The organism is Streptomyces sp. NPDC046716, assembly GCF_040645755.1.
In the GTDB taxonomy this organism is placed as follows: Bacteria; Actinomycetota; Actinomycetes; order Streptomycetales; family Streptomycetaceae; genus Streptomyces.
Genome location: NZ_JBEYYU010000009.1, coordinates 163,563 through 204,589, shown reverse-complemented (window position 1 = coordinate 204,589; position 41,027 = coordinate 163,563). Strand labels below are relative to the sequence as shown.

The 41,027-nt window shown below is 72.2% G+C and carries 35 protein-coding genes (1 of these 35 only partly in view); 23 read left to right on the top strand and 12 right to left on the bottom strand.

Features of this window, described 5'->3' with window-relative positions:
• Window positions 1-110: 110 nt before the first annotated feature.
• The 3 genes from ABZ930_RS10025 to ABZ930_RS10015 form a co-directional block, all read right to left on the bottom strand.
• On the bottom strand, window positions 111-695 hold the full coding sequence (locus ABZ930_RS10025; protein WP_361544457.1) for a hypothetical protein: 585 nt from the start codon (window positions 693-695) through the stop codon (window positions 111-113).
• A gap of 221 nt (window positions 696-916) precedes the next feature.
• On the bottom strand, window positions 917-1,822 hold the full coding sequence (locus tag ABZ930_RS10020) for a tRNA (adenine-N1)-methyltransferase (RefSeq protein WP_361544454.1): 906 nt from the start codon (window positions 1,820-1,822) through the stop codon (window positions 917-919).
• Between the two features lie 41 nt (window positions 1,823-1,863).
• The gene (locus tag ABZ930_RS10015; RefSeq protein ID WP_361544472.1) at window positions 1,864-3,606 is read right to left on the bottom strand and encodes a site-2 protease family protein; all 1,743 of its coding nucleotides are present in this window, start codon (window positions 3,604-3,606) and stop codon (window positions 1,864-1,866) included.
• A 274-nt stretch (window positions 3,607-3,880) separates the two neighbouring features.
• Between ABZ930_RS10015 and ABZ930_RS10010 the strand changes: the two genes are divergently transcribed.
• Together ABZ930_RS10010 and ABZ930_RS10005 are read left to right on the top strand one after the other, a co-directional pair.
• Window positions 3,881-4,801 (top strand): PD-(D/E)XK nuclease family protein, encoded by a 921-nt coding sequence (locus tag ABZ930_RS10010; protein ID WP_361544451.1) that lies wholly within the window; start codon window positions 3,881-3,883, stop codon window positions 4,799-4,801.
• 38 nt (window positions 4,802-4,839) lie between these two features.
• Window positions 4,840-5,511: a response regulator transcription factor gene (locus ABZ930_RS10005; RefSeq protein WP_111665813.1), complete on the top strand. Its 672-nt coding sequence runs from the start codon at window positions 4,840-4,842 to the stop codon at window positions 5,509-5,511.
• Between the two features lie 75 nt (window positions 5,512-5,586).
• On the opposite strand, the gene ABZ930_RS10000 is transcribed toward ABZ930_RS10005, so the two are convergent.
• The 3 genes from ABZ930_RS10000 to metH all read right to left on the bottom strand — a co-directional run bounded on the left by ABZ930_RS10000 (window position 5,587) and on the right by metH (window position 11,874).
• Window positions 5,587-7,191, bottom strand: coding sequence for an ABC transporter substrate-binding protein (locus tag ABZ930_RS10000; RefSeq protein ID WP_361544448.1), 1,605 nt, complete (start codon window positions 7,189-7,191; stop codon window positions 5,587-5,589).
• Window positions 7,192-7,565: 374 nt separating this feature from the next.
• On the bottom strand, window positions 7,566-8,261 hold the full coding sequence (locus ABZ930_RS09995) for an HAD family phosphatase (protein WP_361544445.1): 696 nt from the start codon (window positions 8,259-8,261) through the stop codon (window positions 7,566-7,568).
• A gap of 88 nt (window positions 8,262-8,349) precedes the next feature.
• Window positions 8,350-11,874, bottom strand: coding sequence for a methionine synthase (gene metH, locus ABZ930_RS09990; protein WP_361544442.1), 3,525 nt, complete (start codon window positions 11,872-11,874; stop codon window positions 8,350-8,352).
• Window positions 11,875-12,144: 270 nt separating this feature from the next.
• Between metH and ABZ930_RS09985 the strand changes: the two genes are divergently transcribed.
• From ABZ930_RS09985 to ABZ930_RS09965, 5 genes are all read left to right on the top strand, one after another.
• Window positions 12,145-12,918: an IclR family transcriptional regulator gene (locus ABZ930_RS09985; RefSeq protein WP_361544439.1), complete on the top strand. Its 774-nt coding sequence runs from the start codon at window positions 12,145-12,147 to the stop codon at window positions 12,916-12,918.
• A gap of 331 nt (window positions 12,919-13,249) precedes the next feature.
• A complete protein-coding gene (locus tag ABZ930_RS09980) occupies window positions 13,250-14,041 on the top strand; it encodes an MIP/aquaporin family protein (RefSeq protein ID WP_361544436.1) in 792 nt (263 codons plus the stop codon).
• Between the two features lie 56 nt (window positions 14,042-14,097).
• On the top strand, window positions 14,098-15,636 hold the full coding sequence (gene glpK / locus ABZ930_RS09975) for a glycerol kinase GlpK (protein WP_361544433.1): 1,539 nt from the start codon (window positions 14,098-14,100) through the stop codon (window positions 15,634-15,636).
• Between the two features lie 8 nt (window positions 15,637-15,644).
• Entirely contained in the window at window positions 15,645-17,258 is a 1,614-nt protein-coding gene (locus ABZ930_RS09970; protein WP_361544430.1) for a glycerol-3-phosphate dehydrogenase/oxidase, read from the top strand.
• 104 nt (window positions 17,259-17,362) lie between these two features.
• Window positions 17,363-18,421, top strand: a complete 1,059-nt coding sequence (locus ABZ930_RS09965) for an LLM class flavin-dependent oxidoreductase (protein ID WP_361544427.1) — start codon at window positions 17,363-17,365, stop codon at window positions 18,419-18,421.
• Between the two features lie 4 nt (window positions 18,422-18,425).
• Here the strand turns inward: ABZ930_RS09965 and ABZ930_RS09960 are convergent, their stop codons facing one another.
• The 5 genes from ABZ930_RS09960 to ABZ930_RS09940 all read right to left on the bottom strand — a co-directional run bounded on the left by ABZ930_RS09960 (window position 18,426) and on the right by ABZ930_RS09940 (window position 23,508).
• Window positions 18,426-18,956, bottom strand: coding sequence for a MarR family transcriptional regulator (locus ABZ930_RS09960; RefSeq protein WP_361544424.1), 531 nt, complete (start codon window positions 18,954-18,956; stop codon window positions 18,426-18,428).
• 100 nt (window positions 18,957-19,056) lie between these two features.
• Complete coding sequence (locus tag ABZ930_RS09955; RefSeq protein ID WP_361544421.1) at window positions 19,057-19,659, bottom strand: SRPBCC family protein; 603 nt, start codon at window positions 19,657-19,659, stop codon at window positions 19,057-19,059.
• A 38-nt stretch (window positions 19,660-19,697) separates the two neighbouring features.
• Window positions 19,698-22,055 (bottom strand): xanthine dehydrogenase family protein molybdopterin-binding subunit, encoded by a 2,358-nt coding sequence (locus ABZ930_RS09950; protein WP_361544418.1) that lies wholly within the window; start codon window positions 22,053-22,055, stop codon window positions 19,698-19,700.
• A 2-nt stretch (window positions 22,056-22,057) separates the two neighbouring features.
• Window positions 22,058-22,651, bottom strand: coding sequence for a (2Fe-2S)-binding protein (locus tag ABZ930_RS09945; RefSeq protein WP_361544415.1), 594 nt, complete (start codon window positions 22,649-22,651; stop codon window positions 22,058-22,060).
• On the bottom strand, window positions 22,648-23,508 hold the full coding sequence (locus tag ABZ930_RS09940; RefSeq protein WP_361544412.1) for a xanthine dehydrogenase family protein subunit M: 861 nt from the start codon (window positions 23,506-23,508) through the stop codon (window positions 22,648-22,650). Before ABZ930_RS09940 ends, ABZ930_RS09945 begins: the two co-directional genes overlap by 4 nt.
• 116 nt (window positions 23,509-23,624) lie before the next feature.
• Here ABZ930_RS09940 and ABZ930_RS09935 point away from each other — a divergent pair, with 116 nt between their 5' ends.
• A complete protein-coding gene (locus tag ABZ930_RS09935; RefSeq protein ID WP_361544409.1) occupies window positions 23,625-24,782 on the top strand; it encodes an XdhC/CoxI family protein in 1,158 nt (385 codons plus the stop codon).
• Between the two features lie 37 nt (window positions 24,783-24,819).
• Entirely contained in the window at window positions 24,820-25,947 is a 1,128-nt protein-coding gene (locus ABZ930_RS09930) for a TetR family transcriptional regulator (protein WP_361544406.1), read from the top strand.
• Between the two features lie 54 nt (window positions 25,948-26,001).
• On the opposite strand, the gene ABZ930_RS09925 is transcribed toward ABZ930_RS09930, so the two are convergent.
• The gene (locus ABZ930_RS09925) at window positions 26,002-27,366 is read right to left on the bottom strand and encodes an MFS transporter (protein ID WP_361544403.1); all 1,365 of its coding nucleotides are present in this window, start codon (window positions 27,364-27,366) and stop codon (window positions 26,002-26,004) included.
• Window positions 27,367-27,649: 283 nt separating this feature from the next.
• Between ABZ930_RS09925 and ABZ930_RS09920 the strand changes: the two genes are divergently transcribed.
• The 14 genes from ABZ930_RS09920 to ABZ930_RS09855 form a co-directional block, all read left to right on the top strand.
• Window positions 27,650-29,134 carry an aldehyde dehydrogenase gene (locus tag ABZ930_RS09920; RefSeq protein ID WP_361544400.1) on the top strand — a complete coding sequence of 495 codons (1,485 nt, stop codon included), beginning with the start codon at window positions 27,650-27,652 and terminating at the stop codon, window positions 29,132-29,134.
• A gap of 23 nt (window positions 29,135-29,157) precedes the next feature.
• Entirely contained in the window at window positions 29,158-30,063 is a 906-nt protein-coding gene (locus ABZ930_RS09915; RefSeq protein WP_361544397.1) for a VOC family protein, read from the top strand.
• Window positions 30,060-30,857, top strand: coding sequence for an aspartate dehydrogenase domain-containing protein (locus ABZ930_RS09910; RefSeq protein WP_361544394.1), 798 nt, complete (start codon window positions 30,060-30,062; stop codon window positions 30,855-30,857). The genes ABZ930_RS09915 and ABZ930_RS09910 overlap by 4 nt, the downstream gene beginning before the upstream one ends.
• Window positions 30,854-31,648 (top strand): alpha/beta fold hydrolase, encoded by a 795-nt coding sequence (locus ABZ930_RS09905; RefSeq protein WP_361544391.1) that lies wholly within the window; start codon window positions 30,854-30,856, stop codon window positions 31,646-31,648. The genes ABZ930_RS09910 and ABZ930_RS09905 overlap by 4 nt, the downstream gene beginning before the upstream one ends.
• Window positions 31,649-31,653: 5 nt before the next feature.
• Entirely contained in the window at window positions 31,654-32,175 is a 522-nt protein-coding gene (locus tag ABZ930_RS09900; protein WP_361544388.1) for a cupin domain-containing protein, read from the top strand.
• Window positions 32,168-32,908 carry an SDR family oxidoreductase gene (locus tag ABZ930_RS09895; protein WP_361544385.1) on the top strand — a complete coding sequence of 247 codons (741 nt, stop codon included), beginning with the start codon at window positions 32,168-32,170 and terminating at the stop codon, window positions 32,906-32,908. Before ABZ930_RS09900 ends, ABZ930_RS09895 begins: the two co-directional genes overlap by 8 nt.
• Before the next feature lie 19 nt (window positions 32,909-32,927).
• Window positions 32,928-33,704: an SDR family oxidoreductase gene (locus ABZ930_RS09890; protein WP_361544382.1), complete on the top strand. Its 777-nt coding sequence runs from the start codon at window positions 32,928-32,930 to the stop codon at window positions 33,702-33,704.
• Window positions 33,705-33,713: 9 nt separating this feature from the next.
• Complete coding sequence (locus tag ABZ930_RS09885; protein WP_361544379.1) at window positions 33,714-35,330, top strand: thiamine pyrophosphate-binding protein; 1,617 nt, start codon at window positions 33,714-33,716, stop codon at window positions 35,328-35,330.
• A 12-nt stretch (window positions 35,331-35,342) separates the two neighbouring features.
• Entirely contained in the window at window positions 35,343-36,296 is a 954-nt protein-coding gene (locus ABZ930_RS09880) for a PDR/VanB family oxidoreductase (RefSeq protein WP_361544376.1), read from the top strand.
• Between the two features lie 17 nt (window positions 36,297-36,313).
• Window positions 36,314-36,544 (top strand): recombinase-like helix-turn-helix domain-containing protein, encoded by a 231-nt coding sequence (locus tag ABZ930_RS09875; protein WP_361544374.1) that lies wholly within the window; start codon window positions 36,314-36,316, stop codon window positions 36,542-36,544.
• Window positions 36,545-36,549: 5 nt separating this feature from the next.
• The gene (locus ABZ930_RS09870) at window positions 36,550-37,563 is read left to right on the top strand and encodes an aromatic ring-hydroxylating dioxygenase subunit alpha (RefSeq protein ID WP_361544371.1); all 1,014 of its coding nucleotides are present in this window, start codon (window positions 36,550-36,552) and stop codon (window positions 37,561-37,563) included.
• 107 nt (window positions 37,564-37,670) lie between these two features.
• On the top strand, window positions 37,671-38,342 hold the full coding sequence (locus tag ABZ930_RS09865; RefSeq protein ID WP_361544368.1) for a FadR/GntR family transcriptional regulator: 672 nt from the start codon (window positions 37,671-37,673) through the stop codon (window positions 38,340-38,342).
• Between the two features lie 156 nt (window positions 38,343-38,498).
• Window positions 38,499-39,467: a PAC2 family protein gene (locus tag ABZ930_RS09860; protein WP_361544365.1), complete on the top strand. Its 969-nt coding sequence runs from the start codon at window positions 38,499-38,501 to the stop codon at window positions 39,465-39,467.
• Between the two features lie 280 nt (window positions 39,468-39,747).
• Window positions 39,748-41,027 carry the 5' portion of a S8 family peptidase gene (locus tag ABZ930_RS09855; RefSeq protein ID WP_361544362.1) on the top strand. Its footprint extends 460 nt past the window's final position, so only the first 1,280 of its 1,740 coding nucleotides appear in the window; it begins with the start codon at window positions 39,748-39,750; the stop codon falls past the right edge of the window.

The window sequence follows — 41,027 nt, the reverse complement described above, 5'->3', positions numbered from 1 at the left end:
GCCCAGGAGGCCTACGACAGCGTGCGCACGCTGGTCGCCGAGACCGTCGAGAAGGATCCCGAGCTGCGGGCCCCGCACACCGGGTGTGCGGGGCCCCTTCGCGCGCGAGGTCAGGCACTCTGGGCGACCGCGGGCGTGGAGCGGACGAACGTCCCGTTCTTCCACTGCCACTTGGCCTTCTCGTGGACGTCGGGCCGGTAGCGGGGCACGTCGGGCGACGAGTAGCCATCGAGGGTCGCCGTGACGGCCCGGTCGCGCACCGCGAGGTCGGTGACCGTGAAGGTGTCCTTCGGGTCGACGAGGGTGGCGACGACGCGGGGCTTGCCGTCGCCGGAGCGGGTCAGCACGTACACGCCGTTCGGCGGGGTGCCGGAGCCCGCGTCGCAGCGGACGACCGCGACCGTCTCGGGTCTGCCGTCGCCGTCGAGGTCGCCGGAGGCCTTCTTCTGGACGAGGACCTCGGCGGGTCCGCAGTCCAGCGGGAAGTCGACCTTCGCCGGGTCGGGCGGGGCGACGGACGCCCGGTGCGCGCCGGATGACGCGGTGTCGGCCTGGGCCGCCGTGGCGGAGCCCGGCTGAAGAACGCCGGAGAGCGCGACGACGCCGGCGAGGGCTGCCGCGGTGGCGAGCCAGTGGATGGGACGGGTGGTGGTGTGCGCCAGTTCCGGGATCGTCTGCCGGGGGGGCTGCTGCACTAGGAGCGTCTCCTGTGAGGGCTGTGCCGGTGGGGTGGCCAGCATCGTGCCATACGTCACAGTGGAGTGGAACGGCGGGGTCGCCGGTTTTCCCTGGTGACCTCCGGGCTCAGTGCTGCCGGAGGGTCAACGCGCGAACGCCGCCGCCGAGTTCCCGTTCGGGACGGGGAACTGGGCGACGGCGTCGGTGCGTTGTGCGGTGGTACGGGGACGGGCGGGGCTCAGCGGCCGCGGCTGCCGCCGTCCGCGTTCGGGCCCTCGTAGTCGTCGCCGTAGGCGCCCTTGGCGGGGCGGCGGCGGCGCATGGGCGGCTCGACGCCGTCCGCGAGGCGGCGGGCGGTGAGCAGGAAGCCGGTGTGGCCGATCATCCGGTGGTCGGGGCGGACCGCGAGGCCCTCCACGTGCCAGTTGCGGATCATCGACTCCCAGGAGGTCGGCTCGTTGAAGCAGCCGATCTCTCGGATGGACTCGACCGTGCGGGCGAGCTGCGTGGTCGTGGCCACGTAGCAGCACAGGATGCCGCCGGGGACGAGCGCCTTCTTGACGACGTCCAGGCACTCCCAGGGGGCGAGCATGTCGAGGATGACGCGGTCGACGTCACCGTCGACCAGGTTGTCCTGGAGGTCGCCGACGGTGAGCTGCCAGGCGGGGTGCGGGCCGCCGAAGTAGCGCTCGACGTTCCCCTTGGCGATCTCGGCGAAGTCCTCGCGGCGCTCGTACGAGTGCAGCATGCCCTCGTCGCCGATGGCGCGGAGCAGGAAGCTGCTCAGCGAGCCGGAGCCCACCCCCGCCTCCACGACGCGCGCGCCGGGGAAGATGTCGGCGAAGGCCAGGATCTGCCCCGCGTCCTTGGGGTAGACCACGGCGGCGCCGCGGGGCATGGACAGGACATAGTCGGGGAGCAGGGGGCGCAGCGCCAGATAGGCGACGTTTCCGGTGGTGCGGACAACGCTGCCCTCGGGTGCGCCGATCAGCTCGTCGTGCGGGAAGGAACCCTTGTGGGTGTGGAAGTTCTTTCCCTCTTCGAGCGTGAACGTGTAGTGGCGGCCCTTGGGGTCGGTCAGCTGAACCTGGTCCCCGACCTTGAAGGGCCCGCGTCGGCGGGCGGCACCGGTCGGTTCGGACATGTGACCAGGGTACCGGGCGCCGCGCGGGGCGCCGACCACTCTCACTGGGGGCGGGCCATCGCCTTCACGAAGGCTCGCTCGACGTCGGCCGCGGAGAGGACGCCGTAGATCGCGCCGTTCTCCTCGACCACCAGGTACTCGGTCGCCGGGGTCGCCCGGAGGGTGTCGAGGAGGTCCTCGCCGGCGAGCTCGGCCGAGACGCGCATGCCGTCCGTGAGGTCCTGGGCGAGGCCGCTGACCGGGACCCAGGGGCGGCGGTGTTCGGGGACGCCGACGATGGCGGCCTCGCGGACGATCGAGCGGGGTTCGCCGTCGGGGTCGACGACGACCAGGGCGCGGGCCCCTGCCTCGTTCGCCCGGCGCAGGGCCTCGGAGAGCGGGGTCGTGTGCTCGACGGGCACCGCGCGCCGGGTCAGGCTGCGGGCGCGCAGCTCCGGGAGGTGTTCGCGCAGCCGGGCCATGCGCAGGCTGTTGCCGGCGCCGGTCCAGATGATCGCGGCGAGGATGGCGGCCAGCAGCGCGTCGGTGACGGTGTCCATGCTGCTGGTGTCCTGGGTGTTCGAGCCCAGGGCGTCGGTCTGGGTGAGCAGCGGCAGGCCGATGAGGACGGCGATGGCGAGGGCGCGGCCCACCCAGGCCGCGGCGATCGTGCCGCTCATGGGCTTGCCGGTGATCTTCCAGACGACGGCGCGCAGCATCCGGCCGCCGTCCAGGGGCAGGCCGGGCAGCAGGTTGAACGCGGCGACGATGAGGTTCGAGACCATCAGCCCGGCGAGCAGCACGCCCGGCACCGTGCCCGGCTCGACCGCCTTCATGGCGAGGTAGAAGACGCCGGCGAGGACCAGGGAGAGGAGCGGGCCCACGAAGGCGAGCACGAATTCGCGGCCGGGGGTCTCGGACTCCTTCTCGATCTCCGAGACGCCGCCGAAGAACTGCAGCCGGATCCGGCGGACCGGGAGCTTGTAGCGCAGGGCCGCGACGGTGTGGGCGAGTTCGTGGACGAGGACGGAGGCGTAGAAGGCGACGGCGAAGAAGAGGGCGACCAGGTAGCGGGCGGCTCCGAGCTCCGGCAGCACGCGGTCGAGCTGGCCGCCGAACACCCAGGTGATGAGGGCGGCGACGAGGAACCAGCTGGGCGCGACGTACACGGGCACGCCGAACGGCCGCCCCATGAGCAGCCCCCCGCGCGGCTCGGGCGGCTTGGCGGGCCCCTTGCGCCGCCCGGAGGTGGCGGCGGCGCGATCGGGGTGCCGGTCGTAGGGGCTGCCGGTGCCCGGGTGGGCTTCGGCTCCCCTCTGCTCACCGGTCACATCGGCCGCCCGCTTGTCGAGGGACGGCGCCTCGCCGGGGGCCGACGAAGTGTCCGGGGTCGACGAGCCGTCACCGGACGCCCGGTCGCCGCCCGCCGACGAGCCGTCGCCGGACGACGGCGTACCGGGAGCCGACGAGCCACCGGCACCGGCCGGGCCACCCGAGAGCGACGGACCACCGGGGCTCGACGAACCGCCCGAAGACGACGGGCCACTAGGGCTCGGCGAACCGTCGGTGGGCGGCAGGCGGCCGGGAACCGACGGACCACCGGAGCTCGACGAACCGCCCGAGGACGACGGGCCGCCGGGGGCCCGTGCGGGGTCGGGGCCCGGCGGGGCGTCCGAGGGGGAGGGGAGGTCGGGAGTCGGTTCGGCGTCCGGTGACGGTGATCTGTCGGGGGCGGTGGAGGGGCGCGGGGCCCGCTCCTCCCGCGGCGATGCGTCGTCCGGGCCGGAGCCCGTGCGCTCGGCCATGGCGTCGGCCCGGTCCTTCGCGGGACGCGCCCCGGTGTGCTCCGCAGGCGCTGTCGCCTCGCCGGTGCCGGACTGCGGCTGCCCGCTCTCGTCCACGGTGATCCCTCGGTCCCCTCGTTCGAGCGTCTCCCGCCGCAGGGCGGGACGTTCTGGCGTCGATGGTATGCGGACGGCGTCCGTCGGCCCCCGCCGACTCCCCCGGGCCACGCTACGCAAGACGCCGTGGAACGCGCAGGTGCCTGACTGTCGGTGGCGGGCCGTAACGTGGTGAGGCATGGAGACCAGTACGAAGACGGGCCCTGAGACCGGCCCGGAAAAGCCCGCCGCGCGGCCGGCCTCGCTGTCGCCCTCGCGCGCGAGCGATTTCATGCAGTGTCCGTTGCTGTACCGGTTCCGGGTGATCGACAAGCTGCCGGAGAAGCCGAGCGAGGCGGCGACCAGAGGCACCCTGGTCCACGCCGTGCTGGAGCGGCTCTTCGACGTTCCCGCCCCGGAGCGGACGGCGCCCCACGCCAAGTCGCTGATTCCGGGGCAGTGGGACCGGCTGCGGGAGGCGCGGCCGGAGCTGGCCGAGCTGTTCGCGGACACCGACGAAGGTGCGGCGGGTGAGCGGATGGCCCGCTGGCTCGGGGACGCCGAGCGGCTGGTCGAGCGCTGGTTCACGCTGGAGGACCCGACGCGTCTGGAGCCCGCCGAGCGGGAGCTGTTCGTCGAGGCGGAGCTGGAGTCGGGACTCAAGCTGCGCGGGATCATCGACCGGGTCGACGTGGCGCCCACCGGCGACGTGCGGATCGTCGACTACAAGACGGGCAAGGCGCCCCGCCCCGAGTACGCCGAGGGCGCCCTGTTCCAGATGAAGTTCTACGCGCTGGTGGTGTGGCGGCTGAAGGGTGTCGTCCCGCGCCGGCTGCAGCTCGTGTATCTCGGGAGCGGCGACGTCATCACGTACGACCCGGTCGTCCCCGACCTGGAGCGGGTGGAGCGGAAGCTGCACGCGCTGTGGGAGGCGATCCAGCTCGCCACGGAGAGCGGGGACTGGCGCCCGCGGCCGACGAAGCTCTGCGGCTGGTGCGACCACCAGGCCGTCTGTCCGGAATTCGGCGGTACTCCCCCGCCCTATCCGCTGCAGATCGCGCCGGCCGTGCCGGCCCCGGCGGACGAGTCGGTCAGGGCGGCCGAGTCGGGCGAGGTGTAGCAGGGCAGAATGGGGCCGGACTACCGAAGGAGTGTTTCGTGGCGATCCGTGTCCTACTGGTCGACGACCAGCCTCTGCTGCGTACGGGCTTCAGGATGATTCTGGAGGCCGAGCAGGACATCGCGGTCGTCGGTGAGGCCGGGGACGGCCTCCAGGCGCTCGATCAGGTGCGCGCGCTGCAGCCCGATGTGGTGCTGATGGACATCCGGATGCCGCGGATGGACGGGGTCGAGGCGACCCGGCAGATCACCGGCCCGGGGCGGGACGGCCCGGCGAAGGTGCTCGTGCTGACGACCTTCGATCTGGACGAGTACGTCGTGGAGGCGCTGAAGGCCGGAGCCAGCGGCTTCCTCCTGAAGGACGCCCCGGCCAATGAGCTGGTCCAGGCGATCCGGGTGGTGGCCGCCGGTGAGGCGATGCTGGCGCCGAGCATCACGCGCCGGCTGCTCGACAAGTACGCGGACCATCTGCCGTCGGGCGACGAGCCGGTGCCGGACACGCTGCACACGCTGACCGAGCGCGAGGTCGAGGTGCTCAAGCTGGTCGCGCGCGGCCTGTCGAACGCGGAGATCGCCGCCGACCTGTTCGTGAGCGAGACGACGGTGAAGACCCATGTCGGCCACGTGCTGACGAAGCTGGGGCTGCGCGACCGGGTGCAGGCTGCGGTGTACGCGTACGAGAGCGGTCTCGTCCGGCCGGGCGCCCAGTAGGCGGCACTGCCGACAGCATGAGGGCGGCGGCCACCGGAAGGTGGCCGCCGCCCTCATGTGCGTACGGGGAGGGGATCAGCCGCTGACGCCGCGGCCCAGCTCCCAGAGCTGGAGCAGCGAGGTGGCGGACAGGGCCCACTCGGCGCCGGTGATGTCGTCGCCTGCGGCGATGTACTGCTTGCTCTGGGTCAGCGGCAGCACCGGGACGTCGTCGGCGACCATGTCCTGGATCCGCTTCAGCGTCTTGGACGCGGCCGCGCGGTCCGACTCACGACGCGAGGCGGGGATGAGGTCGCGCGTGATGGTGGAGTTGGTGTACGTCGACCCGAGGAAGTTGTCCTTGTCGAGGAACGGCGCCAGGAAGTTGTCGGCGTCGGGGAAGTCGGCGACCCAGCCCATGCCGTAGACCTGGTACTTGCCGGCCAGCTCCTCGGCGCGGAACTTGCTCCACTTCTTGGTCTCGTGGACCTCCGCCTTGAACAGGCCGCTGTCGTTGAGCTGCTGGGCCAGCAGGTCGAACTGCTTCTTCATGACCGGGCCGTAGTGGTCCTGCGTGTAGTGCAGCGACAGCTTGACGGGCGTGGTGATGCCCGCCTGGTGCAGGATCTCGGCCGCCTTCGCCTTGTCCGGGTCGTTGTACTCGTTGAAGAACGAGTTGGCGTGGCCCACGACGCCGGCGGGGACGAGCGAGTACAGCGACTCGGAGGTCGACTTGTACGCCTCGGAGGCGATCTGGCCGCGGTCGACGACCTGGGCTATCGCCTGGCGGACGGCCTTGTCGCCGACCTGGCCCTGCTTGAGCGAGAAGCCGAGGAAGTTGGTCTCGAGGCCCTGCGTCGCGACGAAGTTGATGCCCTCGGGCACCTTGGCCGAGTACTTGGCGATCTGGTCGGGCGTCAGCGTCCGGCCCATGACGTCGATGTCACCCTTTTCGAGGGCCGTCTCCATGCCCTCGGCGCTGGACATCGAGCGCATCTCGACGGTGTCGCTGTTGACCTTGAACTGGCCCTTGTAGTGCGGGTTCTTGGTGAAGACGGCCTTGACGACCTTCTTGTCCTTGACCTCGGCCTTCAGGGTGTAGACGCCCGACCCGCTGATCTCGAAGCCGTTGCGCAGCTTGGTCTTCGCGTAGTCGTCGGGGTTGACGAGGGCGGCGGCCGGGGTCGTCAGCTTGTACGGGAACGTCGCGTCCGGCGTGTTGAGGTGGAAGACGATCTCCCGCTTGCCGACGGTCTCGATGGTGTCGATCGTGGAGAGCAGACCGGCGATACCGCTGTCGCTGTCGATGTCGCGCACGCGGTCGATCGAGTACTTCACATCGGCGGCCGTGACCGGCGACCCGTCGGAGAACTGCAGCCCGTCGCGCAGCTTGCACGCGTAGCGCTCGCTGCCGCTGTCGGTGAACCCGCAGCTCTGCGCCGCCTCCGGCGCCGGCTCGCCGCCTCCCTTGGGCACCGCCACAAGGGTCTGCAGGGTCTGCTGCAGCACGTTCCACACGCCCGCGTCGTAGGAGTACGCCGGGTCGAACGGGGCCGGGGTGTCGGAGGTGAGCTCGAACTGGTCGGTCGTACCCACCACGATGGCATCGCCACCACTACCGCTGTCCGAGCCTCCGCACGCGGCCAGCGCAGGGGCGAGCAGGCCGACGACGGCCGACAGCACCAGAGTCTTGCGGTTCATGCTCGACGTTCTCCAGAGCTTGACCCACTCGCGTCCGGCGCGGAGTGGGCGACAGGAGCACGAGGGGTGGGGCGATGTTCTCGCGATGAGATTAATGCGCGCGCCGCCGGGGCTCACAGACGCCCGATCCGGGCGCCCATCACGCAGCGAAACCGGGTGTGGACGCACCGAAAACGCCTCAGGAGGAAGGTTCACCGCAGGGGGCGACCAATCGGGACACATGGTCACGCCCGAGCGGGCGGAAAGCGGTCACGCAGCACGCCCGGGCGGACCTGTCGACCCACGGGAAAGTGGGAAAGGTCACACAACCAACTCATTGGATGCGTGCGGTACTTCAGCCGCTTCCGGCCGCGTCGCGCATCGCGGGTCGGCTGTCAGGGCGTCATGAGGCCGTGCAGGAAAGGCAGGTTGACGTGTTCGAGGGAGGTCACGACGGTGCGCCGATGAGCCGGCTCGATGGGGGCGACGGACGGCACGGCGACGACGTGGCAGCCGGCGGCCTCGGCGGCGGCGACCCCGGTGGCGGTGTCCTCGATGACGGCGCAGCGCTCCGGTGCGGCGCCGAGTCCGGCGGCGGCGATCAGATACGGGTCGGGGTGCGGCTTGGTGCGGGCCACCTCGTCACCGGCGACGGTGAGATGGAAGTTGGCGGGGCCGAGCGAGTGCAGGACGCGGTCGATGATCCGCCGGTGCGAGGCGGAGACGAGCGCGGTCGGCACCCGGTGGGCGGAGAGCTCGGCGAGCAGTCTCGCGGCGCCCGGCATCAGCGGCAGGCTCTGGCCGATGCGCCGCTCGAAGCCCTCGTTGAGGAGCACGGACACCTCGGGCAGGGTGATGTCGGCGCCGGTGGCCTCGATGAGGAAGCCGGCGCTGCGGGTCATGGGGCCGCCGACGACGATCTTCTGCCAGGCCTTGTCGAGTGTGTGGCCGAGCGCCGCGAAGACGGCCACCTCGGCGTCCCACCAGAACCCTTCGGTGTCGACGAGGGTTCCGTCCATGTCGAGGAGTACGGCCTGAAGGGCGGACCCTTCGGCCGTTCGGGTACCGAGTGCGGGGACCGTACTGGTCATCCGGGCACACCTCCATGAGGGACGAAGAGGCCGGTCCCCTTGCGGGGACCGGCCTGCGCTGGACGGACCAGTGTACGACTGCTCCCGATTACCGCGCGTTGAAGTACTTCGCCTCGGGGTGATGGATGACGATGGCGTCGGTGGACTGCTCGGGGTGGAGCTGGAACTCCTCGCTGAGGTGGACGCCGATCCGCTCCGGCCGCAGCAGGTCGGCGATCTTGGCCCGGTCCTCCAGGTTGGGGCAGGCGCCGTAGCCGAGGGAGAAGCGGGCGCCCCGGTACTTCAGGGCGAACATGTCCTCCATCTCGGCCGGGTCCTCGCGGGAGAAGCCCAGCTCGGAGCGGACCCGGGCGTGCCAGTACTCGGCGAGCGCCTCGGCCAACTGCACGGACAGGCCGTGCAGTTCGAGGTAGTCGCGGTAGGAGTTCGCGGCGAACAGCTCGGCGGTGGCCTCGCCGATCTTCGAGCCGACGGTGACGACCTGGAGGCCGACGACGTCCGTCTCGCCGGACTCCTCCGGGCGGAAGAAGTCGGCCAGGCACAGCCGGCGGCCGCGGCGCTGGCGCGGGAAGGAGAAGCGGGTCCGCTCGTTGCCGTCGTCGTCCAGGATGATCAGGTCGTCGCCCTTGGACACGCACGGGAAGTAGCCGTGCACGACGGCCGCCTCCAGCATGTTCTTGGTGTGCAGATCGTCGAGCCAGCCGCGCAGCCGCGGGCGGCCCTCGGTCTCCACCAGCTCCTCGTACGTCGGCCCGTCACCGGTACGCGCCTGCTTCAGACCCCACTGGCCCTTGAACAGGGCGCCTTCGTCGAGCCAGGAGGCGTACTCCTTGAGCTGGATGCCCTTGATGACGCGGGTGCCCCAGAAGGGCGGCTCCGGCACCGGGTTGTCGACGGCGACGTCCGAGCGCACCGGCCCCTCGCTGTCGTCGGGTCGCTCCTCGACCTGCACGGCGGCGGCCTTGACCCGGCGCTGCTTCAGCTCGGGGAGGGTGGCGCCGGGGACGCCGCGCTTGACCGCGATCAGTGCGTCCATCAGGCGCAGGCCCTCGAACGCGTCGCGGGCGTAGCGGACTTCGCCCTCGTAGATCTCGTGCAGGTCCTGCTCGACGTAGGCGCGGGTCAGGGCGGCGCCGCCGAGGATCACCGGGAAGTCGGCGGCCAGCTTGCGCTGGTTGAGCTCCTCCAGGTTCTCCTTCATGATCACGGTCGACTTGACCAGCAGGCCCGACATGCCGATCACGTCGGCCCTGTGCTCCTCGGCGGCCTCCAGGATCGCCGAGACGGGCTGCTTGATGCCCAGATTGACCACGTTGTAGCCGTTGTTGGACAGGATGATGTCGACGAGGTTCTTGCCGATGTCGTGGACGTCGCCGCGCACCGTGGCCAGCACGATGGTGCCCTTGCCCTCGGAGTCGGACTTCTCCATGTGCGGCTCCAGGTAGGCCACCGCGTTCTTCATGACCTCGGCGGACTGGAGCACGAACGGCAGCTGCATCTGGCCGGAGCCGAACAGCTCGCCGACCACCTTCATGCCTTCGAGCAGGGTGTCGTTGACGATGTCCAGCGCGGCCCGGGTGGACAGCGCCTCCTCGAGGTCGGCCTCCAGGCCGTTCTTCTCGCCGTCGATGATGCGGCGCTGCAGGCGCTCCTCCAGCGGCAGGGCCGCCAGTTCCTCGGCCTTGCCCGCCTTGAGGGACTTGGCGGTGGCGCCCTCGAAGAGCTCCATCAGCTTCTGCAGCGGGTCGTAGCCCTCGCTGCGGCGGTCGTAGATCAGGTCGAGGGCGGTCTTGACCTGCTCCTCGTCGAAGCGCGCGATGGGCAGGATCTTCGACGCGTGCACGATCGCCGAGTCCAGGCCGGCCTTCACGCACTCGTCGAGGAAGACCGAGTTGAGGACGATGCGGGCGGCCGGGTTCAGGCCGAAGGAGATGTTCGACAGGCCGAGCGTGGTCTGCACGTCCGGGTGGCGCTTCTTCAGCTCGCGGATCGCGCCGATGGTGGCGATGCCGTCGCCCCGGGACTCCTCCTGGCCCGTACAGATGGTGAAGGTCAGGGTGTCGATGAGGATGTCCGACTCGCGGATGCCCCAGTTCCCGGTGAGGTCGTCGATCAGCCGCTCGGCGATGGCCACCTTGTGCTCGACGGTGCGGGCCTGGCCCTCCTCGTCGATGGTCAGCGCGATCAGCGCCGCGCCGTGCTCCCGGGCCAGCTTCGTGACCTTCGCGAAGCGGGACTCGGGGCCGTCCCCGTCCTCGTAGTTGACGGAGTTGAGGACGGCGCGCCCGCCCAGCATCTCCAGGCCGGCCCGCAGGACCGGGACCTCGGTGGAGTCCAGGACGATCGGCAGGGTGGAGGCGGTGGCGAAGCGGCCCGCCAGCTCCCGCATGTCGGCGACGCCGTCGCGGCCCACGTAGTCGACGCAGAGGTCGAGCATGTGCGCGCCCTCGCGGATCTGATCGCGGGCCATCTCGACGCAGTCGTCCCAGCGGGCCTCCAGCATGGCCTCGCGGAACTTCTTCGAGCCGTTGGCGTTCGTCCGCTCGCCGATCGCCAGGTACGCGGTGTCCTGGCGGAACGGCACGGTCTGGTAGAGCGAGGCGGCGCCCGGCTCGGGGCGCGGGGCGCGCTCGGGCGGGGTCATCTCGCGGACCCGCTCCACGACCTGGCGCAGGTGCTCGGGGGTGGAGCCGCAGCAGCCGCCGACCAGCTGGAGGCCGTAGTTGTTGATGAAGTTCTCCTGCGCGTCCGCCATCTCCGGCGGGGTGAGCGGGAAGTGCGCGCCGTCCTTGCCGAGGATGGGCAGACCGGCGTTCGGCATGCACATCAGCGGCGTCGTGGAGTGCTGCGCGAGGTAGCGCAGGTGCTCGCTCATCTCGGCGGGGCCGGTGGAGCAGTTCAGGCCGATCAGGTCGATGCCGAGCGGCTCCAGGGCGGTCAGCGCCGCGCCGATCTCCGAGCCGAGCAGCATCACGCCGGTGGTCTCGAAGGCGAGGGAGCAGATCAGCGGGACCGAGACGCCGAGGGCGTCCATGGCGCGGCGGGCGCCGATCAGGCTGGACTTGGTCTGGAGCAGGTCCTGGCTGGTCTCGACGATCAGCGCGTCCGCGCCGCCGGCGAGCAGGCCCTCGGCGTTCTGCTGGTAGCCGTCGCGGATCGTGGCGTAGTCGATGTGGCCGAGCGAGGGCAGCTTGGTGCCGGGGCCGATCGAGCCGAGCACCCAGCGCTGCTGTCCGGTCTTCGCGGTGAACTCGTCGGCGACCTCGCGGGCGATCCGCGCGCCGGCCTCGGACAGCTCGACGATCCGGTCGCCGATCTCGTACTCGCTCGCCGCGGTGTGGTTGGAGCCGAAGGTGTTGGTCTCGACGCAGTCCACGCCGACGGCGTAGTAGGCCTCGTGGACGGAGCGGACGATGTCCGGGCGGGTGACGTTGAGGATCTCGTTGCAGCCCTCGAGGTCCTGGAAGTCCTCGAGCGTGGGATCCTGCGCCTGCAGCATGGTGCCCATCGCACCGTCGGCCACCACGACTCGGGAGGCGAGGGCCTGCCGTAGGGCGTCCACGCGAGCGCGGGAATCAGTGGCGGCGGATGCGGGCGTCGGCAACGAGGCCATGAAAGTGCTCCCTGAGGTGCGACGGCTGTCGGCTTTGCGGCTCCACTCCTGGAGGCGCACCCGGCCAGGGTAGCCGGGACCTCGGTCCTGACGTGCAGACGTCCACGAGGCGGACCGGAGCGGACAGCGTGTCGCGGCGGTCCGGGGCGGGTGCGTGGGACGGACGGGCCAAAATAGAGGCGCACGGCGCGTTAGCAGAGGTCGGCAACGACCGATACTGTTCAGCATTGCCGAACGTTGGTGAGTGGACCGAGGGAGGAAGGGACTGCGATGGCACGCAACATCCAGTCGCTGGAACGGGCCGCGGCGATGCTCCGGCTCCTCGCGGGCGGGGAGCGGCGACTCGGCCTCTCGGACATCGCCTCGGCGCTCGGCCTGGCGAAGGGCACCGCGCACGGCATCCTGCGCACCCTCCAGGCCGAGGGCTTCGTGGAGCAGGACTCCGCGTCGGGGCGCTATCAGCTGGGCGCGGAGCTGCTGCGCCTGGGCAACAGCTATCTGGACGTCCACGAGCTGCGGGCCCGCGCCCTCGTCTGGACCGACGACCTGGCCCGCTCCAGCGGCGAGGCCGTCTATCTGGGGGTTCTGCACCAGCAGGGCGTCCTGATCGTGCACCACGTCTTCCGGCCCGACGACAGCCGGCAGGTGCTGGAGGTGGGGGCGATGCAGCCGCTGCACTCGACGGCGCTGGGCAAGGTCATCTCCGCGTTCGACCCGGTCGCGCACAGCGAGGTCGTCGAGACCGAGCGCAAGGAGTTCACGGCCCGGACGGTGAGCGGGCTCACCGAGTTCGAGTCGGTGCTCGATCTGACCCGCGCGCGCGGGTACGCCGAGGACGTCGAGGAGACCTGGGAGGGCGTGGCCTCGGTGGCGGCGCCCATCCACGACCGGCACCGGATGCCGGTGGGCGCGATCGGCGTCACCGGCGCGGTGGAGCGGGTCTGCAAGCCCGACGAGCAGGGCGTGCCGCGGCCCGAGCTGATCGCCGCCGTGCGGGACTGCGCCCGTGCCGTCTCCCGCGATCTCGGCGCGAGCCGCTTCTGAGCCGGTCCCCGGCCCGTCCCCGTCCCGCTTTCGCAGCACCCCTCAGCCCCGTCCCCGGACGGGGCTGAGGCACGTCCGGAGCCGTCCGGGTGCAGAGCACACCGATCCGCGCGACGATCGAGGAACCGTCCGGGAAGCGTGTGGGCGGCGATAGGCGGGAACGATCAATAACGATCGTGGTTTGAATAACAGAACCCTTGACGATTCAGTGAACGCGGGGCGAGACTCGCGTCCATCGGTCGACATTGTCGAACACCTACCGGCAATAAGCGTTAGAGTGTGGACAAGGCCAGGCCGCAATTCCCCTGGACGAAGGACAAAGGAGTCGCGGGTGTCCAGCTCCGACATCTTCATCGGCGAGACCATAGGTACCGCCGTGCTCATCCTGCTCGGCGGTGGCGTGTGCGCCGCCGTCACTTTCAAGCGCTCGAAGGCGTTCAACGCCGGCTGGGTCGCCATCGCCTTCGGTTGGGGCTTCGCGGTCCTGACCGGCGCCTACCTCGCAGGTGGCGTCTCGGGCGCCCACCTGAACCCCGCGGTCACCATCGGCCTCGCCATCGAGGGCGGCACCAAGTGGAGCGACGTACCGCTCTACCTGGGCTCCCAGCTCCTCGGCGCGATGATCGGTGCCGTGCTGGTGTGGGCGACCTACTACGGGCAGTTCCGCGCGCACCTGACGGACCCGGAGATCATCGCGGCGCAGCCCGCCGACGAGGGCCTGGTCGACCAGAAGGCCGCGCCCAAGGCCGGCCCGGTGCTCGGCATCTTCTCCACCGGCCCGGAGATCCGGCACTCCGTGCAGAACCTGATCACGGAGATCATCGCGACGGTCGTGCTGGTCCTCGCCATCCTCACGCAGGGCCTCAACGACGGCGGCAACGGCCTGGGCACCCTCGGCGCCCTGATCACCGCGCTCGTCGTCGTCGGCATCGGTCTCTCGCTCGGCGGCCCCACGGGCTACGCGATCAACCCGGTCCGTGACCTCGGCCCGCGCATCGTGCACGCCCTCCTCCCGCTGCCCAACAAGGGCGGCTCCGACTGGACGTACGCCTGGATCCCGGTCGCGGGTCCGCTGATCGGCGGCGCCATCGCCGGCGGCCTCTACAACATCGCGTTCAAGTAGGCCGCCCCGCCGCCAGCACTCCGCCCGAGCCGCACCGAGAACCACAGGAGCACCCCGTGACCGACGCACACACCGCAGGCCCCTTCATCGCAGCCATCGACCAGGGCACGACGTCCAGTCGCTGCATCGTCTTCGACAAGGACGGCCGGATCGTCTCGGTCGACCAGAAGGAGCACGAGCAGATCTTCCCGAAGCCGGGCTGGGTCGAGCACGACGCCAACGAGATCTGGGCGAACGTCCAGGAGGTCGTCGCCAGCGCCGTCACCAAGGCCGGCATCACCCGCGACGACATCAAGGCCATCGGCATCACCAACCAGCGCGAGACGACGCTGCTCTGGGACAAGAACACCGGTGAGCCCGTCCACAACGCCATCGTCTGGCAGGACACCCGCACCGACGCCCTCTGCCGCGAGCTGGGCCGCAACGTCGGGCAGGACCGCTTCCGCCGCGAGACCGGTCTGCCGCTGGCCTCCTACTTCGCCGGCCCCAAGGCCCGCTGGCTGCTCGACAACGTCGAGGGCCTGCGCGAGCGCGCCGAGCGCGGCGACATCCTCTTCGGCACGATGGACAGCTGGGTCATCTGGAACCTGACGGGCGGTGTCGACGGCGGCCGGCACGTCACCGACGTCACCAACGCCTCGCGCACCATGCTGATGAACCTGCACGAGATGCAGTGGGACGACAAGATCTGTTCCTCCATCGGCGTCCCGATGTCGATGCTGCCCGAGATCCGCTCCTCCGCCGAGGTCTACGGCGAGGTCACCGGCGGCACGCTCGGCGACGTGCTCGGCGGGATCCCCGTCGCCTCGGCGCTCGGCGACCAGCAGGCCGCCCTGTTCGGCCAGACCTGCTTCGCCGAGGGCGAGGCCAAGTCCACGTACGGCACCGGCACCTTCATGCTGATGAACACCGGTGACAAGGCCATCAACTCCTACTCGGGCCTGCTGACCACGGTCGGCTACCAGATCGGCGACGCCAAGCCGGTCTACGCCCTGGAGGGCTCGATCGCCGTCACCGGTTCGCTGGTGCAGTGGATGCGCGACCAGATGGGCCTGATCAAGTCGGCCGCCGAGATCGAGACGCTCGCGTCGTCGGTCGAGGACAACGGCGGCGCGTACTTCGTGCCCGCCTTCTCCGGCCTGTTCGCCCCGTACTGGCGCCCCGACGCCCGTGGTGTGATCACCGGCCTGACCCGGTACGTCACCAAGGCGCACATCGCGCGCGCCGTCCTCGAGGCCACGGCCTGGCAGACCCGCGAGATCAGCGACGCCATGACGAAGGACTCCGGCGTCGAGCTCACGGCCCTCAAGGTCGACGGCGGCATGACCTCCAACAACCTGCTGATGCAGACCCTCTCCGACGTCCTGGACGCTCCTGTGGTGCGCCCGATGGTCGCCGAGACGACCTGCCTCGGTGCCGCCTACGCCGCCGGTCTCGCCGTCGGCTTCTGGTCCAACACCGACGACCTGCGTGCCAACTGGCGCCGGGCCGCCGAGTGGACCCCCCGCATGGACGCGGACACCCGCGACCGTGAGTACAAGAACTGGCTCAAGGCCGTGCAGCGGTCCATGGGCTGGCTCGAAGACGAGGAGTAAGACCCCAGATGAACACCCCCACCCTGCAGACCGTGCCTGCCCTCGGAACGCACCCCGTCGCCGGCTCCAACCCGAGCCGCGCCGAGACCCGCGAGCAGCTTTCCAAGGCGACGTACGACCTCCTGGTCATCGGAGGCGGCATCCTGGGCATCTCCACCGCCTGGCATGCGGCGCAGTCCGGTCTCAGGGTGGCCCTGGTCGACGCCGGCGACTTCGCCGGCGCCACTTCCTCCGCTTCCTCGAAGCTGCTCCACGGCGGCCTGCGCTACCTGCAGACCGGCGCGGTGAAGCTGGTCGCGGAGAACCACTTCGAGCGGCGCGCGGTGTCCCGGAACGTGGCCCCGCACCTCGCCAACCCGCTCACCTTCTACCTGCCCGTGTACAAGGGCGGCCCGCACGGCGCCGCCAAGCTGGGCGCGGGTGTCTTCGCCTACAGCGCGCTGTCCGCGTTCGGCGACGGTGTCGGGCACCTGCTCTCCCCCTCCAAGGCCCAGCAGGACGTGCCGGAGCTGCGCACCGAGAACCTGAAGGCCGTGGCCGTGTACGGCGACGACCAGATGAACGACGCGCGGATGGCCCTGATGACCGTGCGCGCGGCCGTCGACGCGGGCGCCGTGGTCCTCAACCACGCCGAGGTCACCGGGCTGCGCTTCACCAAGGGCCGGGTCACCGGCGCCGAGCTGAAGGACCGCATGGACGGCGAGGAGTTCGGCGTCAGCGCCCGTCTGGTGCTGAACGCGACCGGGCCGTGGGTCGACCACCTGCGCAAGCTGGAGGACCCGAACGCGGCGCCCTCCATCCGCCTGTCCAAGGGCGCGCACCTGGTCATGAAGCGGACGTCGCCGTGGAAGGCCGCGCTCGCCACCCCGATCGACAAGTACCGCATCACCTTCGCCCTCCCCTGGGAGGACATGCTGCTGCTCGGTACGACCGACGAGGAGTACGAGGGCGACCCGGCGGACGTCTCGGTCACCGAGAAGGACATCGACCAGATTCTCGACGAGGCCGCGTTCTCCGTGCGCGACCAGCAGCTCAAGCGGGAGCTGATGACGTACGCGTTCGCCGGTCTGCGGGTGCTGCCGGGCGGTCCCGGCGACACCTCGAAGGCCAAGCGCGAGACCGTCGTCACCGAGGGCAGGGGCGGCATGCTGTCCGTCGCGGGCGGCAAGTGGACGACGTTCCGGCACATCGGCCGCACCGTCATGCAGAAGCTGGAGTCGCTGCCCGGCCACCCGCTCGGCGACGACTTCGAGCCGATCAAGGAGCTGCCGAAGCGGATGCCGCTCCCGGGTGTCGCCAACCCGCGCGCCGTCGCCCACCGCCTCCTGGTCGACAACCCGGCGCCCGGCCCGCGGATGGCCGCCGACACCGCCAAGCACCTGGCGACGCACTACGGTTCGCTGGCCTTCGACATCGCGCGCCTCGCGAACGAGAACCCGGAGCTGGCCGCGCGTGTCCACCCGGACGCCCCGGAGATCTGGGCGCAGGTCGCCTACGCCCGTGACCACGAGTGGGCGGAGACGGCGGACGACGTGCTGCGCCGCCGGACGACGCTGACGATCCGCGGTCTCGCGACCGACGAGATCCGCGGCAAGGTGGAGGACCTGCTCGGCAAGAAGTGATCCCGAGACGGTGGAAAGGGGCGGCTCCCACGGGGGGAGCCGCCCCTTTCGCGCTGCCATGCCGCGTACACAAGAGCGCAACGTACGGGGGCGAGGCTGAGGACATGAAGTTCCAGGTCCTCTCCATCATCGGGCACGCCCCACATCCGCTCACCGGTGAACTCCCCACCGCCGCCGACCGGTTGGCGCAGGTCGTCGACGTCGGTACGGCGGCCGAGGAGCTGGGCTACGACGCGTACGCGGTCGGCGAACGGCACGCGGGGGCGTTCCTGTCGTCGAGCCCGACGGTCGTCCTCGGAGCGCTGGCGGCGCGCACCATCCGGATCCGTCTGCTGACCGGGGTGACGGTCGTGGCGATCCTGGACCCCGTGCGGGTCGCCGAGGACTACGCGACGCTCGACCAACTCTCGCGCGGGCGGGTCGAGTTGGTCGTCGGCAAGGGCGCGGAGGCGGGTCACTTCGATCTGTTCGGGCTCGACGAGGCCCGCCAGTGGGACCTCCAGAAGGAGAAGTACGAGCTGCTGCGCCGGCTGTGGACCGAGGAGGGCGTCGACTGGGAGGGCGAGTTCCGGCCCGCCCTGAAGGGGGTGACGACGGTGCCGCGCCCCTACGCGGGACTCCCCCGGATCTGGCACGGCTCGGCGACCTCCCTCAACTCCCCCGAACTCGCGGCCAGGCACGGCGATCCGCTGTTCACGGCGAACGCGATCCAGCCGCGGGCCGCGTACGCGAAGCTGATCGACCACTACCGGGAGCGGTTCGCGGCGTACGGGCACGACCCGGCGGACGCGCACGTGGCGGCGGGGTCGGGCGGGCTGCTCATCGCGGACACGCACGAGCGGGCGGTGGCCCGCTACCGGGACCTGTACGAGGCGAAGGTCGCGCAGACCTTCAAGCCGCAGCTGGCGGGCAGGGCAGGCTACAACACGCCGTTCCGGACCATCGAGGACGCCATCGCGGACGGGCCGCAGCTGATCGGCTCGCCGCAGCAGATCATCGACAAGATCCTCGGGTACCACGAGGTGTACCGGCACGATCTGCAGTCGGTCACGGTGGACGGGTTCGGGCAGGGCACGAACGAGCAGATCGAGACCTTGCAGCGGTTCGCGGAGGAGATCGCGCCGGTGGTGCGGGCCGAGGCCCCCAGCACCCTGTGGGAGTGAGCGCTCAGCCCTCCCCTTCCGGCCCGGAGTCGACGATGGAGTGCTCCAACTTGCCGAGCAGCCGGGCCAGTTGACGGCGTTCGGACGGGGAGAGGCCGGCGAGCATCCGGTTCTCGTTGTCCAGGTGCTCGGTGAACACCTCGTCGACCTTGGCGAGGCCCGCGTCGGTGAGCCGCGAGTAGACGACGCGCCGGTCGACGGCGTCGCGCTCGCGCACGATGAGGCCGTCCTTCTCGAGGCGGTCCATGCGCAGCGTGACCCCGGCCGAGGAGACGAGGCCGGAGTCGGCGAGCTGACCGGCGGTGAGCCGGTACGGGGTGCCCGAGCGGCGCAGCGCGGTCAGCACGTCGAACCCGGCGACGGACAGCCCGTGCCGCTCGATCGACGCGTTGAGCTTGGTGTTGTACCGCAGGAACGAGCGGTGCAGCCGGGCCAGCACCTCCAGCGGAGAGGTGTCGAGTTCGGGCCGCTCGCGGGCCCAGTCCGCCACGATCTGTGTCACGGCGTCCTGCCGCGTCGCCTTCCGCTCGGCCATCCCGTCCCCTCGCGCAGCTCCCGGGTGGGCGCATGGTCGTACGCCCCTGAAAATTCTATCCCTGAAGCGATCACGTGCCGTCCACGGACGGTGGCGACGGTCAGCGGGTGCGGCGGCCGAGTACGCGGATCAGCACGACGGCGGCGAGCACGGCGGCGGCCGGGACGGCGGCCTTGCGCAGCAGGACCGGCAGCGCGGCGGCGCCGAGGTCGACGGCCTCCGGCTCGGCGGCGCCCGCCGCAAGGGGCGCCGGGGCGGTCTGCGGCGCGCTGAGCAGTTCGCGCAGCCGGTCGGCGAACTGGCCGACGATGCGGTCGCCGACCTCGGTCATGATGCCGCGGCCGAACTGCGCGGGGCGGCCGGTGATGTCGAGATCGGTGCGGACCCGTACGCGGGTGCCCGCGGGGTCGGCGGCGAGTTCGGCGGTGACGGCGGCGGAGGCGGTGCCCGCACCGCGGGTCTCGCTGCCGCTGAGGGCGAGGCGCAGGCTGCGGGCGTCCTCGTCACGGGCGACGGTGCCCTCGCCGCGGTAGCTCATCTGCACCGCGCCGACCTTGACCTTGACGCGGCCGGTGAAGGAGTCGCCGTCGAGGGTGTCGAGGACCGCGCCGGGCATGCAGGGGGCGACGCGGGCGAGGTCGTGGAAGAGCTTCCAGGCGTCGTCGGGCGCTGCCGGGACGGTGAAGGTGTGGTCGAGCTGCATGGTCGGGGTCGTCCTGTCGTGAGAATGCGGGTCGGCTGTCAGTCGGTGGGGGCGGTGCGCAGCAGGTCGCGGATGCGGCTGGGTGAGAGGGGGCCGCGGCGGACGACGACGCCGAAGGGGCGCAGGGCGTCCTCGACGGCGTTCGCGAGGACGGCCTGCGGGGCGATGGCGCCGCCCTCGCCGAGGCCCTTCACGCCGAGGTCGTTCATCGGGCTCGGGGAGTGGATCTCGTCCATGTCGAGGTCGGGGATCTCGGACGAGGTGGGCACGAGGTAGTCCATGTACGTGCCGGTGCGGGGCTGGCCGTCGGGGCCGTAGATCATCTCCTCGTAGAGGGCGCCGCCGATGCCCTGGGCGATGCCGCCGGTGACCTGGCCCTCGGCGATGAGCGGGTTGACGATGACGCCGGCGTCGTGGACGACGACGTACTGGAGGATCTCCAGCTCGCCGGTGTGCTCGTCGACCTCGACGACGGCGGCGTGGGCGCCGCTGGCGACGGCGAAGCCGGGCGGGCGGAAGTGGACGGTCTCGCTGAGTTCGGTGCCGTGCCGGCCGTCGGCGGGCTCGGGCGTGCCGGGCAGCGGGGCGCGGCCGGTGAGTTCGGCGAGGGTGAGGGTGGGCCCGTCGGCGGTCTCGGTGGTGAACACGCCGTCGGCGAGGGTGAGTTCGGCGACGGGGACGCCGAGGCGGCGGGCGGCGGCGTCGAGGGCCTTCTCGCGGACGAGTTTCCCGGCGCGGTGGGTGGCGTTGCCCGCGTTGACCAGGGCGCGGCTGGCGATGGTGCCGACGCCGAACGGGGTCTTGTCCGTGTCGCCGCCCACCACGTCGATGACGTCGAGCGGGACGCCGAGCGCGTCGGCGGCGATCTGCGCCATGGAGGTGCGGTGGCCCTGGCCCTGGGAGGGGGCGCCGATGGCCAGCTTGACGCGGCCGCTGGGGGCGACGTCGATGCGGGCGGTCTCGAAGGGGCCGAGCCCGGTCGCCTCGATGTACATCGCGTAGCCGACGCCGATGTGCTTGCCCTCGCGCTGCTCCCCCGTCGGTACGGCGACCTTGGCACGGGCCCTGCGCAGCAGCTCGGGGAAGTCTCCGGAGTCGTACGACTGGGGATTGCCGGAGCGGTCGACGAGGCCGGTGGTGTACGGCATGTCGTCGGGGCCGATGAGGTTCCGGGCCCGCAACTCGGCCGGTTCGATGCCGAGTTCGGCGGCGAGCCGGTCCATGGCGCGCTCCATCGCGAACACCGTCTCGGGTCGCCCGGCGCCGCGGTAGGGCGTGGCGAAGGCGGTGTTGGTGAGGACGCCGACGACGTCGATGTCCACGTTCGGGACGCGGTAGGGGCCGAGCAGATGGCACAGCGAGTTGTACGGGACGACGAGGCCCGTCATGTTGTACGCGCCGAAGTTGACGGTGATGCGGTCGCGGACGGCGAGCAGCTTTCCGTCGGCGTCGGCGGCGAGTTCGATGCGGTGGATCTGTTCGCGGGCGTGGCTGGCGGCGGTGAGGTTCTCGCCGCGGTCCTCGCGCCAGACGACCGGGCGGCCCAGCTCCCCGGCCGCGTAGGGGATCAGCAGCTCCTCGACGTAGAGGATGCCCTTCTGGCCGAAGCCGCCGCCGACGTCGGTGGCGATGACGCGGACGGTCTCGGAGTCGCGGCCCAGGGTATGCGCGATGGCCTCGCGGACGCGGTGCGGGGTCTGGGTGTTGGACCAGACGGTGAGCTCGGAGCTGTAGGGGTCGACGCGGGCGGCGACGGCGCGGGTCTCGATGGGTGAGGCGACGTAGCGGTGGGCGTGGAACTCCTCGCTGATCACGGTGTGCGCGGCGGCGAACGCCCGCTCGGGGTCGCCGACTTGAGTGGCGACGGCGACGGCCGTGTTGTCGGGGAGGTCGTCGTGGAGGAGCGGGGCGTCGGCGGCGAGGGCGAGGTCGGGGTCGACGAGGACGGGGAGCGGGCTGTAGCGCACCTCGATCAGTTCGAGGGCGTCCTCGGCGAGGTACCGGTTCTCGGCGAGGACGATCGCCACGGGCTGGCCGACGTAGTGGACCTTGTCGGCGGCGAGCAGCGGCATGGGGGTGACGGCGACGCGCGGGTCGAGGAGTTCGGCGAGCCGGGGCGGGGTGCGCAGCTCCTCGCGGTTGAGGAGGGCGGGAAGGTGGGCGAGGTCGGCGCCGGTCCACACGGCGACGACGCCGGGCGCCTCGCGGGCGGCCTTGACGTCGACGGAGTCGATCCGGGCGTGGGCGTGCGGGCTGCGCAGGACGGCCGCCTCGGCGGCGCCGGGCAGGTCGATGTCGTCGACGTAGCGGCCGTTGCCGCGCAGCAGCCGGTCGTCCTCGACGCGCGGGACGGGGCGGCCGATCCAGGCGCCGCTGTCGTTGCCGGTGCGGGTCATGGTCACTCCCCTCGCTTCGGGGCGTCGTGGGCGGTGCTCTCGAGGGTCTCGGGGATCTCGTACGTCTCGTCGAGGGCCTGGCCCAGGGCGCGGCGGATGTTGCGGTAGCCGGTGCAGCGGCACAGATGGCCGCTGAGGGCGTCGGCGACCTCGGTGTCGTCGGGGCGTGCGTCCTGTTCGGTCAGGGCGGTCGCCGTCATCAGGAAGCCGGGGGTGCAGAAGCCGCACTGCATGCCGTGGCACTCGTGGAAGGCGCGCTGGACGGGGGTGAGCGGCGCGTCGCCAGGTGCCAGGCTCTCGACGGTGCGCAGGTCGGCGCCCTCGCACTGGACGGCGAGGGTGAGGCAGGAGCGGACGGGGACGTCGTCGACGAGGACCGTGCAGGCGCCGCAGACCCCGTGCTCGCAGCCGACGTGGGTGCCGGTGAGCCGGAGCCGGTCGCGCAGGAAGTCGCTGAGCAGCAGCCGGGATTCGACCTGTGCGGTGACGGGCGCGCCGTTCACGGTGAGGCGTATCCCGTGCCAGCCGGAGGGTTCGGCGAGCGGCGGGGTCCGGGCGGGTCGGGGTGCGGGGATCACTGTGGTCTCCTCGGTCATCGGGTGCGCTCCCATGCGGTGGTGCAGGCGCGGCCGAGGAGGTGGGCGGCGGCCTCGCGGCGGTAGGCGGCTGTGGCGTGGACGTCGTCGGACGGGGTGAGGTGGGCGAGGGCCGCCTCCTGGGCGGCGGCGCGGGCGGCCGGGCCGCCGTCGGTGCCGGTCAGCGCCTCCTCCACGGCGGGCAGCCGGACCGGGACGGGGCCGACGCCGCAGAAGACGGCGCGGGCTCCGCTCACCCGCTCTCCGTCGCGCGACAGCAGGACGGCGATGCCGACCGTGGCGAAGTCGCCGTGTCTGCGGGTGAGTTCCTCGAACGCCCAGCCGCTCCGCTGCGGCGGCAGGACGACCTCGGTGAGCAGTTCGTCCGGTTCGACGGCGGTCTGGAAGGTGGCGACGAAGAAGTCCCCGGCGGCGACCGTACGCGTCCCGGCCGGGCCCGCGATCACGAAGCGGGCGTCCGACGCGAGGGCGGCGGTGGGGAGTTCGGCAGCCGGGTCGTGGTGGACGAGGCTGCCGCACACGGTGCCCCGGGCGCGGATCTGCGGGTGCCCGATGTGGCCGATCGCGGCGGCGAGCAGCGGCCAGCCGGTGCGGACGACGGGGTCGGCGGCGGCCCGGGCCTGGCGGACGGCCGCGCCGATGCGCAGGGCGCCGGACGCGTCGACCTCGATCCGGTCGAGGCCGGGGATGCGGGTGATGTCGACGAGCAGGCCGGGGCGGGCGAGCCGCATGCCCAGCATGGGGATCAGCGACTGGCCGCCGGCCACCACCTTGGGGTCGCGGTCCTCGTCGGCGAGCAGGGCCAGCGCCTCCGGGACGGTGCGGGGCGCGCTGTAGTCGAAGGGTGTCGGTTTCAAGCGTCTGCCACCTCGCCTCTCAGGTCAGGCCTCGATCGGCCATGTATCTAATAGCTGAAATGATTGACACTGAACTATCTTCTTGGCAAGAGGCTGCGGAGAAAGGTTCTGAAGTGATGCGTCATGTGATCGACCAGGCCGCCGCGTGGCAGGCCGACGGAGTCCGCTTCGCGCTGGCCACGGTGGTCCGCACGGCGGGCTCGGCCCCGCACCCCGCGGGCACCTCGATGCTGGTGGCCGCCGACGGGCGGGTCGTCGGCAGCGTCTCCGGCGGCTGCGTGGAGGCGACGGTGTGCGCGGTCGCCGAGGAGGTGCTGGCCGGCGCGGGGCCCGCCCGCGAGACGTACGGGGTGAGCGACGACGACCCCTTCGCGGTCGGGCTGACCTGCGGCGGGACGATCGAGGTGACGGTGCGGGAGGTGACCGCGCGCACCCCGCTCGGGCGGGTGGCTGCCGATGTCGCGGCCCGGGTGCCGGTGGCGCTGGTGACTCCGCTCGACGGGGACGGCGCGGGACTCGCGGTCGGCGCCACGGGCGTGTCGGGATCGCTCGGCGACCCGCTTCTGGACCGGGCCGCGCGGGACGCCGCCACGGGGCTGCTCGCCCGCGGCGAGAGCGGAGTCGTCACGGTCGGCGAGGCGGCGCCGGGCCCCGGCTGCGCGCCCGAACGGGCCCTGTTCGTACGGTCCTTCGGGACACCGCCCCGGCTGCTGGTCTTCGGTGCCGTCGACTTCGCGCGGCCGCTGGTGCGGATCGCCGCCCTGCTCGGGTACCGGGCGACGGTGTGCGACGCGCGGCCCGCCTTCGCGACGCCCGCGCGCTTCCCGGAGGCCGCCGAGGTCGTCACGGACCTGCCGCACCGCTGGCTCGCCGCGCACGAGGACCTGGTCGACGCGTCGACCGCGATCTGCGTGCTCACCCACGACGCCCGCTTCGACGTGCCCGTCCTGGAACGGGCGCTGCGCGGGCGGGCCGGGTACGTCGGCGCGATGGGCAGCCGGCGCACCCACGAGGACCGGCTCGCCCGGCTGCGGGACGCGGGGCTCGACGCCGTCGCCCTGGGCCGGCTGCGCTCCCCGATCGGCCTCGACCTCGGCGGGCGCGGCCCCGAGGAGACGGCCGTGTCGATCGCGGCGGAGATCGTCGCCACGCGCCGGGGCGGCAGCGGACGCCCGCTGGGCGACCTGACCGGGCCGGTGCACGCCGCGCACCCTCTTTTGAACAGTCGCTCCAAAGGAGCCGCCGGGATGGAGGTTTTGAACGTACGTTCATAAATCGCGCATCGGTGAACGCTTCGTCTAATGTGGCGCCGTGGACGCAGAGCAGGAGAAACCCCCGGAGAACGAGCGACGGCGCGGCCGCTCCCACGACCCCGAGGGCCGTCGCAGGGCCGTGCTCGAAGCGGCGCGCCGACTGTTCGCCGCGAACGGCTACCAGGGCGTCGGCATCCGGGCCATCGCCGCCGAGTCCGGGGTGACTCCGGGGCTCGTGATGGCCTACTTCGGGTCCAAGGACGGGCTCTTCCGCGCGGTCGTCGGCGAGGGCACGGGGGTCACGGCCCATGTGCTCGCCGAGGCGGGCAACGATCCGGCCGGCCTGCCCCGGGCGCTCGCCCACTCCTACCTGGACCGCTGGGACCACCTCTCCACCCAGGACCCGCTGGCCGCGCTGATCCGCTCGGCCCTCAACCACCGGCCCAGCGCCGAGCAGTTGGCCGAGATGCTGGAGCGCCTGGTGACCGGGCCGCTCACCGGCGTGCTCGGCGACTCGCCCGGGGCCCTGGCCCGGATCGGCCTCATCCGCAGCATCCTGTTCGGCGTCATCATGGAGCGCTATCTCTTCGCCCACGAGCCGGCCCGCTCCGTGCCGACGACCGAGCTGGAGCCGCTGCTCACGGCGGTGCTCGCGGCGGCGATCGGGGAGCCGGACACCGCGGCGGCTCCCCCGCCGGCCCCGGAACCCGCCCCGTCGAACCCCGACCCCACCCCCGCCCCCGCGACCGACTCCGACACCCGGGTCTTCGCCGCCCTCACCGACTGCGCCACCCGCTACCGCGCCCTGATCGGCCGGGTCGTCAAGCGGCACGGGATCGGTCTCGCCGCGTTCGACGTCCTCGCCGAGCTGCGGCGGGCCCCCTCCCGGCGCACCATGAGCGAACTCGCGGCGGCGGGTGCGGTCCGGGCCGGCGGGATGACCCAGCACGCCGACCGGCTGGCCGGCGCCGGGCTCATCGAGCGCGAGCGCGACGACCGCGACCGGCGCGTGGTGTGGCTGCGGCTGACCCCGGCGGGCCGCGACCTGGTGGACCGGGTCGCCGAGGAGCGCCGGGCCGGCGAGCGGGAACTCCTCGACCGGCTGCGCCCCGACGAGCGCCGCCGCCTCGATGTGCTCCTCGCCTCGCTGGGCCGCACGCTGGCCGAGTCCGCCGACGCCCCCTGACAGCACGACGGCGCCGGTCCCCCGCACGGGGATCCGGCGCCGCGCACCACCCGCTCAGGCGTTCAGGTCCTCCAGCGTCCGCCCCTTCGTCTCCACGGCGAACAGCGCGATCACCGCGCCGACCACGGCCACCCCGGCCAGCTGGGCGAAGACGAGGCCGAGGCTGCCGCCCGCGCCGAGGATCGCGCCGACCGTGATGGGGCCGAGGATCACCCCGAGCCGGTTCCACAGGCCGCCGAACGCCGCGCCCCTGGCCCGGTTGGAGGTCGGGTAGAGCTCGGGCGAGTAGAGGTAGAGGCCCGCGTTGATCGCGTAGACGAAGAACGTCGTGAACGACGCGAACACCGCGACCTGGAGCCCCGAGGTGACCCCGGTGAGGGCGAGGACGCCGAGCGCGAGCGCGGTGCCGCCCAGGGCCGCGACCAGCGCGGGGCGCCGGCCGATCCGGTCGATGACGAGCGCGACAACGAACGTGCCGACCAGACCCGTGAGGTTGCTCAGGAGCGTGTAGACGAGCGCCGTGGTCAGGTCCAGGCCGAAGTTCTTCGTGTACAGCGACGGCAGCCAGGTCGAGATGCCGTGATTGACGTAGTACGCGACGAACCACAGACCCGACAGCACGGCGGTACGGCGCAGATAGCGGCCGGTGAACAGGTCGCGCAGGCGGCCCCGGGTCACTTCCTCCGCGGGCGCGTCCGACGGCCGGGGCAGTGGCTCGCCGACCGCCTTCTCGACCTCCGCCTCGATCCGGGCGATGACCTGTTCGGCCTCCTCGACCCGGCCCTGCGAGAGCAGCCAGCGGGGTGATTCGGCGACCTGCCGGGGCAGCAGGACCGCGATCAGGACGGGCAGCGCGCCCAGCACGAACATCGCGCGCCAGCCGAGGTTCGGCACCACCCACACGGCGACGAGGCTGGCCGCCGCGAGCCCGGCCGGGAAGATCATCTCGTAGAGCAGGACGAAGCGGCCGCGCTTGTCGGAGCGGGAGATCTCGTTGATGTAGGTGGCCGCGACGGGGACGACGCCGCCGATGCCGAGGCCCTGGACGAACCGGAAGAGGGAGAACAGTTCGATCCCGTTCGCCAGGGCGACGGCGAGGCTGGCGACGCCGGTGATCCCCACGCCGAGCGCGACCGTCCGCACCCGGCCGATCCGGTCGCCGAGCCAGCCCGCGACCAGCGCGCCGAGCAGCATGCCGATGGAGCCCGCGGTGACCGCGAAGGTCGCCTGCCCCGTCGAGAGGTTCCAGTCCTTGGTCAGGACGGGCAGGGCGGAGGCGGCCAGGAGCTGGTCGAAGGCCTCGAAGAACGTCACGGCGCCGATCAGGAATCGGACCTTGACGTGCCAGCGGGAGTGCGGCAGCCGTTCGAGCCTGGCCGCGATCGAGCCGAGGCCCTGGGTGCCGGCCACAGTCGTCATAGAGGGGGTCCTTCCGCGAACACGCGAGACAGGGGAGTTCCGCAGACAGTAGGAGCCGACACCTAAGCGGTCAATGGTTAGGCACTTAGACATGTAGAGAGTGACGCCACCGCCACCTGCGCGTAACTGATGCTGCACAGCGGGGAGTCCGCCCAGAACGGGCATCGCGATCAAGGGTCTTGCGGAGAATCATTTAAGCGCTTAGATTTCTAGCACTTCAGCGATTCCGCATCTGCTCCCCCTGCCCCGCCCGCTCCGCCTTCTGCGCTCCGGAGGTCCCGCCGTGCCCCACCACCTCACCGAGATCCTCGTCGCGGGCCGGTGGCGACGCGGCGGCGGCGAGCCCGTCGAGACCGTCGACCCGGCCACCGGAAAGGTCCTCGCCACGGTGCACTCCGCGTCGGCCGAAGAGGTCGACGAGTCGGCGCGGGCGGCGGCGGAGGCCGTCGCCGATCCGGCCTGGCGCGACCTGCTCCCCCATCAGCGGGCCCGACTCCTCCACCGCATCGCGGAGTTGACGGAGGAGGCGGCCGACGAGCTGGCCGCGATCCAGACCGCGGACACCGGCAAGACGCTCACCGAGACGAAGGCCCTCGCTCTCAGCGCGGCCGGTACGTTCCGGTACCTGGCGGCGGCGCTGGAGACCGCCGAGGACGCCCTCACCCCGGCGCGCGGCCCGTACGTCACGATGAGCGTGCACGAGCCGATCGGAGTCGTCGGCGCCATCAACCCCTGGAACTCGCCGGTCGCGAGCGACGCGCAGAAGATCGCCCCGGCGCTCGCGGCGGGCAACGCGATCCTGCTGAAGCCGGCCGCCTGGACCCCGCTCGTCTCCCTCGCGCTCGGCCGCGTCATCACCCGCGCCCTCGACGAACTCGGCCTGCCCACCGCCCTTTTGTCGGTGCTGCCCGGCAGCGGCCGGGTGGTCGGTGACGCGGTGGTGCGGCATCCGCTGGTCGGCCGGATCGGGTTCACCGGCGGCACGGAGACCGGCCGCTCCATCGCCGGGATCGCCGCGCAGAAGCTGATCCCCGCCTCGCTGGAGCTGGGCGGCAAGTCGCCGACCATCGTGCGGGCCGACGCCGACCTCGAACAGGCCCTGGCGGGGGTGATGTTCGGGATCTTCTCCTCCAGCGGGCAGTCCTGCATCGCCGGTTCGCGGCTCTTCGTGGCCCGCGAGATCCACGACGCGTTCGTCGCCGAACTCGTCGCCCGCGTACGGAAGCTGCGGGTCGGGCCCGGCACCGCCCCGGACACCCAGGTGGGTCCGCTCGTCCACCACAGGCACCGGGACGCGGTCGCCGCGTACGTGGACCTGGCCCGCTCGGAGGGCGCCGAGGTGCTGTGCGGCGGCGCCGCACCCGAGGGGCCGGAATACACCGACGGCGCGTACTACCTGCCCACCGTCCTCACCGGACTGCCGAACTCGGCGCGCACCTGCCAGGAGGAGATCTTCGGCCCGGTCCTGGTGGTGCTGCCCTACGACGACGAGGACGACCTGGTCGCCCAGGCCAACGACTCCGTGTACGGGCTCGCCTGCGGCATCTGGACCCGCGACCATCGGGCCGCCTGGCGCCTCGCCCGCCGGATCGACGCGGGCACCGTCTGGATCAACACGTACAAGCAGTTCAGCGCGTCCACCCCGTTCAGCGGGATGAAGGACAGCGGACTCGGCACGGAGAAGGGCCGGGACGCCATCCGCGCCTACCAGCGCCAGAAGTCCCTGTACTGGGGCACCTCCGACGCCCCGCTCCCCTGGGCCAACTGACCATGTCTGCAACGGAGTACCCGATGTCCCACCCCCCGATCGCCCGGCTGCGCGCGCTGCGCTCCGTCGAACTGCTCACCCCCTCCTTCACCGAGGCCACCGACTTCTACGAGGACGCCTGGGGCCTGGAGGTCGTCGAGGCCGAGCAGGGCGCGAGCTGGCTGCGCGGCACCGGCGAGGAGCACCACGCCCTCCAGCTGACCCGGTCCGAGCGCACCGGCCTCGGCCGGCTCGTGTTCGCCGTCGCCACCCCCGCCGAGATCGACGAGGCGGCACGGCGGCTCGACGCGCGCGGCATCGTGCCGGTCGCCGGTCCCGGCCCGCTCGACCAGGTCGGCGGCGGCTACGGCCTGCGCTTCCACGACCACGAGGGCCGGCTCGTCGAGCTGTCCGCCGACACCTGGGCGGTCGCCCCGCGCGGCCGGGACGCCGCGATCCCGGTCGGCGTCACCCACACCGTCCTCAACACCCCGGACATCGACGCGGCCGTCGCCTTCTACCGCGACGTGCTCGGCCTGCGCGTCTCCGACTGGTCCGAGCACCAGATGGCGTTCCTGCGCTGCAACGCCGACCACCACTGCATCGCGTTCAACCAGGCCGAGTGGGTCTCCCTCAACCACGTGGCGTACGAGATGAGTTCGGTCGACCACTTCATGCGCGGCCTGGGCCGGCTCCGCCACCACGGGATCGTCCCGCAGTGGGGTCCCGGGCGGCACGGACCCGGGAACAACACCTTCTCCTACTTCACCGATCCGACCGGCCTGGTCTGCGAGTACACCTCCGAGGTCGCGCAGGTCGTCGAGGACCGGTGGATCGCCAAGGTGTGGCGGCGGGTGCCCGAGCTGTCCGACCTGTGGGGCACGGCCGGGCCGCCGTCGAAGGAGATCCGCTGTCACATGGCCGGCAACCCGGAAGGACCCCTCGCATGACCAGCACCCTCAAGGTCGGACTCGTCGGCTGGGGCGCCATCGGCCGCGTCGTCGGCACCGTCCTCGCCGAACAGGGCATCGCGGGAGCGGAGTTGACGTGCATCGTCGACAACCGCCCGCTCGGCGAGGCGGCCCCGGCGCCGCAGGTCGCCTTCGAGGAGGCCATCGAAGCGTGCGACCTGATCGTGGAGGCGGCGGGCCAGGGTGTCGTACGGGAGTGGGGCGAGCGCGTCCTCACCTCCGGCACCGATCTGCTGGTGGCGTCCACCGGGGCGCTGACCGACGAGGAGTTGGCCAAGCGGCTGCTCGCCGCCGGTCCCGGCCGGGTGTACTTCACCGGTGGCGCGGTCGGCGGCCTCGATCTGCTCCAGGCGGTGCGCGCCCTCGGCCCGCTGGACGACGTACGGCTCACCACCACCAAGCTGCCCTCGACCCTCGAACAGCCGTGGATGGAACCCGAGTTGCTGGACCGGATGCGTGCGGCGTCCGGGCCGGTCGAGGTGATGAGCGGGACCGCGCGCGACGTGCCGGTGAAGTTCCCCAAGTCGACCAATGTCGCGGCCTCGGTCGCGCTCGCCGTCGGCGACCTGGACGCTGTGCGGGTCCGGGTCGTCGCGGATCCGGGCGCCACCCTGACCCGGCACGTCGTCGAGGCGTCCGGCGAGCACGGCGCGTACCGCTTCGAGGTGGCGCACCGGCCCGACCCGGGGAACCCGGCGACCAGCCAGGTCGTGCCGTACGCGGTGCTGCGCTCACTGGCGGCGCTGGCCGGACGATCGGGGCAGATCCTGTGAGCGTCCACCTGGAAAGCGCGGGCGCGGACGGCCCGCTGCTGCTCTGCCTGCACGGCATCGGCTCCTCGTCGGCGGCGTTCGCCCCGCAGCTCGCCGGGCTCTCCGGGCACGCGCGGGTCGTCGCCTGGGACGCGCCCGGGTACGGCAGGTCGGACGATCCGGAAGGCCCGCTGGACCTCGACGGGTTCGCCGACGCGGCCGCCGACGTGATCCGCTCGCACGGCACCTCGGCCCATGTGCTCGGGGTCTCGTGGGGCGGCGTGATCGCGCTGCGGCTCGCCACCCGCCACCCGGACCTCGTCGACTCCCTGATCGTCGCCGACTCCAGCGCGGGCTCCGGCACCGACGAGGCCAAGGCCGCCGGGATGCGGGCGCGCGCCGCCGAGCTCGCCGAGGCCGGGCCGCGGGCCTTCGCCGAGAAGAGGGGCCCGCGCCTCGTCTCCGACCTGGCGCCCGCCGCGCTCGTCGAGCGGGTCGTCGACACCATGGCCGGCGCGGTGCGGCTGCCCGGCTACAGGTACGCCGCCGAGTCGATGGCCGGCGCCGATCTGCGCCCCGAACTGTCCGCCGTCACCGCGCCCGCGCTCGTCGTGTGCGGCGACCGCGACACGGTCACCGGCGTCGAGGCCTCCCAGGTCCTCGCCGGTGGCCTGCACAAGACCGCCTACGTGATCGTCAAGGACGCCGGTCACCTGGCCAACCAGGAACAGCCCGAGCGGTTCAACGCCTGGGTCCTGTCCCATCTGCACATCGTCACCAACGCCCGCACGCAGCGGGCCCGGAAGGGCTGATCACCATGCCGCTGACCACCACCGAGTACGACAACGCCGGCGACCTCGCCGCGTACACCGACTCCCTCATCGCCACGAAGGACTCCCGGGTCGCGGACTTCGACACCCTGTCCTTCCAGGAGAAGGCGGGCCCGCAGTTCCGTCGCGGCCAGATCCGCTACGTGGGCTCCGGCGCCACCGGCAACCACGAGGGCGACAAGCGGATCCTCCCGTCCGGCGGCTTCACCTTCTCCAACATGCTGCTCCAGCCCGGCGCCGAGGGCCCGGCCCACACCCACCACGACGTCGAGGAGGCGTTCTTCGTCCTGGAGGGCCGGGTCCGCGTGGGCATCCACCGCGGTCCGGACGAGGTCGAGTACCGCACCCTCGGCTACCGCGACATGATCGTGGTGCCCGCCGGCGTGACCCGCTCGCTGAAGAACGAGGGCGACACCGACGCCCTGTTCTGCGTCGTCATCGGCACGCAGAAGCCGCAGGTCCCGTCGTACCCGGAGTACTCGCCGATGCACGGCGTGACCCGTGACTGACGCTCCTCTGGTCGTCGTGACCGGGGCGGGCCGTGGCCTGGGACTGGCCATGGCCCGCCGGGCCGGCGAGGACAGCTTCCGGGTCGTCGTCGCCGAGGTCGACACCGAGCGCGGCACGGAGGCGGCGGCCGGGCTGCGGGCCGACGGCATCGACGCGCACTTCGTGCGGTGCGACGTCGCCGACCCGGACTCCGTCGACGAACTCGCTTCAGCCGTAGGGAACTTGGGTCCGCTGTACGGGCTCGTGAACAACGCGGCGCTCGCCAACGGCGTCGGCGGCAAGGAGTTCCAGGACATCGACATCGCCGCCTGGGACCGGCTGATGGCGGTCAACGCACGCGGCCCCTGGCTCGTCGCGAAGGCCCTGCACCCGCTGTTCGGAGCGAGCGGACGCATCGTCAACATCGCCTCGGACGCCGCCCTGTACGGCTCCCCGCGGCTCGCCCACTACATCGCCTCCAAGGGCGCCGTGATCGCCCTCACCCGGGCGATGGCCCGCGAACTCGGCGAGCGCGGCATCACCGTGAACGCGCTGGCGCCCGGCCTGACCGAGGGCGAGGCGACCGAGACGGTCCCCGCCGAGCGGCACGGCCTGTACGCCGCGAACCGGGCGATCTCGCGGCCCCAGCAGCCGGACGACCTGACCGGGCTCGCCGCCTTCCTCCTCTCCGAGGAGTCCCGCTATCTGACCGGACAGGTGATCGCCGTCAACGGCGGATTCACCATGAACTGATCGACGAAGGACACACGCTATGGATCTGGGCCTCGCCGACCGGACCTATGTGGTCACCGGAGGCAGCTCGGGCGTCGGCCTGGCCACGGTCCGCGCCCTGCTGGACGAGGGCGCGAACGTCGCCACCTGCGGCCGCGACGCCGACCGGCTCGCCCGCGTCGGCCGCCACGACCGGCTGTTCACCGCCGCCTGCGACGTGCGGGACGCCGACGCCGTACGGGACTTCGTGACGGCCTCGGCCGACGCGTTCGGCGGCCGCGTCGACGGGCTCGTGAACAACGCCGGGCAGTCCCGGATGAAGCGGCTCGACGACACCACCGCCGACGACTGGCGCGACGAACTGGAGCTGAAGTTCGCGGGCGTCCTCCACCCGCTCCAGGCGGCCCGCAAGCATCTCGCCGCGTCCGACGCGGCGTCCGTCGTCAACGTCAACGCGGTGCTCGCCAAGCAGCCCGAGACCCGCCTGATCACGACGAGCGCCGCCCGCGCCGGCATCCTCAACCTCTCCAAGTCCCTCGCCACGGAACTCGCCGCGGACGGCATCCGGGTCAACTCGGTCTGCCTGGGCCTCGTCGACACCGGCCAGTGGACGCGCCGGCACGCCGCCGCCGACTCCGGCCTCTCCTACGAGGACTGGCAGGCGGAGCTGGCCGCGGACCGGGGCATCGCGCTCGGCCGGCTCGGCCGCGCCGAGGAGGTCGCGTACGCGATCGTCGCGCTGCTCTCGCCGCGCGCCTCGTACATCACCGGAACCAGCATCGACGTCTGCGGCGGAGTCGGCCGCGGCATCCTCTGAGGAGCTCGCATGAAGTACGCCGATGGAGGCGCCCTCCTCGTCGCCGTTCTGAAGGAACTGGGCATCGACACGGTCTTCGGGATCGTGTCCGTGCACAATCTGCCGCTGGTCGAGGCCGTCGACCGCGAGCTGCGCTTCGTCCCCGTGCGGCACGAGGCGAGCGCCGTGAACGCCGCCGACGCCTACGGGCGGGCCCGCGGCTCGATCGGCTGCGCGCTCACCTCGACCGGGACGGGCGCGGGCAACGCGGCCGGGTCGCTGATCGAGGCGCTCGCGTCCGGCACGTCCGTGCTGCACGTCACCGGTCAGGTGGAGAGCCGGTTCCTGGGCAGCGGGCGGGGGTTCATCCACGAGACGAAGGACCAGCTCGGCATGTTGACCGCCGTCTCCGCGCACGCGGCCACGGTGGGCTCCGCCGACGAGGCGGGACGCGTGCTGCGCGAGGCCGCCCGCGCCGCGCTGGCCTCGCCGGGCGGCCCGGCGAGCGTCGAGTGGCCGATCGATCTGCAGTACGCGGCCCAGACGGACACCGTGAGCGAGGTACCGGCCGCCGCCCTTCCCCTCGCGGACGTCGCGGACGCTGCGGCGCTGCTGCGCGCGGCCGAGCGACCGCTGATCTGGGCCGGCGGCGGCGCCACGCGGGCCCGCGACGAACTGGCCGCGCTCGTCGGGGCGACCGGCGCGGGGCTGCTCACCTCCAACTCCGGGCGCGGCGCGGTGCCCGAGGACCACCCGCAGGTCATCGGCAACTTCGCCACCACGCCCGCGGTCCGCGCTCTGCTCGCCGACGCGGACCTCCTCCTCACCGTCGGCACCCACTTCCGGTCGAACGAGACCGCCGACTACGGACTCGAACTCCCCGCCGCGCACGTGCAGATCGACATCGACGCCGCCGCGCTCGGCCGGGTCTACCCGGTCGCGCACGCCCTGCACGGCGACGCCGCCGCCACCCTCGGCGCGCTGCTCCCCCACGCGCGGCGGGCCGACCCGGACTGGACGCGCCGCGTCACCCGGGTGCGTACCGAGGTGCGCGCGACGCTCCACGACAACATCGGCCCGCAGGCCGCGATCTGCGACGCGCTGCGCGCCGCGCTCCCCCGGGACGCGGTCGTCGCCCGCGACGTCACCATCCCCTCCAGCAGCTGGGGCAACCGGCTTCTGGAGATGTACGACCCGCGGGCCAACGTCTTCCCGCGCGGCGGCGGCATCGGGCAGGGCCTCGGCATGGGCATCGGCGCCGCGCTCGCCGACCCGGAGCGGCCGACGGTCGTCATCGCGGGCGACGGCGGGCTCGCCGTCCATCTCGGGGAACTCCTCACCCTCGCCCAGGAACGGCCCCGGCTGACCCTGCTGGTCTTCAACGACGGCGGGTACGGCGTGCTGCGCAACATGCAGGACCGGTACGCGGACCGCCGCTCCGGCGTGGATCTGACCACGCCCGACTTCGAACTCCTCGCCCGCTCCTGCCGGTTGCCGTATCTGCGGATCGCGGACGCCGACCACGCCGCGCCCGTGATCCAGGAGGCCGTCGCCGCGGACGGACCGGTGCTCGTCGAGGTGGACCTGGCGGCGCTCGGCCCGATGAAGAACCCGTTCACCCCGCCCGTGAAGATCCCCGGCACGTAAGGAGGCCCCACCATGACCGACTCCGATCGTCGACTGGAGCTGCTGGTCCGGCGGATGACCTGGGAGGCCGACGGCGTCCTCTCCGTCGAGCTGACCCACCCCTCCGACCAGTTGGACAAGCCGCTGCCCGGCTGGGCGCCGGGCGCCCACATCGACGTGCACGTGGGCGGGCAGATCCGTCAGTACAGCCTGTGCGGCGACCCGGCCGTCACCGGCACGTACCGGATCGGCGTGCTCAACGAGCCCGCGTCGCGCGGCGGTTCGCGCCACGTCCACACCGCGCTGCGGCCCGGCCAGACCGTCACCGTCTCCGAGCCGCGCAACCACTTCGCCCTGGAGGACGCCGGCGGCTATGTCTTCGTCGCGGGCGGCATCGGGATCACCCCGATCCTCGCCATGGCCCGCGAGGCCGCCCGTCGCGGGGCGCGCTGGCGCCTGGTGTACGGCGGGCGCGGCCGCGCCTCCATGGCCTTCACCGACGAGCTGGCCGCGCTGGGCGGCGACGTGACGCTCGTACCGCAGGACGAGCGGGGCCACATCGATCTGGCGGCCGCGCTCGACGGGCTGCCCGACGACACCCTCGTGTACTGCTGCGGGCCCGAACCCCTGCTCGCCGCCGTCGAGGCGGTCTGCCCGGCGCCGGTGCTGCGCGTCGAGCGGTTCGCGGCGCCCGTCGTCGAACGGGACGCGGAGGACGGGGAGTTCGAGGTCGAGTGCCGCACCTCCGGGCTCACCCTCACCGTCGGCGCCGACACCTCGATCCTGGCGGCCGCCGAAGAGGCCGGCCTCGACGTCGCCAGCTCCTGCCGGGACGGCATCTGCGGCTCCTGCGAGACACGGGTCCTCGACGGCGCCGTCGACCACCGCGACTTCCTGCTCTCGGAAGCCGAGCACACCGCGAACGCCTCGATGATGATCTGCGTCTCGCGCTGCGCCGCCGGCTCCCGCCTCGTCCTCGACCTCTAGCCCCTGGGAGCACTTCCATGACCACCACCGAGACCTGGCCGTACCTGGAGATCCACCAGTCCCGCACCCACGAGCCGTCGCCCTACGAGCTGAAGCTGGCCGCCACCCTCGAAGAGGTCTTCACCAAGGACGGCCACGAACTCGCCGACGTCATCCGCGGACTGAACGCCCGTCAGATCCCCGCGCCGGACGGCGCCGCGTGGACCGAGGACTCCTTCCGCGCCGAGATGCACCGACTGGGAGCGTGACCGCCATGACCCCGAAAGCACCCGCCCTGACCGCCGACCACCTGTACGCGACGGGCCTGCGCGGCCAGTGGCACCCGGTCGTCCCCTCCTCGTTCGTCGCACCCGGCGCGATGCGCAAGGTCACCGTCCTCGGCGAGCAGTGGCTGCTGTTCCGCCGCTCGGACGGCACGCTGAGCATGCTCGCCGACCGCTGCCCGCACCGCGGCGCCCCGCTCTCGCTGGGCAAGCACCTGGGCGACCGGGTGGCCTGCTGGTACCACGGCGTGGAGATCGGGACCGACGGCACCGTCTCCTCCGTGCCCGGCCTGCCCGGCTGCAACCTGGAGGGCAAGCAGCTCGTCGTCTCGCTGCCCGTCAAGGAGGTGTCCGGCGCCGTCCTCGCCTACTTCGGCACCGAGGAGCAGCCGACTCCGGTCGAGCTGACGCTGCCCGAGCCGCTGACCGACCCCGGCACCGAGGCGATCCTCTGCTACGCCGAGTGGAACGTGCCGTGGCGGTACGCCGTCGAGAACCTGCTCGACCCGATGCACGGCGCGTTCCTGCACCACGACTCGCACACGATGTTCGACGGTGACACCACCGCCAAGTTCCGCATCCGCGAGACCGACCGCGGCTACTTCTTCGAGAAGACCGACCAGCGCGGCGTCAACTTCGACTGGGTCGAGCTGTGCCGCACCGGTGTGGACTGGGTCGACCTGTCGATCCCGTACCCGCCGTCGGCCGGACCCGGCGGCCCGTTCGGCATCGTCGGCATGGTCCGCCCGGTCGACGCGGAGCGCTGCGCCGTCTTCTTCTGGCGCTACCGCACGGTCCAGGGCTGGGAGCGCGACACCTGGCGCTTCCTCTACAAGACCCTGATCGAGCAGCGCCACTGGGACGTCCTGGAGCAGGACCGGGTGATGCTGGAGGCGATGCCGTCCGACGCCGACCAGCGGGAGAACCTGTACCAGCACGACCTCGGCGTGGTCCGGCTGCGCCGCATGTACCGCGGGGGCGCCGAGGCCCAGGCCACCGCCTGAGCCCCGGGCCCTCGGTAAGGGCGCGGCCAGGGCATCCCCCGTACGCCCATAATGGTCCGAGACATCGGAGGACCTGGCTCTCCGGAGGACGAGCAGAGGGGGCTGCCATGGCCGTCACCGACGAGGCCATCGAGAAGATCAAGGGCATGATCGTCTCGGGCGCGCTGCGCCCCGGCGACCGGCTCCCCAAGGAGAGCGAACTCGCCGCGGAGCTGGGGCTCTCGCGCAATTCGCTGCGCGAGGCGGTTCGCGCGCTCTCCCTCATCCGCATCCTGGACGTCCGGCAGGGCGACGGCACCTACGTCACGAGCCTGGACCCGCAGCTCCTCCTGGAGGCGCTGAGCTTCGTCGTCGACTTCCACCGCGACGACACGGTCCTGGAGTTCCTCGCCGTCCGCCGCATCCTGGAACCGGCCGCCACGGCGATGGCGGCGACCACCATCGACCGGGACCAGCTCGACCGGCTCGCCGCCCAGCTCGACGACCTGGGGCCCGGGCCGTCGGTGGAGGAGCTGGTCGCCGCGGACCTCGACTTCCACCGCGGCATCGTGGCGGCCACCGGCAATTCGGTGCTCTGTTCCCTCCTCGACGGCCTGTCCGGGCCGACCACCCGGGCCCGCATCTGGCGCGGCCTGACCCAGGAGGACGCCGTCGGCCGCACCCTGCGCGAGCACCGGGCGATCCTGGCGGCGCTGCGCGACGGCGATCCGGAGGCGGCACGCTCCTGGGCGACCGTGCACATCGCGAGCGTGGAGCAGTGGCTGCGCTCCACCCTCTGAGCCTCCGGTGGGAAACCCCGACATCCAGGTGGAGTGCACTCCCGCGGCGCGGGGCAGTGTTCCGGGCAGCCTCCGGGTTTCAGGGGGCTGCGGAGGGTCCCCGCGGACGCCGTATTGTGGGCAGGTACGTGAGGGCACGTCGGAAGGAGGCGCTGGGTGATCGAGCTCGAGGGGGTTCCCGAGCTGGTCGACCCGGTCATGGTGGCCGCGTTCGAGGGCTGGAACGATGCCGGCGACGCCGCCTCCACCGCGGTCGGGCATCTCGACAAGGAGTGGAAGGGCGAGGTGTTCGCGGCGCTGGACGCCGAGGACTACTACGACTTCCAGGTCAACCGCCCGACGGTCTTCCTGGAGGACGGCGTGCGCAAGATCACCTGGCCGACGACCCGGCTCTCGGTGGTGCGCGTCGGCGGCGACAAACCGCGTGACCTGGTCCTGGTCCGGGGCATCGAGCCGTCCATGCGCTGGCGCTCGTTCTGCAACGAACTGCTGGGCTTCGCGCACGAGCTGGGCGTGGAGCTGGTGGTGATCCTGGGCGCGCTGCTCGGCGACACCCCGCACACCCGGCCGGTTCCGGTCAGCGGCGTCACCTCCGATCCGGATCTCGCTACGCGCATGGACCTCGAGGAGACCAAGTACGAGGGCCCGACGGGCATCGTCGGGATCCTCCAGGAGGCGTGCACCCATGCGGGCGTCCCGGCGGTCTCGCTGTGGGCGGCGGTCCCGCACTACGTGTCGCAGCCGCCGAACCCGAAGGCGACGCTCGCGCTGCTCAACCGTCTTGAGGACCTGATCGACCTGCGCATCCCGCTGGGCGAGCTGGCCGAGGACGCGCGCGCCTGGCAGCTGGGCGTGGACCAGCTGGCGGCGGAGGACAGCGAGGTCGCCGAGTACGTGCAGTCGCTGGAGGAGGCGCGGGACACCGCGGAGCTGCCGGAGGCGTCGGGCGAGGCGATCGCCCGCGAGTTCGAGCGGTACCTGCGGCGGCGCGATCCCGGGGCACCGCCCGGCTCCGGCGGCCATGCCACGGACGGCGGCGACGGCTCGTCGTACCTGCGGGACAACCCGGGCGGCAAGCGGCCGCCGAAGCCGCCGCGCTCCGACCCGGACGACGGCGACGAGTAGCCCACGGCCACAGGGTCCACGACCGACGAAGCGCCCCCGGCGCCGGGCGACCGGCACCGGGGGCGCTTTCGCGCCGTCTCCGTTCTCCCCGCCTTTGGCCGGTTTGCTCCGTGACACCTGATTCCATGCAAAATGCACGGGGTTCCCTCTTCAACTTGTTCCCAAACGCATTTGGCGAACAAGGGGTGGACGAGCGCGCCCGGCCGTAGCAAGGTGTGCCCGACGAACGCGGCACAGGCACACCCGTACGACCAGAGGTGGCGAGGGGAGCTGTGGACCGATGACCGACCAGCACGCAGAACCGGCGCGGGGCCCGGGGGCTGCGGGTCCGGGTCCGGACGGAGCCGGTTTCACATATCGCGGGACGGAAGCGGAACTGATCGTCCTGGCACGGCCCGAGGCCCGGCTGCGGGCCCAGGCGGACGGGGTCAGGTCCGCCGCCGGCGCCGACGTATCGGCCCTGAACATGTTCCTGGGCGACGAACAGCTCGCCCTCGAACCGCTGTTCGGCAGTGAGGAGCGGCTGCGGAGCGCGTCGGAGGCGGTGGGGGCCGGGGCCGACGTACCGGACCTGGCGCTGTTCTACCGGGTGCGCGGCGCGGGCGGGCGGGCCCAGGAGTTGCGGGCGCGGATCGCGGCGCTGCCGGAGGTCGACACCGCGTACGTGAAGCCCGGCGCGGTGCCGGCCGCCCCGCCCGAGGACTTCGACGAGGCACGGCGGCTGAAGGAGAAGACGGCCGCGACCCCCGACTTCACGGGCCGTCAGGGCTATCTGGCGCCGGCGCCCGAGGGCGTGGACGCGGTGTGGGCGTGGCAGCGGCCCGGCGGCGGCGGTGAGGGTGTCACCGTCATCGACGTCGAGGGCGCCTGGCAGCTCAGCCACGAGGACCTGTCGGCGAAGCTCGCGGGCGTCGTCGTCGGGACCCCCGTCGCGGATCTGGCGTGGCGCAACCACGGCACCGCCGTCCTCGGCGTGATCGGCGGCGACCGCAACGAGCACGGGATCACCGGCATCGCCCCGCAGGCGGTGACGGCGGCGGCGTCCTTCCAGGGCGTCGGCACGGCGGCGGCGATCCACGCGGCGGCCGAGCGGCTGAGCCCCGGTGACATCGTGCTGGTCGAACTGCACCGGCCGGGACCGCGGTTCGACTTCGAGTCGCGCGACGACCAGCGCGGCTACATCGGCCTGGAGTGGTGGCCCGACGACTTCGCCGCGATCAGGTACGCGACCGCGCTGGGCATCGTGGTGGTGGCCGCGGCGGGCAACGGCGGCGAGTCGCTGGACGACGGCCTGTACGAGCGGCGCCCGGAGGGCTTCCCGGCCTGGTGGCACAACCCGTTCAATCCGACGAACCCGTCCTCGGGCGCGGTCCTGGTCGGCGCGGGCGCGCCGCCGCCCGGCACGCACGGCCGCGACCACGGCCCGGACCGCTCGCGGCTGGCGTTCTCCAACTACGGCGCCCGGGTGGACGCCCAGGGCTGGGGCCGCGAGGTCACCACCACCGGCGGCTTCTGGGACCGGCCCGGCGATCTGCAGGGCGGCTCCGAGGAGATCGCCTG

Bases quoted from the DNA above. Each gene is read 5' to 3' on its own strand.
- ABZ930_RS10020 (WP_361544454.1), bottom strand. From the start codon at position 1,822: ATGTCCGAACCGACCGGTGCCGCCCGCCGACGCGGGCCCTTCAAGGTC.
- ABZ930_RS10015 (WP_361544472.1), bottom strand. From the start codon at position 3,606: ATGGCCGAGCGCACGGGCTCCGGCCCGGACGACGCATCGCCGCGGGAG.
- ABZ930_RS10010 (WP_361544451.1), top strand. From the start codon at position 3,881: ATGGAGACCAGTACGAAGACGGGCCCTGAGACCGGCCCGGAAAAGCCC.
- ABZ930_RS10000 (WP_361544448.1), bottom strand. From the start codon at position 7,191: ATGAACCGCAAGACTCTGGTGCTGTCGGCCGTCGTCGGCCTGCTCGCC.
- ABZ930_RS09995 (WP_361544445.1), bottom strand. From the start codon at position 8,261: ATGACCAGTACGGTCCCCGCACTCGGTACCCGAACGGCCGAAGGGTCC.
- metH (WP_361544442.1), bottom strand. From the start codon at position 11,874: ATGGCCTCGTTGCCGACGCCCGCATCCGCCGCCACTGATTCCCGCGCT.
- ABZ930_RS09985 (WP_361544439.1), top strand. From the start codon at position 12,145: ATGGCACGCAACATCCAGTCGCTGGAACGGGCCGCGGCGATGCTCCGG.
- ABZ930_RS09970 (WP_361544430.1), top strand. From the start codon at position 15,645: ATGAACACCCCCACCCTGCAGACCGTGCCTGCCCTCGGAACGCACCCC.
- ABZ930_RS09965 (WP_361544427.1), top strand. From the start codon at position 17,363: ATGAAGTTCCAGGTCCTCTCCATCATCGGGCACGCCCCACATCCGCTC.
- ABZ930_RS09960 (WP_361544424.1), bottom strand. From the start codon at position 18,956: ATGGCCGAGCGGAAGGCGACGCGGCAGGACGCCGTGACACAGATCGTG.
- ABZ930_RS09955 (WP_361544421.1), bottom strand. From the start codon at position 19,659: ATGCAGCTCGACCACACCTTCACCGTCCCGGCAGCGCCCGACGACGCC.
- ABZ930_RS09950 (WP_361544418.1), bottom strand. From the start codon at position 22,055: ATGACCCGCACCGGCAACGACAGCGGCGCCTGGATCGGCCGCCCCGTC.
- ABZ930_RS09945 (WP_361544415.1), bottom strand. From the start codon at position 22,651: ATGACCGAGGAGACCACAGTGATCCCCGCACCCCGACCCGCCCGGACC.
- ABZ930_RS09935 (WP_361544409.1), top strand. From the start codon at position 23,625: ATGCGTCATGTGATCGACCAGGCCGCCGCGTGGCAGGCCGACGGAGTC.
- ABZ930_RS09925 (WP_361544403.1), bottom strand. From the start codon at position 27,366: ATGACGACTGTGGCCGGCACCCAGGGCCTCGGCTCGATCGCGGCCAGG.
- ABZ930_RS09915 (WP_361544397.1), top strand. From the start codon at position 29,158: ATGTCCCACCCCCCGATCGCCCGGCTGCGCGCGCTGCGCTCCGTCGAA.
- ABZ930_RS09910 (WP_361544394.1), top strand. From the start codon at position 30,060: ATGACCAGCACCCTCAAGGTCGGACTCGTCGGCTGGGGCGCCATCGGC.
- ABZ930_RS09900 (WP_361544388.1), top strand. From the start codon at position 31,654: ATGCCGCTGACCACCACCGAGTACGACAACGCCGGCGACCTCGCCGCG.
- ABZ930_RS09890 (WP_361544382.1), top strand. From the start codon at position 32,928: ATGGATCTGGGCCTCGCCGACCGGACCTATGTGGTCACCGGAGGCAGC.
- ABZ930_RS09885 (WP_361544379.1), top strand. From the start codon at position 33,714: ATGAAGTACGCCGATGGAGGCGCCCTCCTCGTCGCCGTTCTGAAGGAA.
- ABZ930_RS09880 (WP_361544376.1), top strand. From the start codon at position 35,343: ATGACCGACTCCGATCGTCGACTGGAGCTGCTGGTCCGGCGGATGACC.
- ABZ930_RS09875 (WP_361544374.1), top strand. From the start codon at position 36,314: ATGACCACCACCGAGACCTGGCCGTACCTGGAGATCCACCAGTCCCGC.
- ABZ930_RS09870 (WP_361544371.1), top strand. From the start codon at position 36,550: ATGACCCCGAAAGCACCCGCCCTGACCGCCGACCACCTGTACGCGACG.
- ABZ930_RS09865 (WP_361544368.1), top strand. From the start codon at position 37,671: ATGGCCGTCACCGACGAGGCCATCGAGAAGATCAAGGGCATGATCGTC.